This is a genomic window from Acidiferrimicrobium sp. IK (assembly GCF_025499425.1).
In the GTDB taxonomy this organism is placed as follows: Bacteria; Actinomycetota; Acidimicrobiia; order Acidimicrobiales; family Palsa-688; genus Acidiferrimicrobium.
On the sequence record NZ_JAIMCB010000019.1, the window covers coordinates 1 to 57,326 of the forward strand.

The 57,326-nt window shown below is 71.7% G+C and carries 49 protein-coding genes and 1 tRNA gene (1 of these 50 running past the window's edge); 15 read left to right on the plus strand and 35 right to left on the minus strand.

Features of this window, described 5'->3' with window-relative positions; genetic code table 11:
- Window positions 1-206: 206 nt before the first annotated feature.
- Entirely contained in the window at window positions 207-2,159 is a 1,953-nt protein-coding gene (locus K6U06_RS21875) for a protease pro-enzyme activation domain-containing protein (protein ID WP_262324107.1), read from the plus strand.
- On the opposite strand, the gene K6U06_RS21880 is transcribed toward K6U06_RS21875, so the two are convergent.
- The 3 genes from K6U06_RS21880 to K6U06_RS21890 all read right to left on the minus strand — a co-directional run bounded on the left by K6U06_RS21880 (window position 2,156) and on the right by K6U06_RS21890 (window position 5,653).
- Window positions 2,156-4,057 (minus strand): AAA family ATPase, encoded by a 1,902-nt coding sequence (locus K6U06_RS21880; RefSeq protein WP_262324108.1) that lies wholly within the window; start codon window positions 4,055-4,057, stop codon window positions 2,156-2,158. The genes K6U06_RS21875 and K6U06_RS21880 overlap by 4 nt on opposite strands.
- Before the next feature lie 145 nt (window positions 4,058-4,202).
- The gene (locus K6U06_RS21885; RefSeq protein ID WP_262324109.1) at window positions 4,203-5,030 is read right to left on the minus strand and encodes an MBL fold metallo-hydrolase; all 828 of its coding nucleotides are present in this window, start codon (window positions 5,028-5,030) and stop codon (window positions 4,203-4,205) included.
- Window positions 5,031-5,137: 107 nt separating this feature from the next.
- Window positions 5,138-5,653 (minus strand): MaoC family dehydratase, encoded by a 516-nt coding sequence (locus K6U06_RS21890; RefSeq protein ID WP_262324110.1) that lies wholly within the window; start codon window positions 5,651-5,653, stop codon window positions 5,138-5,140.
- A gap of 58 nt (window positions 5,654-5,711) precedes the next feature.
- On the opposite strand from K6U06_RS21890, the gene K6U06_RS21895 reads away from it, so the two are divergent.
- On the plus strand, window positions 5,712-6,362 hold the full coding sequence (locus K6U06_RS21895) for a class I SAM-dependent methyltransferase (protein ID WP_262324111.1): 651 nt from the start codon (window positions 5,712-5,714) through the stop codon (window positions 6,360-6,362).
- Window positions 6,363-6,408: 46 nt separating this feature from the next.
- The gene (locus K6U06_RS21900; RefSeq protein ID WP_262324112.1) at window positions 6,409-8,001 is read left to right on the plus strand and encodes an acyl-CoA dehydrogenase family protein; all 1,593 of its coding nucleotides are present in this window, start codon (window positions 6,409-6,411) and stop codon (window positions 7,999-8,001) included.
- A gap of 19 nt (window positions 8,002-8,020) precedes the next feature.
- Here K6U06_RS21900 and K6U06_RS21905 read toward each other — a convergent pair whose 3' ends face one another.
- Both K6U06_RS21905 and K6U06_RS21910 read right to left on the minus strand, forming a co-directional pair.
- The gene (locus K6U06_RS21905) at window positions 8,021-8,371 is read right to left on the minus strand and encodes a WhiB family transcriptional regulator (RefSeq protein WP_262324113.1); all 351 of its coding nucleotides are present in this window, start codon (window positions 8,369-8,371) and stop codon (window positions 8,021-8,023) included.
- 68 nt (window positions 8,372-8,439) lie between these two features.
- Window positions 8,440-9,372 carry an HpcH/HpaI aldolase/citrate lyase family protein gene (locus K6U06_RS21910; protein WP_262324114.1) on the minus strand — a complete coding sequence of 311 codons (933 nt, stop codon included), beginning with the start codon at window positions 9,370-9,372 and terminating at the stop codon, window positions 8,440-8,442.
- A 189-nt stretch (window positions 9,373-9,561) separates the two neighbouring features.
- Here K6U06_RS21910 and K6U06_RS21915 point away from each other — a divergent pair, with 189 nt between their 5' ends.
- Window positions 9,562-12,354 (plus strand): EAL domain-containing protein, encoded by a 2,793-nt coding sequence (locus K6U06_RS21915; RefSeq protein WP_262324115.1) that lies wholly within the window; start codon window positions 9,562-9,564, stop codon window positions 12,352-12,354.
- Here the strand turns inward: K6U06_RS21915 and K6U06_RS21920 are convergent.
- The 4 genes from K6U06_RS21920 to K6U06_RS21935 are packed head-to-tail and all read right to left on the minus strand — an operon-like array spanning window position 12,344 to window position 16,285.
- Window positions 12,344-13,528, minus strand: coding sequence for a hypothetical protein (locus tag K6U06_RS21920; RefSeq protein ID WP_262324116.1), 1,185 nt, complete (start codon window positions 13,526-13,528; stop codon window positions 12,344-12,346). The genes K6U06_RS21915 and K6U06_RS21920 overlap by 11 nt on opposite strands.
- Complete coding sequence (locus K6U06_RS21925) at window positions 13,525-14,331, minus strand: hypothetical protein (RefSeq protein WP_262324117.1); 807 nt, start codon at window positions 14,329-14,331, stop codon at window positions 13,525-13,527. The genes K6U06_RS21920 and K6U06_RS21925 overlap by 4 nt, the downstream gene beginning before the upstream one ends.
- On the minus strand, window positions 14,331-14,825 hold the full coding sequence (locus K6U06_RS21930) for a hypothetical protein (protein WP_262324118.1): 495 nt from the start codon (window positions 14,823-14,825) through the stop codon (window positions 14,331-14,333). The genes K6U06_RS21925 and K6U06_RS21930 overlap by 1 nt, the downstream gene beginning before the upstream one ends.
- Window positions 14,826-14,851: 26 nt before the next feature.
- A complete protein-coding gene (locus tag K6U06_RS21935) occupies window positions 14,852-16,285 on the minus strand; it encodes a class II fumarate hydratase (RefSeq protein ID WP_262324119.1) in 1,434 nt (477 codons plus the stop codon).
- A 221-nt stretch (window positions 16,286-16,506) separates the two neighbouring features.
- Here K6U06_RS21935 and K6U06_RS21940 point away from each other — a divergent pair, with 221 nt between their 5' ends.
- From K6U06_RS21940 to K6U06_RS21950, 3 genes are all read left to right on the plus strand, one after another.
- Window positions 16,507-17,862: a C40 family peptidase gene (locus tag K6U06_RS21940; protein ID WP_262324120.1), complete on the plus strand. Its 1,356-nt coding sequence runs from the start codon at window positions 16,507-16,509 to the stop codon at window positions 17,860-17,862.
- A gap of 82 nt (window positions 17,863-17,944) precedes the next feature.
- A complete protein-coding gene (locus K6U06_RS21945; RefSeq protein WP_262324121.1) occupies window positions 17,945-18,886 on the plus strand; it encodes a zinc-binding dehydrogenase in 942 nt (313 codons plus the stop codon).
- Between the two features lie 105 nt (window positions 18,887-18,991).
- Window positions 18,992-20,083, plus strand: a complete 1,092-nt coding sequence (locus tag K6U06_RS21950; protein ID WP_262324122.1) for a DUF3048 domain-containing protein — start codon at window positions 18,992-18,994, stop codon at window positions 20,081-20,083.
- Window positions 20,084-20,107: 24 nt separating this feature from the next.
- On the opposite strand, the gene xylB is transcribed toward K6U06_RS21950, so the two are convergent.
- From xylB to K6U06_RS21975, 5 genes are all read right to left on the minus strand, one after another.
- A complete protein-coding gene (gene xylB / locus K6U06_RS21955; protein ID WP_262324123.1) occupies window positions 20,108-21,556 on the minus strand; it encodes a xylulokinase in 1,449 nt (482 codons plus the stop codon).
- A 7-nt stretch (window positions 21,557-21,563) separates the two neighbouring features.
- Window positions 21,564-22,895 carry a xylose isomerase gene (gene xylA, locus K6U06_RS21960; protein ID WP_262324124.1) on the minus strand — a complete coding sequence of 444 codons (1,332 nt, stop codon included), beginning with the start codon at window positions 22,893-22,895 and terminating at the stop codon, window positions 21,564-21,566.
- Between the two features lie 70 nt (window positions 22,896-22,965).
- Window positions 22,966-24,222, minus strand: a complete 1,257-nt coding sequence (locus K6U06_RS21965; RefSeq protein WP_262324125.1) for an SLC13 family permease — start codon at window positions 24,220-24,222, stop codon at window positions 22,966-22,968.
- 24 nt (window positions 24,223-24,246) lie between these two features.
- Complete coding sequence (locus K6U06_RS21970; RefSeq protein ID WP_262324126.1) at window positions 24,247-24,645, minus strand: DUF1707 domain-containing protein; 399 nt, start codon at window positions 24,643-24,645, stop codon at window positions 24,247-24,249.
- A 143-nt stretch (window positions 24,646-24,788) separates the two neighbouring features.
- On the minus strand, window positions 24,789-25,667 hold the full coding sequence (locus K6U06_RS21975) for a DMT family transporter (protein ID WP_262324127.1): 879 nt from the start codon (window positions 25,665-25,667) through the stop codon (window positions 24,789-24,791).
- 54 nt (window positions 25,668-25,721) lie between these two features.
- Here K6U06_RS21975 and K6U06_RS21980 point away from each other — a divergent pair, with 54 nt between their 5' ends.
- From K6U06_RS21980 to K6U06_RS21990, 3 genes are all read left to right on the plus strand, one after another.
- The gene (locus K6U06_RS21980) at window positions 25,722-26,669 is read left to right on the plus strand and encodes a YihY/virulence factor BrkB family protein (RefSeq protein ID WP_262324128.1); all 948 of its coding nucleotides are present in this window, start codon (window positions 25,722-25,724) and stop codon (window positions 26,667-26,669) included.
- A 42-nt stretch (window positions 26,670-26,711) separates the two neighbouring features.
- Window positions 26,712-26,792 (plus strand) — tRNA-Leu (locus K6U06_RS21985).
- 115 nt (window positions 26,793-26,907) lie between these two features.
- The gene (locus K6U06_RS21990) at window positions 26,908-29,541 is read left to right on the plus strand and encodes a putative bifunctional diguanylate cyclase/phosphodiesterase (RefSeq protein WP_262324129.1); all 2,634 of its coding nucleotides are present in this window, start codon (window positions 26,908-26,910) and stop codon (window positions 29,539-29,541) included.
- 36 nt (window positions 29,542-29,577) lie between these two features.
- Here the strand turns inward: K6U06_RS21990 and K6U06_RS21995 are convergent, their stop codons facing one another.
- A complete protein-coding gene (locus K6U06_RS21995) occupies window positions 29,578-30,966 on the minus strand; it encodes a WS/DGAT/MGAT family O-acyltransferase (protein ID WP_262324130.1) in 1,389 nt (462 codons plus the stop codon).
- Between the two features lie 236 nt (window positions 30,967-31,202).
- Between K6U06_RS21995 and K6U06_RS22000 the strand changes: the two genes are divergently transcribed.
- Both K6U06_RS22000 and K6U06_RS22005 read left to right on the plus strand, forming a co-directional pair.
- Complete coding sequence (locus tag K6U06_RS22000; RefSeq protein ID WP_262324131.1) at window positions 31,203-31,838, plus strand: CDP-alcohol phosphatidyltransferase family protein; 636 nt, start codon at window positions 31,203-31,205, stop codon at window positions 31,836-31,838.
- A 150-nt stretch (window positions 31,839-31,988) separates the two neighbouring features.
- Window positions 31,989-33,209, plus strand: coding sequence for a hypothetical protein (locus K6U06_RS22005; protein ID WP_262324132.1), 1,221 nt, complete (start codon window positions 31,989-31,991; stop codon window positions 33,207-33,209).
- Window positions 33,210-33,457: 248 nt separating this feature from the next.
- Here the strand turns inward: K6U06_RS22005 and sodN are convergent, their stop codons facing one another.
- Window positions 33,458-33,874 carry a superoxide dismutase, Ni gene (sodN, locus tag K6U06_RS22010; RefSeq protein WP_262324133.1) on the minus strand — a complete coding sequence of 139 codons (417 nt, stop codon included), beginning with the start codon at window positions 33,872-33,874 and terminating at the stop codon, window positions 33,458-33,460.
- A gap of 84 nt (window positions 33,875-33,958) precedes the next feature.
- Here sodN and sodX point away from each other — a divergent pair, with 84 nt between their 5' ends.
- Genes sodX through K6U06_RS22025 form a run of 3 tightly spaced genes read left to right on the plus strand, consistent with a single transcriptional unit; the run spans window position 33,959 to window position 36,277 of the window.
- Window positions 33,959-34,342: a nickel-type superoxide dismutase maturation protease gene (sodX, locus tag K6U06_RS22015; protein ID WP_262324134.1), complete on the plus strand. Its 384-nt coding sequence runs from the start codon at window positions 33,959-33,961 to the stop codon at window positions 34,340-34,342.
- Window positions 34,343-34,355: 13 nt separating this feature from the next.
- Window positions 34,356-35,231: a lysophospholipid acyltransferase family protein gene (locus K6U06_RS22020; RefSeq protein WP_262324135.1), complete on the plus strand. Its 876-nt coding sequence runs from the start codon at window positions 34,356-34,358 to the stop codon at window positions 35,229-35,231.
- Window positions 35,228-36,277, plus strand: coding sequence for an NAD-dependent epimerase/dehydratase family protein (locus tag K6U06_RS22025; protein ID WP_262324136.1), 1,050 nt, complete (start codon window positions 35,228-35,230; stop codon window positions 36,275-36,277). Before K6U06_RS22020 ends, K6U06_RS22025 begins: the two co-directional genes overlap by 4 nt.
- Window positions 36,278-36,281: 4 nt before the next feature.
- Here K6U06_RS22025 and K6U06_RS22030 read toward each other — a convergent pair whose 3' ends face one another.
- From K6U06_RS22030 to mfd, 19 genes are all read right to left on the minus strand, one after another.
- The gene (locus K6U06_RS22030; RefSeq protein WP_262324137.1) at window positions 36,282-36,923 is read right to left on the minus strand and encodes a GNAT family N-acetyltransferase; all 642 of its coding nucleotides are present in this window, start codon (window positions 36,921-36,923) and stop codon (window positions 36,282-36,284) included.
- A gap of 19 nt (window positions 36,924-36,942) precedes the next feature.
- Window positions 36,943-38,022, minus strand: coding sequence for a pyridoxal-phosphate-dependent aminotransferase family protein (locus K6U06_RS22035; protein WP_262324138.1), 1,080 nt, complete (start codon window positions 38,020-38,022; stop codon window positions 36,943-36,945).
- A 77-nt stretch (window positions 38,023-38,099) separates the two neighbouring features.
- The gene (locus K6U06_RS22040) at window positions 38,100-39,026 is read right to left on the minus strand and encodes a Ppx/GppA phosphatase family protein (RefSeq protein ID WP_262324139.1); all 927 of its coding nucleotides are present in this window, start codon (window positions 39,024-39,026) and stop codon (window positions 38,100-38,102) included.
- A gap of 50 nt (window positions 39,027-39,076) precedes the next feature.
- A complete protein-coding gene (locus tag K6U06_RS22045) occupies window positions 39,077-40,159 on the minus strand; it encodes a DUF4349 domain-containing protein (protein ID WP_262324140.1) in 1,083 nt (360 codons plus the stop codon).
- 90 nt (window positions 40,160-40,249) lie between these two features.
- Window positions 40,250-40,675 (minus strand): DUF501 domain-containing protein, encoded by a 426-nt coding sequence (locus K6U06_RS22050; RefSeq protein ID WP_262324141.1) that lies wholly within the window; start codon window positions 40,673-40,675, stop codon window positions 40,250-40,252.
- 64 nt (window positions 40,676-40,739) lie between these two features.
- Window positions 40,740-41,942, minus strand: coding sequence for an SRPBCC family protein (locus K6U06_RS22055; protein WP_262324142.1), 1,203 nt, complete (start codon window positions 41,940-41,942; stop codon window positions 40,740-40,742).
- Window positions 41,943-41,956: 14 nt separating this feature from the next.
- A complete protein-coding gene (locus K6U06_RS22060) occupies window positions 41,957-42,541 on the minus strand; it encodes an NTP transferase domain-containing protein (RefSeq protein WP_262324143.1) in 585 nt (194 codons plus the stop codon).
- A 2-nt stretch (window positions 42,542-42,543) separates the two neighbouring features.
- A complete protein-coding gene (locus K6U06_RS22065; protein ID WP_262324159.1) occupies window positions 42,544-43,410 on the minus strand; it encodes an XdhC family protein in 867 nt (288 codons plus the stop codon).
- A complete protein-coding gene (locus K6U06_RS22070; protein ID WP_262324144.1) occupies window positions 43,410-43,724 on the minus strand; it encodes an XdhC family protein in 315 nt (104 codons plus the stop codon). Before K6U06_RS22070 ends, K6U06_RS22065 begins: the two co-directional genes overlap by 1 nt.
- Window positions 43,721-44,971 (minus strand): vWA domain-containing protein, encoded by a 1,251-nt coding sequence (locus K6U06_RS22075; RefSeq protein ID WP_262324145.1) that lies wholly within the window; start codon window positions 44,969-44,971, stop codon window positions 43,721-43,723. Before K6U06_RS22075 ends, K6U06_RS22070 begins: the two co-directional genes overlap by 4 nt.
- Window positions 44,964-45,956 carry an AAA family ATPase gene (locus tag K6U06_RS22080; RefSeq protein WP_410051122.1) on the minus strand — a complete coding sequence of 331 codons (993 nt, stop codon included), beginning with the start codon at window positions 45,954-45,956 and terminating at the stop codon, window positions 44,964-44,966. Before K6U06_RS22080 ends, K6U06_RS22075 begins: the two co-directional genes overlap by 8 nt.
- Window positions 45,957-46,042: 86 nt before the next feature.
- Entirely contained in the window at window positions 46,043-46,867 is an 825-nt protein-coding gene (locus tag K6U06_RS22085; RefSeq protein WP_262324147.1) for an FAD binding domain-containing protein, read from the minus strand.
- Window positions 46,864-47,337, minus strand: a complete 474-nt coding sequence (locus K6U06_RS22090) for a (2Fe-2S)-binding protein (RefSeq protein WP_262324148.1) — start codon at window positions 47,335-47,337, stop codon at window positions 46,864-46,866. Before K6U06_RS22090 ends, K6U06_RS22085 begins: the two co-directional genes overlap by 4 nt.
- Window positions 47,338-47,349: 12 nt before the next feature.
- Entirely contained in the window at window positions 47,350-49,626 is a 2,277-nt protein-coding gene (locus K6U06_RS22095) for a xanthine dehydrogenase family protein molybdopterin-binding subunit (RefSeq protein WP_262324149.1), read from the minus strand.
- Between the two features lie 27 nt (window positions 49,627-49,653).
- Window positions 49,654-49,986 (minus strand): FtsB family cell division protein, encoded by a 333-nt coding sequence (locus K6U06_RS22100; protein WP_262324150.1) that lies wholly within the window; start codon window positions 49,984-49,986, stop codon window positions 49,654-49,656.
- 13 nt (window positions 49,987-49,999) lie between these two features.
- Window positions 50,000-51,283, minus strand: coding sequence for a phosphopyruvate hydratase (gene eno / locus K6U06_RS22105; RefSeq protein ID WP_262324151.1), 1,284 nt, complete (start codon window positions 51,281-51,283; stop codon window positions 50,000-50,002).
- Window positions 51,284-51,383: 100 nt separating this feature from the next.
- On the minus strand, window positions 51,384-52,808 hold the full coding sequence (gene mazG, locus K6U06_RS22110) for a nucleoside triphosphate pyrophosphohydrolase (RefSeq protein WP_262324152.1): 1,425 nt from the start codon (window positions 52,806-52,808) through the stop codon (window positions 51,384-51,386).
- The gene (locus K6U06_RS22115; RefSeq protein ID WP_262324153.1) at window positions 52,805-53,884 is read right to left on the minus strand and encodes a hypothetical protein; all 1,080 of its coding nucleotides are present in this window, start codon (window positions 53,882-53,884) and stop codon (window positions 52,805-52,807) included. Before K6U06_RS22115 ends, mazG begins: the two co-directional genes overlap by 4 nt.
- Before the next feature lie 17 nt (window positions 53,885-53,901).
- Window positions 53,902-57,326: the 3' portion of a transcription-repair coupling factor gene (gene mfd / locus K6U06_RS22120; RefSeq protein ID WP_262324154.1), read on the minus strand. It continues 163 nt past the right edge of the window; only the last 3,425 of its 3,588 coding nucleotides appear in the window; the start codon falls outside the window, past its right edge — the gene reads right to left on this strand; it ends in the stop codon at window positions 53,902-53,904.

The window sequence follows — 57,326 nt, forward strand, 5'->3', positions numbered from 1 at the left end:
GCCGGATGCGGCTTCACCAACATGGCCAACTACCGGGTCCGGATCCTCGGCCACTGCAACAACCTCGGCCGGCCGCTACCCTCAACACCGGTTGGTGCCACCCCACCTAAAGGGTGAAGAGCCGGATTGAATTCCAGATTCTCTCGGGGAATGCTGCGGATGGCACGGCCGATACAGCGTGCCGCCTCCTACGAAAGGTCCAGTACATGAAGGGTCCTAACCGTCGTACCGCCGCCGCGCTCGGCGCCGCAGCGTCTCTCGTCACCGGCCTCGGGATGAGCTCGGTGGCGAGCGCGGCGCCGGCAGCCACCACTGACCTCGCCGGCTCACGGCCCTCGTTCGCGACCAGCGGGACCGATACGGGGGCGGTCCCGGCGTCCACGCCGGTCGACTTCGAGATCGCCCTCAACCTGCCGAAGGAGGCCGCCGCCGAGCAGGAGGTGCAGGCCCTTTCCACTCCCGGCAGCCCGTCGTTCCGCAAGTTCTTGACCGCGGACCAGTTCCGGGCCGCCTACGCGCCTTCCGCAGCTGCGACCGCGGCGGTGTCGTCGTGGGCCGAGAAGTCCGGGCTGTCGGTGGTGTCGGTCGCGCCGAGCCGGCTCTACGTCGAGGTCGCCGGCACCGCAGCCCAGGCCGAGAACCTGACCGGCACGTCCCTGCACCACTACCAGTCCGGTGGGAAGGTCCTCACCGGCCCGACCAGCGACTACAAGGTGCCGGCTTCGCTGGCGTCGACGGTCGCGGGATTCGTCAACCTCGACGACAGCGACACGGCGCAGCCTGCCGCGAGCCTGCCCGGGCCCCCGCCCGGGGTCCGCTACGGCGTGCAGCCGTGCTCGGCCTACTACGGCGAGAAGATCGCGACCGACAAGCCAAGTGCCTACGGCCAGAAGTGGCCCTACACCATCTGCGGCTACCACGCGACCCAGTACCAGAAGGCGTTCGGCCTATACGAAGGCATCCGAAACGGCGTAGACGGCAGGGGCGTCACCGTGGCGATCACCGACGCGTACGCGTCGCCGACGATGCTGGCCGACGCCAACCAGTGGTCCCGGCAAAATGGCCTGCCGACCTTCGCGCCGGGGCAGTACACCCAGATCACGCCGAACGCCGACGCCTACAGCCGGGAGCACGCCTGCGGGCCGCAGGGCTGGTACGGCGAGGAGAGCCTCGACGTGGAGGCCGTCCACGCCATGGCCCCGGGCGCCAACATCTTGTACTACGGGGGCGCCAACTGCGCCGGCGGCCTCAACAAGGCTTGGGCCAGCGCCATCGACCAGGGCAAGGCGAGCGTGGTGACCGACTCGTGGACCTTCGGCAACGAGAACGTGTCCCCGGCAGCTCAGACCTTCTTCCAGAACTACCTCCTGGAAGCGGCCACCACCGGCATCACCGTGCAGTTCTCCTCCGGTGACAGCGGCGACGGCACGAGCGGAGGGACCAAGCCGTCGGCCAAGACGGTGGAGTTCCCGGCGTCCAACCCGTACGCCACCGGCGTGGGAGGCACCAGCACCGAGATCGGGGTCAACGGCCAGATCGTGTTCCAGCACGGCTGGTCCAGCGACTACTCGCAACTGAGCGCCGACGGCACGTCGTGGACGCCGACGCCTCCTGGCACCTACTCCAGCGGCGCCGGGGGCGGCACCAGCGTGTTGTACAAGCAGCCCTTCTACCAGAAGGGTGTCGTGCCGGCATCGATCAGCAAATACTACGGATCGACGCCGATGCGGGCGGTACCCGACGTGGCCATGCCGGCCGACCCCAACACCGGTCTGCGCATCGGCGAGACACAGGTGTTCAAAGACGGCACCTACTACTCGACCTACCGCCTCGGGGGCACCAGCCTCTCCTCGCCGCTGTTCGCGGGGGTAATGGCCGACGCCATCCAGTACAACGGCTCGGCGGTGGGGCTGGTCAACCCGCTTCTCTACCGCAACGTCGACACGTCTGCCATCACCGACGTCTTGCCGCCGTCGTCGCCGACGGCCACGGTGCGGACCAATCTGGTCAACGGCGTCAACAACGCCAACGGCTACAGCTACGTGCTGCAGACCATCGACGTTCAGACCACGACCATCCACACCCTGCCCGGCTACGACGACGAGACCGGGACCGGCACCCCCAACGGGGCGGCCTTCCTCCAGGCGATGAAGTACTAGCCCCTGGGCGTAGCCGAATCTGAAGCGCCCGACCCGCCTCGGCGCCCCCGCAGGGGGTCGTCGAGGCGGGCCTCCTCCGCGGCGGGTATGGCGGTGAGGTCCACGACCGCGCTGCGATGGTCCTCGTCGGCTCCGGTGAGGACCCCGCCGATCTCGTCTCCGATCAGCTCCTCGCGCTCCAAAAGGGCGTCGCGGAGGGCCTCGACGAGATGGCGGTTGTCGCCGAGGAGGCGCCGGACATCGTCGCGGGCCGTGGCCAGTATCCGCTCCACCGCGGCCGTCCCGTCGTCATCGGCGAGCACCTTGGCCACCAGGTTGGGGGATCCGGGCGTCTGCACCGCGTCAAGCGAGCGGAGCCGGCCGGCCATGCCGAGCGACCCGACCATCTGCGCGGCGGCTTCGGTGGCGGCCTGGAGGTCGCCGGCGACCCCGCTGCTGGTCTCACCGAAGAACAGCTCCTCGGCCACCATGCCGCCCATCGCGATGCGGATCAGGGCCTCGATCTCGCTTTGGGAGCGGGTCCAGCGCTCCTCCACCTCCGAGTGGGACAGAAGGCCGAGCGCCGACCGGCGCTTGATGATCGAGAGCACCTCGAGCTTGCGGTGCGCCGCGACCAGCCACGCCACGGTGGCGTGGCCGGCCTCGTGGGTGGCGATGGCCCGCCGCTCGCTCTCGGCGTAGGCGACCGGCTGGGCCAATCCCAGCTCCTCGGTCAGCTTGGCCCGCTGGATGTCCTCCCACGACAGGCGCTCCGCGCCGCGCCGCAGCGCCCACACCAGCGCCTCGTCGAGGAGATGCTCGAGCATCACCGGCGAGTAGCCGAAGGTCGTCGCGGCCAGGGTTTCGCGGCGGGACGGGTCGTCGAGGCCCGGGTCGTGGGCTTTGCGGGCCAGGTAGTAGTCGATGATCTCCCGGCGCCCGGCCCGGCTCGGGACGTCGACGGTGATCGTCTTGTCGAACCGGCCGGGGCGCAGCAGGGCCGGGTCGAGGTCGCCGGCGCGGTTGGTGGCGCCGACGACGAGGATGTTGGCCGGAGCGACCCTGGGCTTGCGCAGGCGCCGCCCGGCGGGGAGCCACCGATTGAGCCCGTCGATCAGACCGCTCAGCAGCTGGACGGAGCGGGGAGGCTGGTCGAAGGACTGAAGCTGGATCAGCAGCTCGTTGACCACCCCCGAGACGCCCTCCCTGCCGCCGCCACCCATGCCGGAGCGGGCCGCGCCGATGGCGTCGATCTCCTCGATGAACCCGATGGCGCCGCCCTCCCGCCGGGCGTGGGCCCGCAGCGCCTTGAAGTAGGAGCGGATCTTGCGGTTGGTCTGCCCGTAGTACATCGACTGGAACGCCGAGGAGGACACGAAGAGGAACGGCACACCGGCCTCGGCTGCCATGGCCTTGGCCAGATAGGTCTTCCCGGTGCCGGGCGGCCCTTCGAACAGCACCGCCCTGCGGGCGCTGCCGCCCATCCGGTCCCGGAACGTCTTGTGGGCCAGGAACAGGTTGAGGGTCTTGATGACCTCTTCGACGACAGGCCCGACGCCGACCACGTCGGAGAGGTCGGTGTCGATCTCGTCGGGCCGGTACAGCACGTGCGGGGAGCGGCCGGCCCCGAGCAGCGGGACCGCCAGAACCGCTACCAGCACCAGCATCAGCATTGCGGAGGGCAGGTAGGGGCCCCACCCGGCGGGGATGGCCAGGCGAAGCCCGAAGAAGGAGTGGGACCGGGGGTGACCGTCGGCGGCCGCGACGACCAGGGTCACGGCCCGTACCACCAGCGGAACGGCGACTACCGCCAGGATCACCGCGAGGCGCCGGAGCCGCCGGCGTCGCTGCGCTTCGCGGCTGTCGCTCACGTCAGCGGCGCGCAGCACCTCCGACCGGGCCAGGTGTGCGAGTTCCAAGACGGCGCTCCTCGGTCGATGTTTCTGCCACCGTAGGTACCGCGACGGAGGAGCTTCGACCCTCTTCCTGCTGTTCTGCCGGGTCCGGACCCGATTTCCCGGGAAAACCGCGCACAGAGGTCCGCCCGTCGCTGCGCGTACCGGTTCAGAGGTGGAGGGCGAGCCCCTCGTAGGCGGCGAGCACCTTGGGCCCGGCGGGCCCCGACCGTTCCTGGGCCTCGGCGAGGAGCCGGTCCATCTGGTCGTCGTCGTGGGCCGGGTCGTGGTGGAACATCACCAGCGTCGACACCCCGGCGCTGCGGGCCACCCGCAGCGCGTAGTCGATGGTGCAGTGGCCCCAGTGGGACTTCTCGGCGAACTCGGGGGCGGTGTACTGGGCGTCGTGGATCAACACGTCGGCGCCGTCGGCGAGGGCCAATACCCCTTCGTCGATCGACTCCAGGTCGAGCGGGGCCTGGTGGTCGCTGATGTAGGTGACCGTCGCGCCGTCCCACGACACCCGGTAGCCGACGGTGGCGCCGGTGTGGGGCACCGGCCGGACCCGCACCTTGGCGTTGCCGATGGCCAGGTCCTCGTCGGTGACGTCGTGGAACGAGATCCGGCCCCGCAGCTCCTGGAACTGCACCGGGAAGTACGGGGGGCGCATGAAGTTGCCGAACACGGTGCCTAGCGGCTCCCCGTCTTGGGCCGGCCCGTAGATGTCGAACTGCGCCCCCACCCGGTCCGCGGGAGGGAAGAACGGGAGGCCCTGGATGTGATCCCAATGGATGTGGGTGACCAGCGCGGTACCCCGGAAGCTGCCGTCGAGGGGCTGGGTCTCGCCGAAGCGGCGCAGGCCGGTGCCGAGGTCGAGGACGATGGGGTCCTCGCCCGGCACCCGCAGCGCGACGCACGCGGTGTTACCGCCGTAGCGCCGGGTGCTCTCTGATGGGCAGGGACACGATCCCCTCACCCCGTAGAACTCGACTTCCACCGGTCCCCCTACCAAGGGCAACGGGCCCTCGTATGTTCTGGGCGAGGTTACTTACCGGTTGCCGCAAGGGGTACCCGATGTGACGAGTGACTCATCCGCGATGGCGGTCACTCCGACCACGGGTCGCCGGAGTACGGGCGGCGGCGTTCGGGCGCACCGGCCCTTTTCCACACCATGACCTTGCGCTTGAAGTAGCAGACCTCCTCGCCCCGCTGGTTGAACGCCTTGGTCTCGACGGTGACCACGCCTCGGTCGTCGCGCGACGTGGACGGCTTCACGTCGAGCACCCTGGTCTCGGCGTAGATGGTGTCGCCGTGGAAGGTCGGCTTCTGGTGGCGGAGGGACTCGACCTCCAGGTTGGCGATCGCAGCGCCCGACACGTCCGGGACGCTCATGCCGAGGGCCAGGCTGTAGACCAGGTTGCCGACCACGACGTTCTTGCCCTGCACGCTCTCGTTCTCCGCGAACCATGCGTTGGTGTGCAACGGGTGGTGGTTCATGGTGATCATGCAGAACAGGTGGTCGTCGTACTCGGTGATCGTCTTGCCGGGCCAGTGACGGTAGATGTCACCGGGGACGAAGTCCTCGAGGTAGCGGCCGAAGGGGCGTTCGTGGGTCGTCATCGGCCCGCAGCGTAGGGTGCTGGCCCGAGTCGCGTCGTAGTGGGATCAAGGAGAACCGGTGCTGGAGTTGGAGCTGCGCAACGACGTCTATCGCCGCCCGCTGGCGACCGCGCTGGACCGCCTCGGTTTGCGGGAGGGTTGGCGTTGCGCCGACGTGGGGGCCGGCGCCGGCGATGTCAGCGTGGCGCTGGCCCAGGTGGTCGGCGCCGACGGGCGGGTGTACGCCGTGGACATCGACCCAGCGACGCGCGACGAGGTCGCGGCCGCGGCCGCGGAGGCCGGCCGGGCCCAGGTGGTGGCGTTGACCCAGGCCGGCGAAGAGCTGACCTTGCCGGAACCGGTGGATCTGGTGTTCTGCCGCTTCTTGTTGCTCCACGTCCACGAGCCGCTGGCGGTCCTTCGCCGGATGCGCGCCGCGGTCCGCCCCGGCGGGTGGGTGGTGGCGCAGGAGCCGATCACCTCGGCGGGCCGCATCGACGGCCGGCCGTTCTCCCACCTCGACGCCAGGGACCCTGACGTCGGAGCCCGGCTGCCGGCGCTGGCCCGCGAGGCCGGGCTGGACCTGGTCGACGCGTGGGCGGAGGCCCCGGCGTGGGCCGGTCCCGGACCCGTGGCGGACTACCTGGAGACGGTGACCGAGGTCTCCCCCGGCGACGACGCGGTGGTGTTGCCGCCGCTGGTGACCGTCGTGGCCCGCCGGCCGGTTTAGCTGCCCGGCTCGGGGACCGGGCCGGCACCGGCGGTATCGTCTCGCCATGCCCGCCGCCGACCTCACCCTCGCCGCCGCCGCCCTCGACGCCGCCCAGGACGTGGTCGGGCGCGCCGTCGCCCACCTGGCCGGCCAGGGCCCCGCAGCGGTCGACGACAACCAGGCGGTCGCCTACGACCTGGCCCATGCGGCGTCCGCGGTGGCCACCGCCCGGGCCGGCCTGGCCTACGGGGCGCGTGGCGAGTCCGAGGCCAACCTGGCCGTGGCCTTCGCCGCCGACGCGGTGGCTGATCTCCTGGCCCGGCTGGCCGGCCGGGAGGCCCTCTGGGGGGTCGAGCCGGGCGCGCTGGACAGGACCCGGGCGCTTCTGGCGGCCTACCGCGACCCGGCGTGGCTGGCCGGCCTGGCCGGCATCGCCCCTCCCCGGCACCTCGACAGCGACTTCCAGCTGGTGGCCGAGACCTTCCGCCGGTTCGCGGAGGAGCGCATCGCCCCGCAGGCCGAGCGGATCCACCGCCAAAACGCCGACGTCCCCGAGGACATCATCTCCGGGCTCGGGGACCTCGGGGCTTTCGGGCTGTCGATCCCCGAGGCCTACGGCGGGTTCGCGTCCGGCGGCGAGAGCGACTACCTCGGCATGGTGATCGCCACCGAGGAGCTGTCACGGGCCTCGCTGGGCGCCGGCGGGTCCCTGATCACCAGACCGGAGATCCTGGCCCGGGCGCTGGTGAAGGGCGGCACCGAGGCCCAGAAGCTGGAGTGGCTGCCGAAGCTGGCGACCGGTGAGATCATGGCCGGCGTCGCGGTGACCGAGCCGGACTACGGATCCGACGTAGCCGGCCTCACCGTGGCAGCGGCGCGAGACGGCGACGACTGGGTGGTGTCGGGCACCAAGACATGGTCGACCTTCGCGGCGCGCGCCGACGTGTTGATGCTGCTGGCGCGCACCGACCCGGACCGCAGCAAGGCGCACCGGGGCCTTTCGCTCTTCGTCGTTCCCAAAGAGCGCGCCGACGGTCACGGCTTCGTGCTGACCCAACCCGGAGGGGGCCGGCTGGAGGGCCGGCCCATCGACACCATCGGCTACCGAGGCATGCACTCCTACGAGCTGGCTTTCGACGGCTGGCGGGTACCCCACGCCAACCTGATCGGCGGCGACGAGGGCCTCGGGCGAGGCTTCTACCTCCAGATGGAAGGGTTCGAAAACGGCCGGCTCCAGACCGCGGCGCGCGCCGTGGGCGTAATGCAGGCCGCCTACGAAGCGGCCCGGGCCTACGCCGCGGAGCGCAAGGTGTTCGGCAAGCCGGTCGGCGACTACCAGCTGACTCAGGTCAAGTTGACCCGCATGGCCGCCAGCATCGCCGCCGCCCGCGAGTACATGTACGAAGTGGCCCGGCTGATGGCCAAGGGAGAGGGCGCCCTCGAAGCGTCGATGATCAAGGCCTACGTGTGCCGGGCCGCGGAGTCGGTGTCACGAGAGGCGATGCAGATCCACGGCGGAATGGGCTACGCGGAGGAGTACCCGGTCAGCCGGTACTTCGTCGACGCCCGGGTGCTGTCGATCTTCGAGGGAGCCGACGAGACCCTCGCCTTGAAGGTCGTGGCCCGCCGCCTGGTGGCCAACGCCGCCGAATCCTGAACCCCCAACGCCGCCAGGGCTAGCGGCGCGACGAAACGGCCGGGGGACCGTCCGCCACCCGGCGGGTCGCCCGGCGCCACTTGCGGCGCACGTCGCGGCGCTCCTCCTCGTCCAGGCCGCCCCAGATGCCGTACTCCTGGTTGGTGGTGACCGCGAAGATCAGGCACTCCTCCACCACCGGGCAGCCTCTGCAGATCTCCTTGGCCGCGTCGGCGCGCGCCATCGCGTCGCCGGTCACCCCGACCGGGAAGAACATCTCGGGGTCGATGTCACGGCAGGCGGAGGCGCTGCGCCACCCCTCGGCGTCCCAGACGGCTTTGGTCCACCCTGAGGCAACCGTTGCGGACGAGATCGATGACGTCGCTGACATTGCTGCCTCTCCCGAGCCCTAGCGTGGTGTCATATTACGACTAAGTCACGCTAAAGAGCCAGGCGGCGTCAGGAGCGGCGCAGCCCGGCCCGCTCCCCTCGGGCCACGAGGGTGATCGCCACCTTGCGGGAGGCCTCGTCGATCATCTCGTCACCGAGCATCACCGCGCCCACCCGGTCTCCCTCGGTGGCCTTGCGGTAGGCGTCGAGGATCTGCCACGCCCGGTCGAACTGCGCCTGGGTCGGCGAGAACACCTCGTTTAGGATCGTGACCTGATCGGGGTGGAGGCTCCATTTGCCGTCGAACCCGAGGACCTGGGTGCGGGTGCAGTAGTCCCTGAAGCCCTCCGGGTCGCGGACCTTCACGTACGGACCGTCGATGACCTGCAACCCGGCGGCCCGGCCGGCCATGAGGATCTTCATGAACACGTAGTGGAAGTAGTCGCCGGGGTACTCGGGGATCTGCAGGCCTCCGGCGAGGGAAGGCATCCCCATCGACGCCGAGAAGTCGACCGGCCCGAGGATCAACGTCTCGAGCCGGGGCGACGCGAAGGCGATCTCCTCGACGTTGATCAAACCCTGGGCGGTCTCGATCTGCGCTTCGATGCCGATGTGGCCGACCGGGAGCCCGGAGTTGATCTCGACCTGGGTGAGCAGCAGGTCGAGGGCGACGACCTGGGCGGCGGTCTGGACCTTCGGCAGCATCACTTCGTCGAGGCGTTCGCCGGCGCCGCCGACCACCTCGATGACGTCCCCGTACGTCCACTTGGTGTCCCATGCGTTGACCCGCACGCACAGGGTGGCCTCGCCCCAGTCGAGGGTCCTGATGGCGTTGACGACCTTGGCCCGCGCCCCCTCTTTCTCCAACGGCGCGACCGCGTCCTCGAGGTCGAGGAAGAACATGTCCGCCGCCAGCCCCGGCGCCTTGGCCAGGAACTTGTCGTTGGAGCCGGGCACGGCATGGCAGGACCGGCGGGGCAGGGAACGGGTGCGCGCGGACATGGCACGGGAGCCTACGGGGGGGCGGACGCGCCACGCCACCGCCGCCAGCCGAGCTGCCAGCCCGCCCGACTTCGCGCCGTTTGTGAGGATTCGCCGGCGCGCTTTTCCCCGACGGCGGGAGCCCCAGGGTGGTTTCCCGGTGACGGCGCGTACACTTCGTGGCTACTGGGAGGCGGAGGGAATGAACCGGTGGACGCGGCTTCAGTGATGCCAGAGCTGGCCCTCGGGCCCGGCGTCCGGTTGCTGGCCGTCGGGCCGGCGGCGGTCCGGGACGCCTGGGCCGGCGACATCCCCGCGCTGGTGGAGGGAGTCGACGAGGCCATCGGGGCGCTCTCCCCCCGCGACGGGGCGGTGGTGCTGGTCGCCTCCGAGGCGCTTGGCGACGACCCGGTGGCGACCGTCGAACGCCTCCTCGAGGCCCGCCCGGAGGCTGCGGTGCTCGTCGTCGACGACGGCGCCCGCAGCGACGCGGCGGCGCTGCTCGGCGCTGGAGCCCAAGACGTGCTCCAACCGGGTGAGGTGACCGGCCCCAACGCACGGACCCGGTTGGCGGCGGCCCTGGTCCGCAGGGGCCTGCTGCGGGCCGCGGAGCGCCGGGCCCGGCGCCACGAGTTGCTCAACGCCAACGCCAGCGAGGGTTACGCGGTGCTCGACGCAGAAGGGCGGATCCTCGGCGGTTCACCTTCGGGCAGTGACCGGGACCGGGTCGGGGACCTCTCCGGGAACCGGTTCCTCGAGTACGTGCTGCCCCACGACAAGCAGCGGCTGCGGACTCTCTTCGACGCGGTGGCGTCGCAGCCCGGCGCTACCGCCGAGACGGAGGCCGAGCTGCTGATCGACGGCCGGCGCAAGTGGGTCGAGGCGACGCTGTCCAACCTGAGCAACGAGGAGAGCCTGGGCGGGATCGTCGTCAACTACTGGGAGATCACCGCCCGCAAGGAGGCGGAGCGGGCCGTCGCCCGCAACGCCGCCCTGCTCGACGCGGTCGGCCAGGCGGTCATCGCCACCGACCGGGAGGGGACGGTGCGCTACTGGAACCCGGCCGCCGCCGAGCTGTACGGCTGGAGCGCGGAGGAGGCCATCGGCCGGCGCGCCCGCGATCTGATCGGCACCGCCGGCCCCGAACAGCTGGAGGAGATCTACGCCAAGCTGGGCCACGGCCTGCCGTGGTCGGGTGAGCTGGTCCTCCAACGCCGGAACGGGAAGCGGTTCCCGGCGTGGGTCACCAACACCCCGTTCTACGACAACAGCGGGGTCGTCGCCGGGGTAGTCGGCGTGTCGAGCGACATCACCGAGCGGCGCGAGGCGGAGGTCCGCTTCCAGACCGCGTTCGAGCAGTCGCCGATCGGCTTGGTGGTCTCCGATCTGGAGGGTCGCCCCACCTCGGTCAACCCGGCGATCTGCCGGATGCTCGGCCGCTCCCCGCAGGAGCTCGTCGGCCGGCGGTGGGTCGAGTTCGGCGCTCCCGGCGACCGACCGCTCGGGGTGGCCGTCTTGACCGGCCTGGACGACGCCACCGACACCTACAGCGAGGAGCGCCGTTACCTCCGCCCTGACGGCTCGGACGTGTGGCTGGAGGTCCATGTCACCAAAGTCCGCGACGCCCTCGGCGCCCCGCTGTACTACATGGCCCAGATGCAGGACGTGACGGCCCGCAAGGAAGCCCAGGCGCAGCTGATCCACCAGGCCCTCCACGACGAGCTCACCGGCCTGCCCAACCGGGCGGTCCTCAACCAGCAGCTCGACGCGGCGCTCGCGGTCGGGGCGATGACGGGCCGACGCGTCGGCGTGGCGTTCATCGACTTGGACGGCTTCAAGCACGTCAACGACGCGCTCGGCCATGTGGTCGGCGACAAGCTGCTGGTCCAAGTCGGTGACCGCCTGGCCAGCAACATCCGTCTGGGTGACACCGTGGTCCGCTTCGGCGGCGACGAGTACGTGCTCGTCTGCCAGGACGTCACCGAGGAGACGATGGTGGTCCTGACCGAGGCGGTCACCGCGGTGATGACCGCCCCGTACCTCGCCGAGGGCCGGGTCGTGGATCTCCACGCCAGCGTCGGCATAACCGTCAGCCGGGCCGACAGCACCACCGACTCGCTGCTCTCCGAGGCCGACGCCGCCATGTACCGGGCCAAGGAGCTCGGCCGCGACCGCGCCGTGGTGTTCGACGATTCGCTTCGGGACCGCTCCGCTGACCTGCTCGAGAGCGAGCAGGCGCTGCGCGCCGCGCTGGCCAACGACGAGCTGTCGGTCCACTACCAGCCGATCGTGACCCTCACCGACGGCCGGCCGGTCGGGGTGGAGGCCCTGGTGCGCTGGCACAGCGCGGACGGCAAGGTGTTCATGCCCGGGGAGTTCATCCCGGTGGCGGAGCGCAGCGGTCTGATCGTCCGCCTCGGCGCGTGGGTGCTGGAGCGGGCCGCGACCGAGGTCGCCGGGTGGAACGCCGCGGAGCCGGGCCGGCCGCCCATGTGGGTCGCGGTGAACCTCTCCGCTCGCCAGCTCGGAGACCAGGATCTGCCGTCGCTGGTCGCCGACGTGCTGCAGCGCAGCGGGCTGCCGCCGGCGCTGCTCCACCTGGAGATCACCGAGACGGTGGTCATGCAAGACGTCAACGAGTCGATCGCGGTCCTAAACGCCCTCAAGGACATCGGGGTGAAGCTGTCGATCGACGACTTCGGGACCGGGTACAGCTCGCTGGCGTACCTCCGGCAGCTGCCGGTCAACGTGTTGAAGATCGACCGGTCCTTCGTGCGCGACCTCGGTTCCGACTCCGGCGGGGCGTCGATCGTCGAGGCGGTGCTCAGCTTGGGCAAGGCGCTCGGCATGACCTGCCTGGCGGAAGGCGTCGAGACCCCCGACCAGCACGCCGCGCTGAAAGCCCTCAGCTGCCCGCTCGGCCAGGGCTACTTGTGGAGCCGGCCGATCCCCGGCGCCGACGCCTTGCGCTGGCTGCGCTCCCAGCCGCCGCTCACGCCGTGAGATCCGCGGGGATCAGCTGCTCGCTGATCAGCCGGGCGAAGCGGGCCGGGTCGCCGGCCACGAACCGCCGACACAGGGCCACTCCCTCGATGTAGCAGTACACATACGCCCGCCACGTCGGGTCCATCAAGAACTCGACGGCCTTGTCGGCTCGGGCTTTGGTGGTCAGCGACCACCGGGCGATGTAGTCCGAGGCCTCGTCCGCGGTGGTGCCCCGGTCGTGGAGCATGATCGCCGCGTTGCCGCGGACCGCGCCGAGCACCTCGCCGGCCTCCCCCACCTCCGCCACGGTGTCGGCGTCGTAGGGGATCCCTAAGGGGTGGAGGTGGGCGGCGAGAACCGCCTCGGGCCGCCGGCCGGCGATGACCTCGAGGCCGAGGTCGGCGAGCCCCTCGGCCAGGAGGCACTGCGGAGTGCCCACCAAGAAGACCGACTCCTCAAGCTGGTGGCGGCCCCGGACCAGGCCCACCTCTTTGCGGGTGTGCTCGGTGTGATGCCCGGGATAGGCCTCGTGGGCCACGAGATGGCCGAGCGAGGTGGACAGCACCGGCAGGTCGGTGTTGATCGCAACCCTGCTTCGCAGGCCGCCCAGGTAGTAGTTGAAACCCGACCAGGGCTGGCCGGTGACCAGCTCGAAGTCGACGTGCTCGCCTTCGGGGAGGCCGAATAGCCGGTCGGTGCGCTCCCGGAAGTCCTCCGCCAGCGAGACCACCGCTTGTTGCAGCCGTTCGGCGGGAACCACCTGCGCCTCCCTCCACGCCACGTACCGCTCGGCCACCGCCCCGGTGCCGGGCAGCGCGGCGTCGAGCCGGCGGTGGGCGGCGGCCAGCTCGTCCTCCTCGACGTAGCGGGGCCGGACACCGTACGCCGCCTCCACCTCGTCGAGATACCCGAGGGGTTCGCCGGCGAGGATCCGGGCGGTGGTGTGCACGCCGCGGGCCTGCGCCTCCAGCCACCGCCGGCGCGGCCCGTCGAGGGACCGGTCGCCTCGCAGGTCCGCCACCAGCCGCGACGCCTGCCCGACCAGCGCGGCCGGCGACTCGGGCGCTCCGGCCGCCGCCTGGGCGGCGATCTCCGGCGGCCCGTAGTACGCGTCGACCATCCCGTCGATGTGGCGGCCGACGGCCAGCCCCAGTCGGATGTAGCGCTCCACCAGCTCCTCGGCGGTGCTCATCGGGGATCGCGGAGGAGCTCAGCGACCGGAGGGGCGTCGGAGCTGCGCAGCGCAGCGTCGACCTCGCTCAGGCCGCCGGGGCCGGCCACCACGCTTAGGAGCGAGGCGGGGACCATCTCGGTGTCGCGCTCCCACGGCTCGAGGCCGCCGGCGTCGACACGCGACAGCAGGGTGTCCCAGAGGCGGCCCGGCAGTACCGTGCCGACAGGGGTGACCGCCCACACCGGGATCCCTGCGGCGACCGCTACCGCCGCCGCGGCGTGACTCCCGGCAGTGGCGAGGATCCCGCTCGGGCCGGCGGCGTGCGCCTCGATGAGCACCACTCCCGTCACCGCCGCCGCGGCGGCGACGCCGGCGTCGGGGATCACCGTCGCCTCCGTGCCGCTCTCCACCAGCCGGCGGGCCAGCACCGAGCCTTCGCCTCCGGCGTCGACGACGAGCACCTCGACGTCGCCCCTCCGGCGCAGCGCGGAGGCCGCAGTGTCGGGCCAGCCGATGATCACAACCGTGGCCTCCTCGGGCAGCTCGTCGACCAGCACCCGGCCGGTGCGGTCCCGGTCCAAGGCGCTGATCGCCTCGCGGGCCGCCGCATCGGGGTCGTCGGAGCCGAGCATCCGCGCCGACAGCCACCACACCGGCCCGGAGGTGAGGTGGCGACCGATGAGCCGCCGGCACGCCGGCACCAGCCCGGCGGGCTCCTCCATGGCCACCTCGGCCAGGGCGCCGGCGGCCTCACGCGCCACCAGCGACGGGTCGGCGCCCGACGCCCGGGCGACGTAGCGCAACCGCTCGATGGGGTGCATCAGGCGCCCGGCTTGAAGATCATCAGGTAGACCACCACCAGCACCACGACGTTGAACGCGCCCCACCCGAGGGAGATCCGCGTAGCCAGGGCGTCGAGCTGGGCGACCTGCGGGGGTCGCTCGTTCTCGGTGAGGACGGTGACTTTCGACAGCTCCTCGGCCAGCGTTGCGTACCGCTTCCGAGCCGGGCGGATGAGCCCGTGCAGCAGGCCGAGGTCGACCGCGTACAGGCCGAGCGCGGCGCCGACCCAGGCCTGCCCGAAGCCGTAGGTCGACTTGCTGGCGCCGATGGCGGCCATCCCGAACAGGAACGCGCCGTAGATCAGCAGCTCGGCCAGCTGGGTGACCTGCGCGTTGACCTCCAGCACAGCCACGCTGTCAGGGCCGCGCCGGCTGGCCAGCGCCAGAGTCAGCCCGTTGTAGGCCAGCCCACCGAACCCGCCGATCACGCAGATCAGGTGGAGCATGACGAGGATGTTGTAGCCGGTGCCCATCGGATGCCGACCGTACCCCGAGCCGGCTACTTGACGATGCCGCCCTTGGTCATGGCCATCACGTCGAGCGCCCGGTCGACCTCTTCCTCGGTCATCAGCCCCCGCTCGAGGACGACGGTGCGGAGGTCCTTGCCCTCCTTCATCGAGGCTTTGATGACCTTGGCGGCCTCCTCGTAGCCGATGTAGGGGTTGAGGGAGGTGCCGATCGACGGTGAGGAAAGGGCGTATTCCCGGCACCGCTCGACGTCGGCCTCGATCCCCGCGATGCACTTGTCGGCGAACACGCGGCTGACCGCGCTCAACAGGCGGATCGACTCGAGCAGGTTGCGGGCGATCACCGGCAACATCACGTTCAGCTCGAGGTTGCCGGCGGCGCCACCGAAAGCCACCGCCGCGTCGTTGCCGATGACCTGGGCGACGACCTGCGACACCGCCTCAGGGATGACCGGGTTGACCTTGCCGGGCATGATCGACGAGCCGGGCTGCAGGTCGGGGATGCGGATCTCCGCCAGGCCGGTACGGGGACCGCTGCCCATCCAGCGCAAGTCGGTGGCGCACTTGTAGAGCGACACCGCGATGGTGCGCAAGACGCCGGACGCCTCTACCAGGGCGTCGCGGGCGCCCTGGGCCTCGAAGTGGTCGCGCGCCTCGCTCAGAGGCAGGTCGCTGTCGGTGGCCAGCCGCTTGATCACCCCGCGGGCGAAGCCCTTGGGTGCGTTGATGCCGGTGCCCACTGCGGTGCCGCCGAGCGGCAGCTCTCCGATGCGGGGCAGGGCGGCCTGGAGCCGCTCGATGCCGTGCTCGACCGCCGCCGCGTACCCACCGAACTCCTGGCCGAGGGTCACCGGGGTGGCGTCCATGAGGTGGGTTCGTCCGGACTTCACGACGGTCTTCCAGGCCCGGGACTTCTTGCGCAGCGCCTTGGCCAGGTGGTCGAGGGCGGGGATCAGGCTGTCGGTGATCTCGGTGGTGGCCGCCACGTGGATGGCGCTAGGGAACATGTCGTTGGACGACTGCGACGCGTTGACATGGTCGTTCGGGTGCACCTTCACCCCGGCGCCGTCGCCTCTGCCCTCGAGGCGCTCGGTGGCCAAGGTGGCGAGGACCTCGTTCATGTTCATGTTGGTCGAGGTCCCCGAACCGGTCTGGTACACGTCGATCGGGAACTCCCCGTCCCATGCCCCGGAAGCGACCTCGGCGGCGACCTCGGCGATGGCAGCAGCGATGGCCTTGTCGACGGTCTTCAAGCGGGCGTTCTCCAGCGCGGCGGCCCCTTTCAGCCGGGCCAGGGCGGCGATCAGAGACCGTTCGACGGTCGTCCCCGAGATTGGGAAGTTCTCCACCGCCCGCTGCGTCTGCGCCTGCCACCTGGCCGCCACAGGCACCCGCACCTCGCCCATCGAGTCGTGCTCGATGCGGTAGCCGCCGTCGTCCGTCGCGTTCACACGCCCATCGCTCATGCCCGGGACGGTAGCGCCGCTTGCGTCGGCGGTTCACGACCGCGGCCGGCGCCGGCCCTCGACCGTGACGCGGGGGCGCTAAAGCGACAGCCGCGACGACCCGATACCAGAGGGGTGGATGTGACTGCTGAGGGTGTTGAGGCTAGTGTTACCGGCGACTATCGGTGCCGAACGCCTAGCGCCGCCCATCGGGTGGTGCCGGCCGGGAGCCAGGAGCCGCGGTGAGCGCAGCGCCAACAGCCAGCAGCGCCGGGCGGCGAGCGGCGATGGCCGCCGCCGTGGTCGCGGCCGCGCTCAGCGCCGGGCTGGCCCCCGCAGCCGCCGCGTCCCCGGCCGCCTCGTCGGTTGCGCCGTCGGCCGGTGACCCGTCGTTGGCCGACGCAGAGGCCCAGGCGAGCGAGCTGGCCACCAAGATCAGGGTGGAGGGCCAGCAGATCGACCAGCTCTCCGAGCAGGCCGACGCTGCCACTATCCATCTCGGTCAGGTGCGCTCGTCGCTGGCCTCGACCCAGGCGCGCGCCGCCACTACCGACAAGGAGCTGGCCGCGGCCCGGGCTCTGCTCATCGAGCAGGCCCTCGACGCGTACACCAACGGCGGCCACAGTGGCCTGGCCCCGGTGTCGGCCGGCGACGACGCCGCCGACCCCAGCCTGATCGGCGCCTATGGGGAGATCATCGCCGGGAGCCAGCGCGACGCCATCACCGCCTACCGGACCCTCCGCCACGAGCAGACCCTGCAGCAAGCGCAACTCACCGCCGCCCTCGCCGAAGCCCAAAACGCGGCCGCTCAACTGGCCTCCGACCGGAACGCGGCGACCGCCGCCGCGGCTGGGGAGCAGACCACCCTCGCCGGCATCCAGGGCCACATGGCGGTCCTCGTCGCCGCCGCCGAGGCCGCGCAGGCCCAGGCCGCCGCCCAGCAGGAAAAGGCCACGCTGGCGGCGCAGGGCCAGCTGCCGCCACCCGCGCCCGCGGTGGTCACCGCCGCGCCCGGCCCCTCCACCTCGCCCGGCCCCTCCACCTCCCCCCCGCCAGGAAGCTCCGCCGGTCACGCCGCCCAGCCCGCTCCCTCCCTCGACAGTCCCACCGTCCCGACCCCAGCGACGACGCAGCCCACCCACCCGACGGTCCATCCCACCCCGAGCGTGCCCGCCCCGACCGTGCCGACGCCGACCACCCCGACGACGGTGGCGGTGACCCCGCCCCCGCCGAGCGCCTCGCAGGCCCAGACGGCCATCGCCTACGCCCGGGCCCAGCTCGGCGCCCCCTACGTGTGGGCCGGGGCCGGCCCCTACGCGTCCGGTTTCGACTGCTCGGGCCTGGTGATGCGGGCCTACCAGGCGGCCGGAGTCTCCTTCCCGCACCTGGCCCAGGACCAATACGACATGACCGCCCGGGTGGCGATCGGCCAGCTGCAGCCGGGCGACCTGGTGTTCTTCGGCACCCCGGACAACGTCGGGCACGTGGGGATCTACGTCGGCGGCGGCGACATGATCGACGCGCCGTCAACCGGCCAGGTGGTCAGGGTGGAGAGCATCTACTGGAGCGATCTCCTGAGCGGCGGCCGGGTCAGCTGACCGCCAGTGGTAAGGATGCGGTCATGAGAATCGGACTGCATACCGGTCGACCCGGGCGCCGCGTCGAGGGGACCGGCGCCTGATGCGGGCTGCGACGGTCGTCGACAACACCATCGAGATCCGCGAGCACCCGGACCCGGTCCCCGGCGCAGGCCAGATCTTGGTCCGGGTCCGCGCCGCGGGCCTCAACGGCGCCGACATGCTCCAAAAGCGGGGGCTGTACCCGTCCCCGCCGGGCGTGCCGGCCGACATCCCCGGCCTGGAGCTCGCCGGCGAGGTCGCCGGGCTCGGGCCCGGCGCCACCCGCTTCGCTCTCGGTGACCGGGTCATGGCCGTGGTCGGCGGCGGCGCTCAAGCCGAGCTGGCCGTCCTCCACGAGCGGGAGGCCATGCCGGTGCCCGAGCCGCTCTCGTGGGCCGAGGCCGGCGGCCTGCCCGAGGTGTTCACCACCGCCCACGATGCGCTGTTCAGCCAGGCCGGGCTGGGTGTAGGCGAGCGGCTGCTCGTGCACGGGGCGGCGGGCGGCGTCGGGACGGCCGGGGTGCAGCTCGGGGTCGCCGCCGGGGCCGCGGTGACCGCCACCGTGCGCAACGAGGAGGCTCGTCCGTCGGTCGCGGAGCTCGGGGCTCACGTGATCGCCCCGTCCGAATCGGCCGGCCACGGCCCTTACGACGTCATCTTGGAGCTGGTCGGCGCCCCCAACATGGCAGCCAACCTGGAGTCTCTGGCCGTCGGCGGGCGCATCGCGGTGATCGGCGTCGGCGGCGGGGCCAAGGCCGAGATCGACCTGCTGGCGGTGATGGGAAAGCGGGCCCGGATCCACGGTTCGACGCTGCGGGCCCGGCCGCTCGAGCAGAAAGCCGACGCGGCCCGACGGATGGAGGCACACGTGCTTCCCCTCTTCGCCACCCGCCGGCTGCGGGTGCCGGTCCACGCCACCTTCACCCTCGAGGAAGCGGCCGCCGCCTACGACCACTTCGCGGCCGGCGGCAAGTTCGGCAAGGTGGTCATCACCCTCGGCTGAGGCTACGCCGGGCGGTCCACGCCGGTTGGGCCCGCCCACGCCGGTAGGGGCCCGCCGGCGCCGGCATGGCCCGTAGGCGAGGCCATGCCCACCTAACATCCGGGGATGCTCACCGCTGGTGCCGAACCCCGCCGCCCCCGCCGCCGGGCCGCCGCCGTCGGCGTAGCGCTGAGCGCAATCGCCGTCGCCGGCTGCGGCGCCAGCAGCCACCACGCCGCGACGCCCCCCACGTCGGAAGCGGCCACCACATCGACGTCGTCGACGACGGCCGGGCAGCCAGCTACGCCGGCCGCTGCGGTGTCGCCGCTAACCGGCCTGCCACCGCAGTCCGCGGCGCAGCTGCGGGCCCCGGCGGTGGTGGTCAAGATCGACAACGTCGCTGGCGCGCTCCCCCAGACCGGGGTGGTCCAAGCCGACGTGGTCTACGAGGAAATGGTCGAAGGCGGCCTCACCCGGCTGGCCGCGGTGTACCAGTCGGTGTACCCGGCTCAGGTCGGACCGGTGCGCTCCGGGCGGCTGACCGACATCGCCCTGGCCGACGACCTCAACCACCCGGTGCTGGCCTTCGCCGGCGCCAACGCCATCTTCCTGCCTCAGCTGCGGGCCCAGCCGATCCAGGACATCGACATCGACAACCGGCCGGATCTTTTCGTGCGCCAGGGCCCCCACGTGGTGCCGCACAACCTGTACACCAGCCCGGCTGCCGACGCCGCGGTGGACGTTCCGTCCGCGCCGCCCGCACCGCTGTTCGCCTACCGCCCGGGCTCGGCGCCGCTTACCAACCCCGGCGTCGGGAGCGCTACGTCGGTGTCGGTGGGCTGGCCCGCGACGTCGGTGTCGTGGACCTACAGCGCCGCGGCCGGCGTCTACACCCGGGTGCAAAACGGCGCGCCCGACACCGACATCACCGGCCGTCAGGTGACCGCCACCAACGTGATCGTCCAGCCCGTCCAGTACACGACGTCGGCTACGGGCTACGAGAGCGGCGTGTTCACGATCATCCCCGAGGGGCAGTTGCTCGGGACCGGGCCGGTGTGGGTGCTGAGCGGCGGCAAGGTGGTCCAGGGCACCTGGAAGCGCACCTCGCTGACGACGCCAGCGACCTACACCGACTCCGCCGGCCAGCCGATCCCGCTGGCGCCGGGGAACACGTGGGTGGAGCTCACCAACGCCGGGACCCTCCCGCTGCTCAAGTAGCGGCCCCCTCGCCGTTGGAGCCCGTCAGGCCTCCCCCGGGCCGGGGCGGGCGGCCGCGGCTCGGTAGCGGTCCCTCAGCCCGAGGCGGTCGACCTCGGTGTCAGGCGCGACGGTGGTGCCCTCCCCGAGGCTCCAGTCCTGCTGGGTCTGGGCCAACGACCGACCCGAGAGGATGGCCGCAGCTTGGACACACGCACCCGCGGCGACGTGCTCGTCGTGGCGGGGGACCACCACCGGCAGGCCGGAGAGGTCCGCCACCGCCCGCTGGTACCCGGAGGACCGGGCGCCCCCACCGACCAGGAAGATCCGCCTGGGGGCGATCCCGGTCGCGCCGACCAAGGCGTCGAGCCCGTCGAGCAGCCCGCAGGCGACGCCGTCGAAGGCGGCCCGGGCGATCTGCTCGCGGGTGGTGGCGGTGTCGAGCCCGACCAGGGTCCCTGACGCGCCCGGCCGGTTGGGGGTCCGCTCCCCGTCGAAGTACGGGACGAGCACCGCCCTGCTCGCTCCGGGCGCCGCTCCCGCCGCGAGCCGGCTCAGCTGGTCCTCCGACACGCCGAGCCATCCCGCGACCGTGGCGGTGACCCGGGTGGCGTTGAGGGTGCACACCAAGGGGAGGAAGGCCCCGCTGGCGTCGGCGAAGCCGGCGACCGCCCCCGACGGGTCCTGGGTGGGCTGCGGGTGGACCGCGAACACCGTCCCCGACGTACCGAGCGACACCGCGACGTCACCCGGCCCGAGAGCGATGCCGAGCGCCGCGGCCATGTTGTCGCCGGTCCCGGGGCCGACGAGAGGGTTGGAGCGCAGCCCTAGCGCGTCACGGCCGGCGTCGGACGCCAGCCCGATGGGCTCGAGGGGGCCGAGGACTTCCGGCAGGCGCGCCTCCCACGGGCCTGCTGCGACGAAGCGCTCGAGCAGGTCGGTCCTCCACCGGCCAGTCACCGGGTCGAAGTACCCGGTGCCGGACGCGTCGCCCCGGTCGGTGGCCAGCGCCCCGGTCAGCCGGTGGTCGAGGTAGTCGTGGGGCAGCAGCACGCAGGCCGCGTCGGCCAGCACCTCCGGCTCGGTGGCGGCCAGCCACGCCAGCTTGGCGATCGTGAACGCCGCGAGCGGCACCGAGCCGACGGCTTGCGCCCAGCCCTCCGGGGTCAGCTGCCGGGTCATGGCGGCCGCTTGGGGCGCCGACTCGGTGTCGTTCCAGAGCTTGGCGTCTCGCAGCACGCCGCCGCGGCGGTCGAGCAGGACCATCCCGTGCTGCTGAGCGGCGATCGCCACCGCGTCAACCGACCGGCAGCCGGTGGCCGCGACAGCGGCCCGCAGGGCGTCCCACCACCCGCCGGGAGGCTGCTCGCTTCTAGGCGGTCGAGCCGGCGGGTGGGGGGCGCGCCCGGTTGCCACCACTGTGCCGTCGTCGACGTCGCGGATCTCCACCTTGGTCGATTGCGTGGAGCTGTCGACGCCGAGCACCACCGCCATCTCCTGGCTACCTGGCCCGTTCGATGTGGCGGTTGACGAGGTTCTCGAGCAGCTCCTGGCGGCCCGACACCGGTTTCGGGTCGAGGTCGCGGTCGGTGACCATTGCGTGCAGGTCGGGAAGCGACAGCGCGGCGGCCAGAATGTCCTCGCCGAGCGGGCCGCCCCATCCGGCGTACCGGGCCTGGCGGCGGTCCTCGAGGTCACCGGACTCGAGCAGCGACGCCCCGACGAGCAACGCCCTGGCCAGGACGTCCAACGCGCCGATATGCCCGTAGAACAGGTCATCCCTCGACGTCGACTGCCGGCGCAGCTTGGTGTCGAAGTTGAAGCCGCCCCGCCCGAGCCCCCCGGCCCGGAGGATCTCGAACATCACGAGCGACAGGTCCTCCACGGAGTTGGGGAACTGGTCGGTGTCCCACCCGTTTTGGGCGTCCCCCCGGTTGGCGTCGATCGAGCCGAGCACCCCCAAAGCGGCGGCGGCGGCGACCTCGTGGTGGAAGCTGTGGCCGCCGAGGGTCGCGTGGTTGGCCTCGAGATTGACCTTGACCTCGTCGAGACCGTGACGGGACAAAAACCCCGCGACCGTCGCGGCGTCGAAGTCGTACTGGTGCTTGGTGGGCTCCGAAGGCTTGGGCTCGATCAGGATGGTCCCCTCGAACCCGATGCGGTGCTTGTGCTCCACCACCAGGTGGAGGAACCTCGCCAACTGGTCCAGCTCCCGGCGGAGGTCGGTGTTGATCAGCGTGTCGTAGCCCTCCCGGCCGCCCCACAAGACGTAGTTGTCACCACCCAAGCGGTGGGTCGCTTCAAGGGCGTGGCAGACCTGGGCCGCAGCGTAGGCGAACACCTCCGGGTCCGGGTTGGTGGCCGCCCCCGCCGCGTACCGGCGATGCGAGAACAGATTGGCGGTCCCCCACAGGACCTGGACGCCGGTGCGCTCCATGTGCTCGGCGGCCGCGTCGACCATCTGGTCCAGGTTGCGGCAGCTCTCCTTGAACGAGGAGCCTTCGGGAGCGATGTCGCGGTCGTGGAACGTGAAGAACGGCACCCCCAGCTTCTCGAAGAACTCGAACGCCGCGGCCATCTTGTCGGTCGCGGCGTCCATCGGGTCCAAGGCAGGATCGTTCCAGGGGCGCTCGAGGGTGCCCTCCCCGAACATGTCGCTGCCCGGCCACACGAAACTGTGCCAGTAGCACGCCGCGGGCCGGAGGTGATCCTCCATCCGTCGTCCGGCGACCACACGATCGGCGTCGTACCAGCGAAACGACAGCGGATCGTCGCTATCGGGGCCGCGGAAGCGGATCGGGTCGATGTCCTCGAAGAACGAGCGGTGGGGCATGTCGTGTCCTCTCTGTGTCTCGGTTGGTCCCGACAGCGGACTCTGCCAGGTGTAGCCGACCGGCGCTGGTTCAGCTCACCCCGGCGGCGTGCAGGCCCAAGCGGACCGCGGTGGCGGCCAGCAGCGCCGGCAGCCCGATGCGCACGCCTGCCGCGGAGAAGTCCCTGGCCTTGACCGTAACCCCGAGACGCCCCAGGGCGTCCAGCCACAGCAGGCTGGCCAGCGAGCCGGTGGCCAGCAGGACCGGCCCCATGTTGACGCCGAGTAGCACCGACCACAACGTCGGAGATACCCGGTGACCGAGAGTCGGAACAGCTACCAGTAACGCGGGGAGGTTGTTGGCGACGTTGGCGGCCAGGGCCATGACAGCGGTGATCCGGGCCTGCGACAGGGTGCTGGTCCCGGCCAGCAACCGGTGGACGGGCAGGTGGACGACCGCCGCTGACGCCAGGACCCCGAGGCTCACCGCCACCATGGCGGTGCCGACCGGCACCGCCCGCAGCGGCAGCTCGCGGCGGATGGCGACGAGCACCACGTCGGCGCCGAGGGCGACCATCCACGGTGAGAGCCCGACCAGCCGACCGGCGGTGAAGCCGATCAGGACCAGCACCACGATCACCGTCCCGACGATGAGCACCCGGCGGGTCGACGCCGGGGCGGCCGCTTCGGGGGGCTCGCCGGCGCCGCCGCCGGGCGGGGCTCCTCGCTCGCCGGGCGGGGCTGCTCGGCCGCCGGGGTCCGGCGCGGCCTCGAGCGGCCGGCGCCGGTAGAACACCCAACCGACGATGGTCGCGACCAGCGACGGCAGCGCCAGGTTGGCGAGGAAGCCGCCCGTCGACGCGCCGGTGGCGGACACCGCGATCAGGTTGGTCAGGTTGGACACCGGGAGGGCGGAGGACGCCAGGCAGGCCAGGAGGACCGGCATCAGGGCGAGGGTCAGGGCGTCGCGGCCGGAGCGCCGGGCGATGTTGACGTAGAGCGGGGTGAGAAGCACCACCGCCGCGTCGAGGTTGAGCACGGTGGTCACCGCCGCGGCCAGCACCCACAAGCCGCCCACCCCCCGCTCGCCGCGGGTGAGCAGCCCGGCCACCGCCGAGAAGTACCCGTAACGGTCGAGGAGCACCGCCAAGGGGACCGCGGCGAGCAGGAACCCGACCGGTTCGCTGAGCGGGTCCAACGCGTGGCGGGCCGCGCCGAGGGACAGGCCGCCGGCGAGGAGCACGACGCCAGCGGCGATGAGGGGCACCACGCCGCTCGGGAGACGGAAGGGTCGGCCGACCGCGCCGGCTACGCCGACGAGCAGGGCGATGATCGTGAAGGCTGCCAACGGGGAGGGGGTGGTGCTACCAGGTCAACGCCGGCCGGGCGAGGCCCGCCCGAGGGCCACGCCGAGCACCCAGCCAGCGATGAGGATGCCGACGTAGGCCGCCTGGGCGAAGACCGCCACCAGCACCCCGACGACGACGAGGAGCATCACCAAGATCAGCACCGCCCGGGCCCGCCACGGCCCTCCGGTGAGCTTCGCGCCGGGGGGACCGGGGAGGGCCCCCGCGCTCCCCCGCCGATCCCCGGGGGGGATCACCCGCATGAACGGCAGATCCCGCCGGGCGTGATCGAGGTCGGCGAGGGTCTCGGCCCCCATCACCTCCTCGATCCGCGCGGAGTACGCGTCGAGGTCGAGCCGGCCGGCGCTGAGGTGCTGGCCGAGCTCCTCCACAACCCGTTGGCGGTCGGCGTCGGAGATGCGCATGGGCAACCGAACACTACGGCACGCCCCGATGTTGCGGGCCGCAAACCGGGCCCGACAGGCCGCCTCCCTCCCCTCCACGTCCCCTCCGCCACCGCGTGGGGTGGTCGACTGGACGTCGAAGCGGGAGCCGCGGGCGCCCTACGTCAGGCGGCCCTGGTCGGTGAGTCGCCGTGGAGATGCTGGACCGCGGTGGTCCGAGCCAGGGCGAACACCCCGACGCTCATGACGAGAAGAGCCACCACCTCGATCGCGGCGCGCCCGCCGCCGATGGTGATGGACTCCCCGAACGCGAACGCCCCGATCAGGATGCTGACGATCGGGTCGACGACGGTCATGGTCGGCAGGGACGCGTCAAGGGTGCCGGCCTGGAAGGCGCTCTGGGCCACCAGCATCCCGCCCACACCGACGACCGCCAGCAGGTACACCTGCCAGTGCAAGAAGACCGTCGGGATACCCCGACCCAGCTGGTGGGCCACCGCCTTGGTCAGCGCAGCCGCGACGCCGTAGGAGATGCCGGCCACCGCCGACAGCAGAACGGATTTGTGCCTGGTCTGGCGGTGGCCCTTGGTGGCGATCGCCAGCAGCACCACGCACACCGCGGCGGACGGCACGAGCAGCTCGATCCAGGTCCCGGTGCGTACATCGGGGTGGCCGTTCGCCGGCCGGGCGATGGTCAAGAACACCGCCAGCCCGAGGCACACCGCCACCGCCGCCGCCCAGTCCGATCGGTGCAACCGGGCCGCGCCGACGCGGGCCCCGATCGGCAGCGCGAACAGCAGCCCGCACACGAGCAGCGGCTGCACCACAACCAGCGTGCCGAGGCTCAAAGCCACGAACTGCAGCACGTATCCGGCGACGTCCGCGGCTATCCCGAGCAGCCACGCCGGGTTTTGGACCAGCCGGGTGAGCAGGCCAAGTCGAAGCGAATGCTCGTGGCCTTGCGCGGCCGCCGAGCGCTGCTGGAGGACCGAGGCCGCGGCGTACATGAGCGCAGCGACGACGGCGCACACCACGGCCAGCACCCGGCCAACCTACCAACCAGGGTGAAACGCGGCTAAGCGGGGTACGTCACTGGCATGGAGGCGCTGAAAGACCTGATCAGCCGGGTCGACCGCTACCAGCAGCGCAAGCCCCTCCTGGCCGTCGCGTGGGCGGTCAACAAGAAGTACGGGGACGACCGGGGCGGCAACAAGGCGGCGCTGGTCGCCTACTACGGCCTGCTGTCGGTGTTCCCGCTGATGCTGGTGTTCTTCTCGGTCGTCTTGTTCATCCTGTCGCCGGGAAGCTCGATCGTCTCGCAGCTCGACCGCCACCTCAGCTCCTTCCCGATCCTCGGCCCATCGCTCGCCGACGTGGAGAAAGGCCGCCTGAACGGCTCGATCCCCGCTCTGGTGGTCGGACTGCTGGGGTTGGCTTGGGGGGCCCAGGGCTTGGCCCAGACCTTGCAACACGTAATGGCCGAGGTGTGGAACATCCCCAACAGCGAAAGGCCCGGCTTCGTCCTCCGCCTGGCGACGACGTTCAAGTGGTACGCCGCGTTCGGCGTAGGGGTGGTGGCATCCACCTACATCTCGTCGCTGTCGTCGATCTTCGGGTGGGGGCCGGTAGGGCCGGTGCTGGCGTCCGTGCTGGCCTTCGTCGTCAACGCCGGGCTGTTCTTCATGTCGTTTCGGATGCTGACCCCCTCCGAGGTCAAAAGCCACGACCTCACCCGGGGGGCGATCGCGGCCGGGGTGGTGTGGACCGTGCTCACCGGCGTCGGGCTCGGGCTGGTCGAGCACCAGCTCAAGCACTCCTCGGCGCTGTACGGAACGCTCAGCACGGTGCTGGCGATCCTCGGGTTCATGTACCTGGCGGCCCGTCTCACCCTCTACTGCGCCGAGTACAACGTGGTGCGGGCCCGCCACCTGTGGCCTCGCACCATCCTCCAGCCGCCGCTGTCGAGCGCCGACAAGCAGCAGCTCATCGACATGGCCAGGCGGGAGGAGCGGGTGGAGGACGAGACGGTGCGCGTCGAGTTCTGACTGCCCGGCGGTGGGGGTGGCAGACTCGGGAGGTACCCACCCGGGCGCGTGGTGGAACGGCAGACACAGCGGGCTTAAACCTCGCGGCCTTCGGGCATGAGGGTTCGACTCCCTCCGCGCCCACGTCCGGCGCGCCGAACCGCCCCCCGAGGCAAAAGCCGTTCGCACATCGCGGTGATTGCCCGACTTGGCACTCGGACTGGTTGAGTCGGCGGGCCGACGTGCCGAAGTGTCCGACATGCCCCAAAGCGCGCGAGGTCCAGGCGACGGGCGGCACCGGTCGATCCGGACGCTGCTCGTCGCGCTGGTCTCGGTGCCGCTCATCGCGGTCACCTTGCTGGCCGGGGCCCGGGTCCAAAGCGCCGGGCAGCAGGCCTCCACCGACCTGCGGACGATGCGCACCATCCAGATGCTCGCCGCGGTCAATGCAGCCCGCTCCGCGAGTCTCAACCTCTACCTTCCGGTTATGGCTACCGGGATCGGGCAGAACGCCGGGCTGACGCCCGGCTTCCACGTCCCGGCATCGACCCAGGCGCTGGTAACCGCCGGATTCCCTCCCTCCGCCCTCGAGACGAAGGCCGTTCCGGCCTTCCACGCATTCGAGACCCTCGACCTGCGTGGCGCGACACCGCAGCTGACCGCGGCGACCAAGCAAGCCGAAGCGACCCTGCGCACCGCGGTGCGGGCCGCCACCGTGGGGGACGCCAGTCTCGTTCCCACCGCCGGGGTGCTGCTCCGGGCGCTGCGGGCAATGGGTCAGGCCGAGCTGGCGGTGGCCAACCAGCTGGCCGCCGGCGACATCCACAACGACGAACGCCAGGCCGTCCAGCAGCTCGACATCACCGTCGACCTCGATGCCGCCGCCGGCGTAGAGACCCCCGCCTACATGGCGTCGGTGGTCGGAGCCAACCGAGCAGACTGGCCGACAACGTGGGTCGCCTACGCCGGCGCGGTCGAGCGGGCCGCGTCCCTCCGCGGCGATCTCGCCCGAACCTTCCAGGCCATCGAGAACTCGAAATCGGAGCAGGCATACGACGCTCTGGTCGACCCGACCGTCAGCCACTCCGCGACGAGCATCACCACGCTGCTCAACGTCGCCGAGGCCGACGGCGCCCGCAACACCGCGATGGGAGCGCTTCTCAAGCAGGCCTCTGGGGAAGCGGTGGCGATCGCGGTCCACGACCGCGACGCCGACGTAGCCCTGCTTTGGTTGGCGGTCGTCGAGGCGGGAGTCGTCATCTTGGTAAGCCTCGGCGTGGCGTTCTTGGTCAGCCGGACGATCACGCGGCCCGTGCGCCGGCTGGCGGCCGCCGCGCAGCAGATCAGCGAGGGCAACCTGGTCGAGGTCGTTGCCGAGGGTCCCGCCGAGGTGCGCACGGCAGGGGCGGCGCTGGGCCTCGCCGCCGCGAGCCTCCGGCGGGTCGAGGCCCAAGCCTCGGACCTGGCGGCAGGTGACCTCACCAGCGAGCGGCTGGGAGAACCGCTCCCGGGACGCCTCGGCGAGATGATGCACGCGTCGGTCGGGCGGATCATCGACACGATCCACGAGCGCGAAGCGCTGCAGACCCGCCTGGCTCACCAGGCGGCCCACGACCCCCTCACCGGGTTACCCAACCGAGCGGCCGCGCTCGCCCGCCTGGACGAGGGACTGGCCAGGGCCGCCAGGACCGGGCAGGCGGTCGGCTTGCTGTTCGTCGACCTCGACGGCTTCAAGTCGGTCAACGACTCCTACGGCCACTCAGCCGGCGACGAGGTCCTCAACGCGGTGAGCAGGCGGATGCAAGCGGAGGTCCGCGCCGGCGACGTCGTGTGCCGCCTCGGCGGCGACGAGTTCGTGGTCGTCGTCGAACCGGCGGGGGCGGAGGCCGACATCGTGGCCCTGGCCGAGCGGCTCATCTCGACCTTGGAGCAGCCCATCGACGTGGCCGGCAACCAGGTCCACTTGGGCGCCAGCATCGGGATCACCTTCGCCACCGAGCCCGGCACCACCGCAGAGACTCTGCTCGGCGAGGCCGACGCGGCCGTGTACCGGGCGAAGGCCGCGGGGCGGGGCACCGTCGAGGTGTTCGACGTCGCCCTCCGCGAGAGCCTGCAGGCCAAGTCGGAGCTGGAGGAAGCGATCAGGCACGGTTTGGTGAACGGCGAGTTCAGCCTCGACTATCAGCCGGTGATCCGGGTCGAGACCGGCGAGATCCAAAGTTACGAGGCGCTGGTGCGCTGGGACCGGCCCGGTCACGGGCGGCTGATGCCGAGCGAGTTCGTCCCCGTGGCCGAGCAGTCGAGCCTGATCATCGACCTCGGCCGCTGGGTGCTGCTGGAGGCGGTAAGCCAGATTGCCCGCTGGAACCGCAACGCAGACCACGGCGAACGGGTGTCGGTGGCGGTGAACGTGTCCGGGCGCCAGCTGAACACCCCGCAGCTGTTGGAGGACGTCGAGGCTGCGCTGGCCACCGAGGGCATCGACCCGCCCCAGCTGATCCTCGAGCTGACCGAGACGGTGATGGTCACCGGCGCCACCGCGGCCCGCCGGCTGCAGGCGCTGAAACGGCTCGGCGTGCGCATCGCCCTCGACGACTTCGGAAGCGGCTACACCTCGATCGCCCAGCTCGGGACCTTCCCGATCGACATCTTGAAGATCGACCAGTGCTACATCTCGACGATCAGCGAGTCCAACCAGCTCGTCGAGCTGATCATCACCATGGCCCACACCTTCGGCTTCGAGGTCGCGGCAGAAGGGGTCGAGGACCCGTCCCAGCTCGAATCGCTGCGGGCCCTCCACTGCGACCACGCACAGGGCTTCCTGTTTTCCCGACCGGTCCCGGCCGGCGAGCACCCGCCGCAGCTCGCCGGCGTGTCCCTGGCCCGCTCCTGACTGGCAGCCAGCGGCGATCGCCCGCTGTCGGTCTTCTCAGGTCCGCTCGGTGGCCGCTTTCACCAAGGCGGTGATCCCCGCCTCGATGCCCCGGGCCAGGACCTCGAGGTCGGGGGTGGTGTCGTAGTCGCCGGTGATACCGAAGGTCACCCCGTCGCAGTACGAAAAGATGGCGACGCCAGTGCGGATGGTGGTGGCGATCGGCACGTAAGGCAGGATCTCCACCAGCCGGCGCCCGAGGGCGTAGAGCGGCTGGCGGGGCCCGGGAACGTTGGTGGTGACCGTCACGATCTGGTGCTGGGGCATCCGGAACACCAGCCGGGCAAGCGACGACAGGGCGTAGGGCACGTAGCGGGTGAGCATCACCAGGCCCTCCCCCACCGCGGCCTCGTTGTCTGATTTCAGGGCCGACAGGCGGGACCGGACGGCTTCGAACTGCTCGAGCGGGTCGGCCAGGTGGACCGGCAGGTCCGCGACCAGCGCCGACACTTCGTTGTCGCAGACCCCCTCCCCGCCGGGGGCGCGAAGCGAGACTGGGACCAGGCTGGGCACGACATGCGCCAGCGGCTGCTCGCCGCGCCACAGCAGCAACGACCGGTACCCGCTTGTGATCGCGGCCAGGACGACGTCGTTGAGCGTCCCACCCAAAGCGGCCTTCACGGTGAGGACGTCCGCCATCGACGCCCGGGCCCAGGTGTAGCGCCGCTGCCCCCCGATCCTTCCGCTCAGCGTCGACGGTGACGCGGGTCGCAGCGCCCCGGCCAGCGCCCGCGCCCCTCGTGCTGACACCAGCGCCCGCTGGGCCAGGCGACGCGGATGGCCGACCATCCCAGCCGCCGCTCGGGCGTCCGCGAGCGGCAGGAGCAGCGAGTCGAGCGCCGACCGGGCGAGCAGCGCCAACGACGAGGGTTCATCGGCCAGAGGCCGAGGGTCCACCGGCGGCCGGGACGGCTCCGGAGACAGGTCGAACAACACCCGATACATGTCGGTGCCCGACACGCCGTCGACCATGCTGTGGTGCACCTTCCCGATCATCGCCCAGCAGCCCCGCTCCAGACCCTCGACCAGCCAGTACTCCCACAGCGGGCGGTCCCGGTCCAGGCGCTGGGCCATGATTCGGGCCATCAGCGATCGGAGCTGCTCGTCGCCGCCGGGCGCCGGGAGGGCCGTGCGTCGAAGGTGGTGGCGCAGATCGAAATGGGGGTCGTCCACCCACACCGGGGCCCCGAGGCGCAGAGGCACCCGCCGCAGCTTCTGCTGGTAGCGGGGGACCAGCGCCAGGCGCCCGGCGATCAGCTCGCAGAGCTCCTCGAAGGTGGGGGCCGGCCCCTCGAACACCGCGATAGAAGCGATCGCCATCGAGACGTGCCGGTCGATGTCCTCGGCATCGACGAACCCGGCATCGAGGGCGCTCAGACGCTCCATCGCCCGGACGTTACGGCGCCTCGCCGGCACCGGGGCAGGTACCAACGGCCCTGTCGGGCCGGGACTTTGGGAACTACTTGCGCCCGCCAGACGACGCGGCAGGGTCCGCTCCGTCGCGGCCGAAGTATCGTCGCCCCGGGGCGCGCCGACCGTACCGCCGCGCCCCCGACCCGTACCGGAGGCCCGAGACCGTTGGCGCGCAATCCCGTCCCCCACCAGCCGGCAGCTGCACCGGCATGAGACGCCGCACCGGGGAGGACCGCATCCTGTCCCTGCCGAACGTCGTCACCACCATCCGCCTGGTGCTCATCCCCCTCTTCGTCTACCTGCTGGTCCAGCCTCACCACCGCGACTGGTTCGCGGCCGCCGTGCTGCTCGCCGCGCTCGGCTCCACCGATTGGGTGGACGGGCAGCTGGCCCGCCGGCTCGACCAGGTGACCACGCTCGGCAAGGTCCTCGACCCCACCGCCGACCGTCTGCTGCTCGCCACCGCGACGATCGGGATCCTGGCGGTCGGCGCGGTCCCGGTCCCCGTCGCGGTCATCGCGTTGGCTAGGGAGGGGCTGGTCGCGGCCGCCGCGGTGGGGTTGGCCCTGGCCGGGGCCCGGCGCATCGACGTCACCATGGTCGGCAAGGCCGGCGCCTTCGGGCTGATGGTGGCGTTCCCGCTGTTCCTGGCCGGGCACTCCACCGTCGGGTGGCATCGCGGCGCGCTGGTGCTGGCGTGGGTCGCGGCGGTCATCGGCTTGACGCTCGGGTGGCTGTCGATCATCGTCTATGTCCCCCTCGCCAAGGCGGCGGTGGCGGAGGGACGTGCCGGTAAGGCGGCCGCCGGATTGGACGAATCGTCGAGGCAGATCCACTCCGAATAGAGGGATTCGACCGGCCCACGATCGTCGGTGAGCCTTACGTCACAAGGATGGTTCCCGGAAAGTGTCATCCGGTCGGCCGACCGCACCGAACACTTCACGATCAGTGTGCAGCCCTCGAATGCGCACGACGAGAAGAAGGAACGGTGAATCATGCGCCTCAAGCGCTATGCGTCGGTCGCCCTGGTGGCAGGCTTAGGACTTACGGTAACGGCGTGCGGCTCGTCGGCTAGCAGCTCCACTCCGACCACCGCCGCCGGCAGCGCGAGCTCGGCCCCGGCGGCGGCCGACACGGTCACCGCGATCAACAGCCTCACCGGGCAGGGGACGTCGGTGACGCTCAACCCTGATACAGCCAAGGCCCTCACCGGCCTCGGCCTGACGCTGGCCCCCTCCGGCTCCGCCAGCTTCGACAGCGCCACCTCCACGGTGACGTTTCCGATCACCTCCGGCTACGCCGAGATCCACAGCAACCACTCCTACGCCCCCGGCTACATCGTGGGATCGATCCAGCACGACGGCTCCGGCCTGACCATCTCGGGCGCCGGCAAGTCCGTGACCCTGTCGGACTTCGTCGTGGACCCCGGCAACTCGATGCTCTACGGCACCGTGGGCGGCAAGCCCGACGTCCCGCTGCTGTATCTGGACGGCTCCCACGTGAAGGTCAGCATGTCGGGCGGCAACGTAGTCCTCGACGGCACCGTCGCCGAGCTGACCAACACCGCCGCCACCGCACTGGACCAGACCTTCGGCACCACCGCCGTCAAGGCCGGTCTTCCGCTCGGAACGGTGCACCTAGTCGCCAGCGGCACCGCCACCACCTACACCGACAAGACCACCGCCATCAGCCGCCTCGGCGGACAGGCGACCAACGTCGCCCTCGACGCCAGCACCGTGAAGGCGTTGACCGGTCTGGGCGTGACGCTCGGCACCTACGGCACCGCGACGCTGAACGGCAGCACCGTCAGCTTCCCGATCACCGGCGGTTTCGCAGCCATCCACAGTGATACCAGCTACAAGCCTGGCTACATCGTCGGCTCGATCATCCACCAGGGGTCTGGCATCACCCTGACCGCCGGCGGCAAGACCGTGACCTTGAGCGACTTCGTGGTGGACCCGGGCGACTCGATCCTGACCGGAACCGTCAACGGGAAGATCGGCGTTCCGCTGCTGGTCCTCGACGGCAGCGCCGTCAAGGTCACGCCGACCAGCAACGGTGTGACCCTCGACGGTACGGTGGCCAAGCTCACCCAGACCGCCGCCACCGCCCTCGACCAGGCGTTCGGCACCACGGCGCTCACCGCCGGCATCCCGCTCGGCACGGTGCACCTGGTCGCCACCGCTTCCACCGTCAAGGGCTCCATCAACGACTGATCGCCGCACCGGCTGAACGCCGGCTGGCGCCCTTGCCCAGAAGGTGCTCGGGGCGATCCCCCCGTCGAAGGGGCGGGGACAGGGGGACCGCCTCCCGAGCTGTTCCACTGCAGGGGCAGCCACAGCGGTAATCATCGTCTACCCGGTGTCAGCCGGGACGCAAACCTCTGGTAACAAGAAAAGATCCCGGCTCGGGTACCGAGCCGGGATCTTCGGGTGTCAGTCGGGCAACCAGCCCGGGGTCGCTGCTACTTCTTGGTCTCCCAGAAGATCTTGTCGATCTCGGCGATCTGGCCGAGAAGGTCGTCGGCGACCTTGACATCAGTGGTCTTCTTGGCCTCGCCGGCGGCCTTGGTGGCGTTCCAGAACAGCTCGTGGAGCTGCGGGTACTTCTCGAGGTGCGGCGGCTTGAAGTAGTCGGTCCAAAGGACCCACAGGTGGTGCTTCACCAGCTCGGCCCGCTCCTCCTTGATCTGCACGGCGCGAGTCTTGAACACCTGGTCGTCGGAGCCGTTGAACTTCTCCATGCAGCCCTTGACCGACTCCGCTTCGATTCGGGCCTGCGCCGGGTCGTACACCCCGCACGGCAGGTCGCAGTGGGCGTGGACGGTCGCAGGGGGCCGGACCGAGTCGGCCAGGCCGATGAGGCGGGACAGGATGGGCATGAGGATCTCTCCTTGGTCATGATCGGAGCTGTGCTCTGTCCCCCGGACACTACCCAGCGATCCAAGCCTGCCATCGCAGCCACCGTGACCCTGTGGGTGATCACGCTGGCCGCAGCGGTCCTGACCGCCCTGCGACCGCGCCGGGTCGAGGTGCGCGGCGCCAGCATGGAGCCGACTCTCGCGCCAGGCGACCGCCTCTTGGTCCTCGCCGGCGTGGCGCCCCGCACCGGTGCCGTCGTGGCGCTGCACGACCCCCGCCGGCCGGAGGGCGAGCTCCTCGTCAAGCGGGTGGCGGCGCTCGGCCCCGCCGGGCTCGACGTGCGCGGCGACAACCCGGCGCGAAGCACCGACAGCCGGACCTTCGGTCCGGTCCCTGCCGCGCTCATCGAGGGGACCGTCGTGTGGCGCTACGGGCCGCCGGAGCGCGCCGGGCGCATCGCTCGCGGGCCGAGCCGCCGCCAGCAGTAGCATCGGCACCGCGATGCCACAGGGCCGTTCGATCGAGCAGACCACCCACGGGGCTCTCCTGCCTCTCAGGCCGGCGGCCAACCCGCCCGAGCCTGAGCCGGACGGGCGGGTCACCGACATCGACCAGTGGGGGCGCAGCGCCAAGGCCCGGGCGCTGATCGCTCGGCTCTACGGCCCGCTCTACAAGCACTGGTTCCGCGCCGAGTGGGAGGGCCTCGAGAAGATCCCGGCGGTCGGGGGTGCGCTGCTCGTCGCCAACCATGCCGGCGCCATCCCGGTGGACGCGCCGCTCATCATGCACGGCATCGAGCAGGAGCTAGACCGCCCCGTATACGGCCTCGCCGACTACTTCTTCCGTGGGTTCCCTGGGGTGGGCACGGCGTGGGCCCGCGGCGGGGGCGTCACCGCCCACCCCGACAACGCGTACCGCCTGTTGCACGACGAGGGCCAGCTGGCGCTGGTCTTCCCCGAGGGGACCAAAGCCACCGGCAAGGTGTACTCGCAGCGCTACAAGCTGCGCCGGTTCGGTCGGGGCGGTTTCGTCGACATCGCCATGCGGGCCGGCGTGCCGATCGTGCCGATCGTCGTGATCGGCAGCGAGGAAGCCATGCCGATGCTGGCCAAGTCCGCCACGTTGGCCCGTCTCCTCGGCGTCCCGTATGTACCCCTGACCGCCAACATGTTGCTCCTCGGGCCGCTCGGCCTGCTCGGCTACTTCCCGGCCAAGATCCGCTTCCGGGTCCTCGACCCGATCACCTTCGACGTGCCCCCCGACCAGGAGCGCTACCCGCGCAGCCAAGTCTTCGACGAGGCCGAGAAGATCCGCCAGGCGATGCAGGTCGAGATCTACGACCTGCTGCGCCACCGCCGCAGCGTCTGGTTCGGGTGAGGGGCGTGGGCCGGCGGATCTTGATCACCGGCATCGCTTCGTTCTGGGGAGGGCGGATCGCTCAAGCCCTGGAGTCGCACCCCGACGTCGAGGTCATCGTCGGCCTCGACAGCGACGCCCCGGTGGTGGCCCTCGAGCGGACCGAGTTCGTCCGCGCCGACGAGACCTACTCGATCCTGGCCCGGCTGGTCACCGCCACCCAGGTCGACACCGTCGTCCACGCCGGGATGATCGTCGACTCGACCCGCGGCGGCGACCGCCGGATCCACGAGCTGAACACGATCGGCACCTTGAACCTCCTCGCCGCGGTCGGCGCCGCTGGGAGCCCGGTCCGGTCCTTGATCGTCAAGTCCTCGACGCTGGTGTACGGAGCGGGGCCGAAGGACCCCTACTGGTTCTCGGAGAAGACCCCCCGCGTCGCCCCGGCCCGCACCCGGGTGGAGCGCTCGCTGCTCGAGGTCGAGTCCTACCTGAACGCCTTCGTGGAGGACAACCGCCAGGTCCGGACCGTCACCCTGCGCTTCGCCAGCGTCCTCGGCGCCGACATCGACACCCCCCTCGGGCGGGCCCTGACCTTGCCGTTGGCTCCCCGCATCGCCGGGTTCGACCCCCAGATCCAGTTCGTGGCCCAAGACGACGTGGTACGGGCGCTGGTGTTCGCCGTCGAGCAGGAGAACCTGTCGGGGATCTTCAACGTGGCCGGCGCCGGGCGGATCCCCTGGTCGGAGGTGCTGGCCCTCGCCGGCAAGGCCCCTTTCCTCCTGCCTCCTTTCGCCACCGGCTTGGCCCTCGCGCCCCTGTCACGGATCGGGCTCGGCATGGCCCCCGAGATCATCGACCTCCTCCGCTACGGGCGGGGGGTCGACACCCGCAAGCTGCTGCGGGCCGGTTTCAGCTACACCCACAGTTCGCTCAGCGCCCTCCAGGAGTTCGTGGAGGGCCGCCGGCTCAAGGCGGTGGTCGGCGAGATCGTCCCTACCTACCGCTACGAGGCCGACGTCGAGGCGTTCTTCCGCCACTCCCCCGCCGTCGTCACCCCCAACTGAGGCATCAGGCCCGCCGGGGTGGCGGAGCGGGAAGGATCCACTCCCGCAGATACCAGTCCCGCCGCTGAGCCCAGTCCTCGGAGGTGATGGCGTAGCGGACATGGTCCTCCCACACCCCGTTGATCTCCAGGTACCGAAGGGCGGTGCCCTCGTTGCGAAGCCCGACCTTCTCCGCCACCCGGTGGCTGGGGCGGTTCCGAGGGATGATCGCCGCCTGCAGGCGGTGCAGCCCTAGGTCCTCGAAGGCGAACCGGCAGATCACCACCACCGCCTCCGGCGTGTAGCCGTGGCCGGCCATCGCCTCGTCGACCCAGTAGCCGACGTAGGCGTTCTGGAACGGGCCGCGCTGCACCGACGACAGGTTGATCTCACCGGCGAACCGGCTGCCGACGAACACCCCGAAGCCGTAGCCGGTGCCGAGCTGGCGTTCCCGTTCCCTCGCGCCGCAGCGCGCCGCGAACACCCGGCGGTCCTCGGTGGCGTCGGGTTGGCCGGGCAGCGGTCTCGGCTCCCACTTCACCAGCCAGTCGCGGGCTCGGTGACGGACCTCTCGCCACGCCTCGAAGTCAGCCACGACCAGCGGGCGCAGCACGACGCGCCGCCCCGCGAGCTCCAACCCCGACGACCGGGGCGCCCCCCAGCTCATCGCCGGGCGCCGGGCGGTATCACCGGCCGAGCACCTCGGCCAGCGCGGCCAGGAGCAGCGTGACGGTCTGGGGCCGGGCGTTGTGGCCCATGCAGCCGATCCGCCACACCTTCCCGGCGAAGGCTCCGGCGCCGGCGCCGATCTCGATGCCGTAGTCCTCGAGCAGCGCTCGGCGCACGGTGACGTCGTCGGCGCCGTCGGGGATCTTGACCGTGGTCAGCTCCGGGAGGCGGTGGCCGGCGGCCGCCCACAACTCGAGGCCCAGCTTTTCCAGGCCGTCTTGGAGGGCCCGGCCGTTCGCCTCGTGGCGGGCCCACACCGCGTCGAGGCCTTCCTCCAGCACGGCGCCGAGGCCGGCGTGGAGGGAGGCGACCATGGCCACCGGCGCGGTGTGGTGGTACTTGCGGGTCGTCGAGGACGTGTAGTCGCCGATCATCCCGAGGTCCAGGTACCAGCTCTGGGGCTTGGGGACCCGCCGCTCGAAGGCGCGGGGGCTCATGGTGAAGGGGGCCAGCCCGGGGGCCACGCCGATGCACTTCTGCGTGCCGCTGTAGGCCACGTCGACGCCCCATCCGTCGATGTCGACGGGGATCCCGCCCAGGGAGGTCACGCAGTCGGCGAGGACCAGCGCGTCGCCCTTGCCGGCCGCCACGGCCTCGACGTCGTTGCGGACCCCGGTGCTGGTCTCGGCGTGAACCAAAGCGATGAGCTTGGGCGACGGGTGCGCGGCCAGGACCGCGGCGGGTTCCAGGGGCTGGCCCCACGGCGCTTCTGCCCTCACCACCTCCGCGCCGCAGCGGGCGGCGACGTCGCACATCCGCTCCCCGAACAGGCCGTTGACGCCGATCACGACGACGTCCCCGGGGCCGACCAGGTTGACGAACGCCGCCTCCATCCCGGCCGAACCGGTGCCCGACACCGGCAGGGTCAGCGGGTTGGCGGTCTGCCACACCGAGCGCAACCGGTCGCAGGTCTCGTCCAGGATCCGCAGGAACTCGGGGTCGAGGTGACCGAGCAGCGGGCGACCCAGCGCTTCGGTGGCCTCCGGGTAAGGGTTAGACGGGCCAGGCCCTAGGAGCAGGCGCTCGACAATCGGCATGGCCGAGATGGTACAGGCGGGTCTGGGGCTGGGCCTCTTCGGCCGGCTCGGGGCGATCTGACGGATCGGGGCTGTGCTCAGGTGGCCGGGCGCAGGAGGGACATGACCAGCCCGTCGAGGATGTCGGCCTCCGAGGTGAGGCACTCCCCCATCTGGAAATGGCGTAGGAGCGCCGAGAGGACGATCGCACCACCGACGATGACATCGGCCCGGGCCTTTTCCATCGACGGGCGGGCGACCCGGGCGGCTACCGGCTCGGAGGCCAGGGCGGCGAGCAGGCCGTCGACCGCTTCCCTGGTCAGCCGGTAGTGGTGCAAGGCGTCCCGGTCGTAGCCGACCAGGCCCTGGTCGAGCGCGGCCAGGGCGGCCACGGTGCCGGCCAGGCCGATCAGCTGGCGGCCCTGGCCGAATGCCGGCTGGTCGCGGCTGGCCGCCGCCAGCAGGCGGTCCACCTCGGCGGTCGCATCGGCGATCTCTTCCGGTTCCGGCGGGTCAGCGTGAAGGAACCGTTCGGTGAGGCGCACGCAGCCCACGTCGAGGGAGCGGACGGCGACGGGCCGGCCCTGGCCCGGTCCGACCGCGAGCTCGGTGGAGCCGCCGCCGATGTCGGCCACCAGGTACTGGCCTCCGGCGGGGAGCTGAGCGGTGGCGCCGGCGAACGACAGCTGGCCCTCCTCGTCGCCGGTCAGCAGCTCGGGGGCCGCGCCGGCGGCCTCGGTCGCGGCCGAGAAGAACTCCTGGCGGTTGCTGGCGTCGCGAGCCGCCGAGGTGGCGGTCATCCGTACCGGGCCCACCCCGTGACGGTCCATGACCTCGCGGTACTCCCGCAGCACCGCCACGGTCCGTTGGACCGCCTGAGGATCGAGGGTCCGGGTCTGGTCGACGCCCTTTCCGAGACGGGTGATCCGCATGAGCCGCTCGAGCGGGCGGCCGTCGAGGTCGGCGACGAGTAGGCGGGTGGAGTTGGTGCCGCAGTCGATAGCGGCGACGGCTCGTTCGGGCACGGCCGGGGACGCTACCGGGTGCCGGCGGGCGGGGCCGGCGGGGACGGCGCTCAGGCCGTCGGCGGCATCGGGTCGAGCCCAGCGGAGGGACCCGGGGGCGTAGGGTGCTGCCGCCGACGCCGCCACCACCACAGCAGGGGTACGCCGGCGACGACACCCACGATGAGCAGCGGGGTAAGCCAGGCGACGGCCAGCACGATTCCCCGGAGGACTGCGACGGTGTGGCTGCCCGCGAGGTGCCAAGCCCGGGACAGGACGGAGGGATGCGGTTTGTGAGCCGGCGGTGCGGCCCTGCCGGCCTCGGTCAGCTCCACGGAGATGGTGGCGTAGGTCGTCTGGTCGCTGAGGGTGCTCTGCTGTCCGCTCAGCTGCTCTACCTGGGTCTGGAGCTCGAACAGCTGGTTTTGGATCGACAGGATGTCCCCGATCGCTTTGGCGTCTGACAGCAGGGCCCGCAGCGCCCCTTCCTCCGCCTGGAGGGTGGTGATCCGCGCCGCGAGGTCGACCAGCTGGCCGGTCACGTCCCGGCCCGACAGGCTCTGCGAGGTGACGGTGCCGTACCGGGGCAGGGCGGCGAGGACCTGGTGGACGTCGGCGTTAACGACCCGCAGCACCAGGCGGGCCGACGCCGTGTCGCCGCCGGTCGACATCGACGAGTCCGACACGAACCCGCCGGCGCTGTTGGCCACGCCCTGGATGGCGTCGAAAGCCGGCTGCAACTGGCCCTTCTTGACCCGGATCTGCACGTCGCCGTTCTGGACGATTCTCGGTTGTGCGGCTGACACCTCCTGACCGATCGACGGCCCGGCGGCCGGGCCCGAGCCGCTCGGCGCAGCCCCGGGCCCGGCCGGGAGGCCGCCAGCCGAAACCCCACCAGCCGGCGCCCCGCCGGCCGAGCCGCTGGGACCACCGCGGGCGACGCTGGCGGGTACCGAACTGGACGACTTGGTGGCCCCGCAGCCGACCACCCCGGCAGCCAGGCCGACCACGCCCAGCAGGGGGACGACGGCCAGCGCCCAGCGGCGGGGCTGGCCTCCGGGGAGGTCAGGTCCCGGACCCCCGACCGCTCTACGGGCCGCGGCCAGATCTGAGCGGCGGGATGGACGGCGGCGAGAGCCGATCCTGGTGGGCATGCTGGGTTGGACGACCGGCCGCCCCGATCGGTTCCCAGCCCGCTCAGCGCACCGGCGGTCACCTGGGAGCAGATCGACCGGGAACCGGGCTCAGCCAGGCGGACGGCCGAGCTGGTGGGCCACCCACCGCCCCACCGGGTCGTCGCCGCCGGCCAGGTACCACGCATAGTGGGCGTGGAGGCACTTCACCCCGGTGCGGGTGCCGCCCACTCCTCCGGAGGGCCGGTTGCCGGACCAGCCGGCGGGTATCGCGGCGTCGCGCTCGGTGGCGTAGCGCCGGTGAGCCTCGGCGAGCTCGACGGCGTCGACCGCCGCCTCCGCGGCGCGCACCCCGCCAGCCGCCTCCAGGTGGTCGATCGCTTTGCGTTCGGCCGCCCCGATCAGCCAGAAACGGGTCGGCATCGGCGTCCCGTCCTCGAGGAGCGGCGCGTTGCGCAGCACCACCGGGTCGCCGGTAGCGCTGCGAACGACTATCTCGTAGCCGCCCCGCGGTGACCTGCCGAGCAGGGCGGCCACCCGGAGCGCGTCTGGCCCGCTAGGCCCTGCGTCGGTGCTGGGGCCGCCGCGAGCGACCGGCGGGTCAGTGACGGCTCGGCACCTGCGGCAACGAGTGCTGGGCCTGGGCCACCGCCCGCCTCCCCGCCGTGCGGGCCGCGAGCGCCTGCTTGCGGGCCGCCTCGGCCTGCCGGCGGGCGGCCTTGGCCTGGCGGCGGCCTAGCTTCGCGGCGGCTTCCACGCCGGCCTCTCGGGCGTGCTCCACCTGGGTGGCGGCCAGCGCCCGGGTCTTCGCGGCCCGCTTGAGGGCCTGCTTGCGGGCTTTCTTGGCCGCCTTGCGACCGAGCTTGCGCAGCTCGTCGGGGTCGGGCAGCGCCGGCAGGTGGCCCTTCACGTCGTCCCAGGACGGCACGTCGATCTGGGCGGGCAGCGCCCGGAGGCGAGCGGCGGCGCGGCGGCGGGCCTTGGCCCGTCGGCGCAGGACGATGAACACGACCAGCGCCAGCACGCCGGCGGCGGGGATGGCCCGCTTGGCCACCGAGCTGCCGGCGGCGTCGAGCAGGTCGACGGGTTCGGGCTCGGCCGACTCGATGCGCCTCAAGGTCGGGCTGCCCTCCGACGACGGCGGGGACAAGGGCGGAGCGGTCGTGCCCCCGCCCACCGGGCCGTCGGCGACGACCGCCTCGAGCCCCTCGGTGGGCGAGCTCGGAGTGGTGCCGGCGTCGGCTTCGGGGTCGTCGCTGACGAGGGCCTCCCCTGCGGCGGCGGCCCCGGCGTCCTCGGTGGGCGGATTGCTGCTGGAGGGCCCCGGCACGCCGCCACCGGACGCAGGCTCCGACGGTGCGGGCGCGCCGGCCTCGGGCACGCCGCCTTTCTCCAGGTCGGCTTCCAGGGCGTCGACGAACTGGCCGAGCAGCTTGGCGCTGACGTCGGCGAGCACGCCGCGGCCGAACTGCGCCACCTTCCCGGTGATGGTGAGATCGGTCACCACCGACACCTTGGTGCCGTCACCGTCGGCGACCATCGTGGCGGTGATGGTGGCGTTGGCGTTGCCCTGGCCCCTGGTGTCACGGCCGCTGGCCTTGAGCACCACTTTGCCGGCGGCCTCGTCCTGCTCGAGGAAGGTGGCGACGCCTTTGTACTGCGCCTGGATGGGGCCGACCTTCACCTTGACGATGCCCCGGAACTCGTCGCCCTCGATCTCCTGGAGCTGAGCGCCCGGAAGGAGGGGGGCGATGCGCTCCACGTCGGTGAAGACCTTCCATGCCTGCGCAGGTGGCACGCTCACCCGGAAATCGTTGGTCAACTCCACAGTCTCAGGTCCTCCACGGTGTCGATGTCGACGGGATTACCGTCGCACGCTACTTCCTCAACCAATTCGGGGCAGTTCCTGATGACTACCCGGGCGCCGGCGTCGCCAGTCCTAGGCAGCAGCGGCCATACCTCTTCCCCCAGCCCGACCGGGTTGGCGCGCCGGCCTCCGTAGGTCGCGACGGCTATCGGGCCGCCGGCGGCGGCAACCGCCCGCCACGCGGAGGACGGCACGAGCGGCTGGTCCCCGAGCCCGACGACGATCCTCGCCAGGCCCTCCGCGCCCGCCAAGTCCACCGCGGCCGCCAGCGACGTCGCCTGCCCCTCCGCCCAGCGGGGGTTGGGCACCCGGCGGGCGCCACACCCGCCGATGACCTCGTCGAGGTCGGCGGCCCCGGTGACTACCCACACCGCGCCGATGCCGGCCTCGGTGGCCGCGTCGAGGACCGCGGCGATCACCGGCCGGCCCCGCCACGGCGCCAGCAGCTTGTGGGTTCGGTCGGCCGCGGCGAAGCGGCTCCCAGCGCCCGCGGCGAGCACGACCGCGGCCACGCCGCCTCGGGGCGGGCCGGCCACTGTCAGCCCCCGGCTGGCACGGCCGCGCCGTCGGTGCCCGACGGCCCGTCGGTGCCGGACTCGCCCGGCCCGTCGAGGTGGATCGGCCCGTCCCGGTCCCGCAGTGACGGGGCGTCGCGCCCGCTGCGCAAGGCGATGATCTCGCCGCAGATCGCCACCGCCGTCTCCTCCGGGGTGCGGGCACCGAGGTCGAGGCCGATCGGGGCCATGAGGCGGTCGAGGCCGGCGTCGTCGACGCCGGCGCCGCGAAGGCGGGCCACCCGCTCGTCGTGGGTCCGGCGCGAGCCCATCGCCCCCAGGTAACCGACCTCGGTGGCGAGGGCCGCCACCACTGCGGGCACGTCGAACTTGGGGTCGTGGGTGAGCACGCACACCGCGTCGCGCGGCCCGAGGGAGGGCCCGACCTCGGCCAGGTACTTGTCGGGCCACGACACGACGACCTCGTCGGCCATCGGGAAGCGAGCTTTGGTGGCGAACACCGGCCTCGCGTCGCAGACCGTCACCCGGTAGCCGAGCACCTTGGCCACCTTGGCCAGCGCGGCGGTGAAGTCCACCGCGCCGAAGATGATCATCACCGGCGGCGGTGCGAACGACTCGATGAACACGCCGACGTCGCGGGCCCGGGCCTCGCCGTGGAGGCCGTAATGGCGGGTGGCGGTCAAGCCGACCGCCAGCTCACCGAGCGTGTCGCGGGTGACGACCCGGTCCAGGCCGGGGTCGCCGAGGGAGCCCATGACCGCCGGGTCGCCGCCGGGACGGACCAGCAGCTTGGTCCCGAGGAGGTCCTCGGGACCCTCGACCACCTCGGCCAGCGCGACCGGCTCCTCCGCGCGGATGGCCGCGGAGAGCGACTCGTAGAGGGATCCCATCACCAGTCCAGCGGCTCGATGAACACCCGGACGGTGCCGCCGCAGGTCAGGCCGACCGAGAACGCCTCGTCGTCGGAGAACCCGAAGGTCGCCATCCGCGGCCGGTGACCGGCGATGACGTCGAGGGCCTCGGCTACCACCGCCCCCTCGACGCAGCCGCCAGACACCGACCCGGCGACCTCGCCGGCGTCGCTGACCGCCATCGCCGCGCCGGGCAGGCGGGGGCCGGAGCCCTCCACGCCGACGACGCGGGCCACCGCCACCTGCTTGCCCTCGGCCCGCCAGCGGTCGATGTCACTCAGGATCTCCTTCATGCTTCCTCCAATGTCCGGGGCGGGGCAGGTATCCGGGGTGGGACCGGTCTGCGGGGCGATACGGGTGTTCGGGGCGGTACAGGGCCGCCGGCGAAGCCGGGCGCGGTCTCGTTGGCGATGATCCGAGCCAGGTGCTCGAGCGACGCCAGCGAATGACCTTCCACGAACTGATCAACGTACGGCAGGGCGGCCGCCATCCCCCGGGCGAGAGGCGCGTACCCGGGCGTGGCCTTGAGCGGGTTGACCCAGATCACCCGGTGCGCGACCCGGGCCAGGCGGGCCATCTCCGCGGCCAGCTGCGCCGGGTCGCCGCGGTCCCACCCGTCGGAGAGGATGACGACCACCGCGCCGCGGGCCATCCCCCGCACCCCCCAGCGGTCGTTGAAACCGGCCAGCCCGTCGCCCAGCCTGGTCCCTCCGGACCAGTCGACGACCTCGCCGGCGGCCCGGCGAAGGGCGATCTCGGGGTCGCGCCCGGCCAGGTGGCGGGTCAGGCGGGTCAGGCGGGTGCCCAGCGCGAAGACCTCGACGGTGTTGACGCCTCGGGCCGCGACCGCGGCCTGCGCGAAGCGCATCGCGGCCCGGGCGTAGGGCTCCATCGACCCCGACACGTCGGCCAGGACTACCAGCCGCCGGCCGCGGGTGGAGGGGAGCCTCCACGCCCGCTCGATCGCCTCGCCGCCCGTGCGCAGAGAACGGCGGACGGTGCCCCCCATGTCCGGGCGGCCGCGGGAGTGGGCGGTCTTGCGCAGCCGGCGGGTGCGGCGCTGGTCCGGGTTGACCCGCAGCGCGGCCAGGAGCCGGTGGGCCTCGTTCCACTCGTCGGCGTCGAGGGCCGCGAAATCCTTGTGGCGGAGCACCTCGAGGGCGCTGAAGCGCACCGCGACGGTCTCCCCGGTCGGGGCCTCCCCCCCGTCGCGGTCTGTGCCTGCGTCGTCGTCGGGCTCGTCGACGGCCAGGGTCACCGGCGCCGGCAGCGGCGGATCGACCCGCTCGACGCGGCGCTGCTCCCAGTAGGAGGCGAACACCCGGTCGTAGATGGCCACGTCCTCGGGGCGGCGCACCAGGGTGGCCCGCCCGGCGAAGTACACCCCGTCGCGGCGGGCCACGCCGACCAGGCCCAGCGCGGCGACGAAATCGACGACCGAGCCGGTCGGCACGTCGACACCCGCGCCGCGCAGCACCCACGCGAAGCCCACCGCGATCCGCTCCGGGGCGCCTCGCGACGAGGCCGGGCTGTCAGGCACCGCGCTGGAACGCCGCTCGGACCAGCTCCGCGAGCCCGCTGTCGCGGACCCGGGCCTGGTCCTCTTGGTACTTGAGCACCGTCCCGAGGGTCAGGTCCAAGCTGCGCTCGTCGATCTGGCTGCGCCCCAGGGCGGCCAGCGCGGCGGTCCAGTCGATGGTCTCGGCCACCCCGGGCGGCTTGTAGAGGTGCATGGACCGGAGCGACTCGACCGCGGCGGCCACCTGCCGGGCGAGGACAGGCGCGGCCTGCGGGGCCCGCAGCGTCACGATCGCGACCTCCCGCTCGAAGTCCGGGTGGGCGACCCAGTGGTACAAGCAGCGGCGCTTGAGGGCGTCGTGCACGTCGCGGGTGCGATTGGAGGTGACGATCACCACCGGCGGGACGACAGCCCGCAGCGTGCCCAGCTCGGGGACCGTCACCGCGTACTCGGAGAGGACCTCGAGGAGGAACGCCTCAAACTCGTCGTCGGCTCGGTCGACCTCATCGATGAGCAGCACCGGCGGCGGCCCCTCGCCGTGGTCGATGGCGGCCAGCAGCGCCCGGCGGATCAAGAACCGCTGGTCGTAGAGCTCGTCTTCCGACACTGCGCCGCCCCTGGTCTCCGCGGCCCGCAGGTGCAGCAGCTGGCGGGCGTAGTCCCACTCGTAGACGGCCTGGGAGACGTCGATACCCTCGTAACACTGCAGGCGGAGCAGCGGGCCTCCGGTCCACGCCGACAGGACCTTGGCCACCTCCGTCTTGCCGACGCCGGCCTCCCCCTCGAGCAGCAGCGGCCGGCGGAGGGCCAGGGCCAAGAACACCGAGGTGGCGAGGCCCTCGTCGGCCAGGTAGCCGTGAGCCCCGAGCGCGGCGGTGACTTCCTCCACCGACCCCGGCGCCCACGACCCGGCCCCGGGCGCCCCGGGCGCGGACGCTCCTCCCGCCGGGTCAGGCGCGACGGGAGGAGCGACGGAGGCCCCGGTCGGGGCGGCGGCCGGCGGCACGGGCGGTGAGGTCACCGGGCCAGCGTAGGACCCAACGCGCTTTTCGACACCGCCGTCGTCCGGCCCCGCCGGCCGCGGCACGGCCGTTACGGCGCGCCGGCCTCCTGCAGGGCCCGTCGTACCAGCACCTCGGCCAGGTGCCGGCGGTACTCCTGGCTGGCGTTGAGGTCGGCGGGGGGATCGAGCCCGTCCGACGCGTGGGTGGCGGCCTCAGCGGCACTGGACCCGGCCGCGATCGCGTCCTCCACCGCGGCGGCCCGTACCGGCACCGACGCCATGTTGACCAACCCGACTCCCGTCGAGCCGTTGTGCACCGCGGCGACACCGACGATGGCCCAATCCTGGGCTCGGCGGTTGAACTTCTGGAACGACCACCCGGCGTCGGGCACCTTGGGCACGGAGATCTCGGTGAGGATCTCGTCGGCGGACAGCGCGGTCTCCAAGAAACCGCGGAAGAAGTCGTCGGCCGGGATCTGGCGGCTGCCGTTGGGGCCTACCACGGTGAACGTGGCGCGAAGGGCGAGGCAGACCGCCGGCAGGTCCGACGCAGGGTCGCCGTGGGCGATGGAGCCTCCGATGGTGCCCCGGTGGCGGACCTGAGGGTCGCCGACCTGGCTGGTGGCGTGGGCCAGCAGCGGCACCTGCGCCTTGAGCAGCGCGGAGGTCTCGACTTCGTGATGGCGGGTGAGGGCGCCGATGGTGACGGTGTCGCCGGCGTCGCTGATGTAGGACAGGTCACGCAGGCGGCCGATGTCGATCAGCATCGACGGCGCGGCCAGGCGCAGCTTCATCAGCGGCAGCAGCGAGTGCCCGCCGGCGAGAAGCTTGGCGTCGTCGCCGCTGTCGGCGAGGAGCCTGACGGCCTCGTCGAGGCTGCTCGGACGCTGGTATTCGAAGGCGGCGGGGATCACGAGGCGCTCCGGGCGGGGGTCTTGGCCGCAGCCAGCACGGCCTTCACGATGTTGTGGTAACCGGTGCAGCGGCACAGGTTGCCCTCGAGGCCTTCGCGGACCTTGGCCTCGTCGAGGTCGGGGACCTCCTCGATGAGGGAGACCGCGGCCATGACCATGCCAGGGGTGCAGTACCCGCACTGGAGGCCGTGGTGCTCTTGGAACGCTTCCTGCACCGGGTGCATGCGGTCGGGTCCGGCCAGACCCTCGATCGTGGTGATCGACGATCCGTCGGCCTGGGCGGCGAGGACGGTGCAGGACTTGACCGACTCGCCGTCGAGCAGGACGGTGCACGCCCCGCACGACGACGTGTCGCATCCGACGTTGGTGCCGGTGAGCCCGAGCACGTCGCGGAGGTAGTGGACGAGCAGCAGGCGGGGCTCGACCTCGCTGTCGCGCTGCTCGCCGTTGACCGTGGTGGTGATCTTCACGTGAGGGTTCCTCTACTCGGCTGCGGTGGACTGGGCGGCGGCGACGGCTCGCCAGACGCGTTCGGGTGTGGCCGGCATGTCGATGTGACGCACGCCGAGGTGGGCCAGCGCGTCGACCACCGCGCTTTGCACCGCCGGGGTCGATCCGATGGTCCCGGACTCGCCGATGCCCTTGGCACCGAGCGCGTTGATCGGCGTTGGCGTGGCCATCGCTACCAGCTCGAAGCTCGGCAGCTCGGTGGCGGAGATCATGGCGTAGTCGGCCAGGTTGGACGTGACCGGGTTGCCGTCGTCGTCGTAGCGGACCTCCTCCATGAGGGCCTGCGCCGCGCCTTGGGCCAGCCCGCCGTGGCGCTGGCCTTCGGCCAGCAGCGGGTTGACGATGGTGCCGGCGTCGTCCACCGCGACCAGCCTGGTCAGCTTGACCCGCCCGGTGTCGGTGTCGACTTCCACCACCGCGACGTGGGCCCCGAACGGGAAGGTCGGGCCGGCCGGCGAGGAGCTGTGGGCCACGACCAGCGCGTCGCCGTCGTCGCCGGCGGCTTCGGCCAGCTCCGCCCAGGAACGGCCAACAGCCGGGGTGCCAGCGACGTGGAAACGCCCGCCGACCTTGTCCAGCACGACATCGTCGGCGTTGGCTTCGAGCAGCTCGGCGGCCAGCTTGGCGGCCTTGTCGACGAGGGCGATCGACGCCTCGTGGACCGCGAGACCGCCGGACTGCAACGAGCGCGAGCCCATCGTCCCGCCACCCTCGGGCACCAGGTCGGTGTCGTTGGCCACGAACTCGATGTCCTCCATCGGGATCCCGAGCTGCTCGGAGGCGAGCATGGTCCACGCCGTCTCGTGACCCTGACCGTGGGGGGAGGTTCCGGTGTACACCCGGGCCTTGCCGCCGGGCAGGATCTCGACCTTGGCGTACTCGCCGGGCGGCCCGGCGCCGTTGGTGATCTCCACGTAGCTCGACACGCCGATGCCGATCTGGGTGGTGTCCCCCGACGATCGGCGGGTGGCCTGCTCGGCGCGCAGCGCCTGGTAGTCGGAGGCCTGCAGCGCCAGGTCGATCGCCCCGCCGTAGTCGCCGATGTCGTAGACGGTGCCCGTCGGGGTGGTGAAGGGGAACTTGTCGTTGGCCACCACGTTGCGCTTGCGCACCTCGGCGGGGTCCATGCCGATCTCAGCGGCGAAGAGGTCCATCGCCCGCTCGATGGCCGCCGTTGCCTCCGGCCGGCCCGCGCCGCGGTAGGCCACCGTCGGGGTGGTGTTGGTGACCATCGACGCGGCCGAGAACTCGACCTTGGGGATGTCGTAGGTCCCCGAAGTCATCAGCCGGGTCAGGGCGGGGAGGAAGGAGCCGAGCGACGGGTAGGCGCCGGCGTCTTGGACCACCTCCAGGCGGTACGCCTCGACCTTCCCGTCGCGGCTGCCGCCGATCGCGACGTCTTGCACCTGGGCCCGGCCGTGGCCGAGGGCCAGCATGCTCTCAGAGCGGGTCTCGGTCCAGTGGACCGGCCGGCCCGCGGCCTTGGCCAGCCACGGCAGGATCAGGTCCTCGACGTAGAGCCCGATCTTGGCGCCGAACCCGCCGCCGACGTCGGGGGCGATGACCCGGACCCGGTCGGCCTCGAGCCCGTAGAGGCCGGCGATGGCGGCCTTCGCGCCGTGAGGGGCCTGATTGGAGGCGTACTGGATGACCCGGTCGCCTTCCCACATCGCCGCCCCGCTGCGCACTTCCAGCGGGCAGGGCGCGACGCGCTGGTTGATCAGCCGGTGGCGGACCACGACCTCGCAGCCGTCGAAGAAATCCTCGGCCTGCGGCTCGTTCATCGGGACCGCCACGTTGCTCCCGTGCTCGGGGAACAGCAGCACGTCGCCGGTGAGAGCGCTGACCGGGTCGACCACCGCGGGGAGCGGCTCGTAGTCCACGAAGACCGACTCGGCGGCGTCCTCGCCTTGGTAGCGCTCCTCGGTGAGGACCACTGCGACGGCCTCGCCGACGAAACGGACGACGCCTTTGGCCAGCACCGGCCGGGCCATGACGTCTGGGACGCCAGGCAGGCCGGCAGGGACGGGTGGCAAGTCGACGTCCTCGCCGGTGTAGATGGCCACGACGCCGGGGCGGTTCCTGGCCTCAGTTACGTCCAGCGACGTCAGCCGGGCGTGGGCCATGGTCGATCGCACGAAGGTGGCCCAAAGCGCCCCTTCGATCTTCAGATCGTCCCCGTAGACCCCCCCGGTGGTGAGGAACTTGGGGTCCTCCCGCCGCTGCACTCGATTTCCGAGAATGCTCACGGTCAGACCTTAGAAGGTCTCAGCCGGCTACGGCGTGTTCGACGGCGGGACGGTCGTGGTCGGCGTGGACTGCGCTGACCCCGGCGCCGGCGTGGCCTGCGGCAACACCACGTAAGCCTGCTCGCCGGGCATCACCAGACCGTACTTCTGGCGGGCCAGCTGCTCGATCGTCGCGTCGGTCTGCAGCGACGCGGCCTCCTTGGTCAGCTTGGCGTTCTCTTGGCTGAGCATGTTGATCTGGCGGCGCGTCGAACTCAGCTGCCGGCCCTGGTCGAGGAGCTGACGGCCGGGCAGGACGAACAGCACGATGACCGCCACCCCGGTAACCGACAGCAGCAAGATACGGACGGTCCGCCTCATCGGGCCACCCGCCTCACCGCCGGACCTGGGCGAAGGCCGCAGCCCCGAGGTAGCGGGCGGTGTCGCCGAGGCCGTCCTCGATGCGCAGCAGCTGGTTGTACTTGGCCACCCGGTCGGAACGGGCCGGGGCGCCGGTCTTGATCTGTCCGCAGTTGGTGGCCACCGCCAGGTCGGCGATGGTGGTGTCCTCGGTCTCACCCGAGCGGTGCGACATGACCGACGAGTACCCGGCTCGCGTCGCCATCGAGACGGTGTCGAGGGTCTCGGTGAGGGTCCCGATCTGATTGACCTTGATCAGGATGGAGTTGGCGACGCCGGAAGCGATGCCCCGTCCGAGACGCTCGCCGTTGGTGACGAAGATGTCGTCGCCGACCAGCTGCACCGACGAGCCGAGCTGCGACGTCAGCGCCGCCCACCCGTCCCAGTCCTCCTCGGCCATCCCGTCCTCGACCGACACGATCGGGTACTTGGCGCACAGGTCTGCCAGGTAGCCGGCGAACTCGGCGGCGGGCAGCGACCGGCTTTCGCTGGCCAGCTGGTAGGCGCCGTCGCGGTAGAACTCGGAGGCCGCGGCGTCGAGGGCGATGGCGATCTCGGCCCCGGGCACCCGGCCGGCCTTCTCGATGGCCTCGACGAGGACCGCGATGGCCTCCTCGTTGGACGGCAGGTTCGGGGCGAAGCCGCCTTCGTCGCCGATGGCGGTGGCCAGCCCCCGCTCGTGGAGCACGCCGCGCAGCACGTGGTACACCTCGGCGCCCCATCGCAGGGCCTCAGCGAACGACGCCGCCCCCAACGGGACGATCATGAACTCCTGCAGGTCCACGTTGTTGTCGGCGTGGGCGCCGCCGTTGATGACGTTCATCATCGGGACCGGCAGCACGTGGGCGTTGGCCCCCCCGACGTAGCGGTAGAGGGGCAGGCCGACCTCGGCGGAGGCGGCCCTGGCCGCGGCCAGCGACACGCCGAGGATGGCGTTGGCTCCGAGGCGGCCCTTGTTGTCGGTGCCGTCGAGGTCCACGAGCAGGTCATCGAGCCCTCGCTGGTCCAGCGCGTCGTAGCCCTCGACCGCCTCGGCGATCTCGTGGTTGACGTGGGCGACCGCGTCGGCCACGCCCTTGCCTGCGTAGCGGTCGCCGCCGTCGCGCAGCTCCACCGCCTCGAACGACCCGGTCGACGCCCCGGAGGGAACCGCCGCCCGGCCGGTGGCACCCGAATCGAGGAGGATCTCCACCTCGACGGTCGGATTGCCCCGCGAGTCCAGGATCTCCCGCCCGATCAACTGGTCGATGGCACTCATGCGCTGTGGTCCTGTGGGTCGTGTGACTGGAGTGACTGCTGGGGCAACGGTACCCCATCGACCCCGGCCGGTCAGGTATGGGCGCCCGACCCCCGCCGGCCTACAACCCGAGGGACTTGGCGCCCTCCCAGAGGGCGTCCCACTCCCCTAGCGACAGCTGCGCACCGGCGGCCTGCGCCTCGATGTGGGCGAAACGCCGGCGGAACTTGGCGGCGGCATCCCGGAGGGCGGTCTCGGGATCGACGTCTAGGTGGCGGGCGACGTTGACCACCGCGAACAGCACATCGCCCAGCTCCTCTTGGACCGCTCGCTGATCGCCAGGCGAGGCGGTGACAGCGGCGCGAAGCTCGCTCAGCTCCTCACCGACCTTCCGCCATGCCCCGGCGGCGTTTTCCCAATCGAAACCGAGCGACGCGGCCTTCCATTGCACCTTGTGGGCGTAGAGCAGCGACGGCAGGTTCTCCGGCAGCCCTTCCATCACGCTGCTGCGGCCCTTCTCCGCGGCCTTCAGCTGCTCCCAGCTGCCGACCTCGGCCCCCTCGAACACGTGGGGATGGCGGCGGACCAGCTTGTCGTGGACGCCTCGCGCCACGTCGGCGAGGGTGAAGTAGCCCTCCTCCGCGGCCAGCGTGGCGTGGAACACGACCTGGAACAGGAGATCTCCCAGCTCCTCTTCGAGGTGATCACTGTCGCCGTCGCGTTCGAGCTCGTCGATGGCCTCGATGACCTCGTAGGTCTCCTCGAGGAGGTGCCGGGTGAGGCTGCGGTGGGTCTGCTCCCGGTCCCAAGGGCAGCGCTCCCGCAGCGTCCGCACCAGCTCCGCGAAGCGGGTCACTTCCCCGGCGACGGGCGCGGCCAGCGCCGGGATCCACACGCTGGTCAGATGGTCGGGCTCCACCTCCCGGTCCAGGTCGGCCCAACCAAGGGTGGTCACCGACTCGTCGGGCAGGCCCAGACGCTGCAGGACCACCACCTCCAAGTCGTCGGCGCCGCCGCCGATCTCGGAGAGGGCCAGCTTGATGTCGGAGAGCACCAGGGACGTGTCGCACTGGGCGACAAGCAGCGGCCCCCTCTCGCCGGCCGCCTCCAACGCGAAGCGGTGCCCGTCGACCAGGCGGGCGCCGCTGGCGACGGGGTCGACGCCCAGGCGAGCCCACGCGACGTCGAGGAATGACATGGCCGGCTGGATCTCCACCTTCACCCGGCCGTCGGCTCTCAGCAGCTCGACGGTGCGCTCCGCGACCAGCGGGGAGCCGGGGACCGCGTACAGCACGTCACCGGCACCGGCCGCGTCGACCAGGGTGTCGACGATCCCGCGGTACACGTCGTCGATCGACGCGGCGCGCTCGTAGAGGTCGTCGAAGGACGTCGCTGGCAGCACGACGTGGGCCGACGGGTGGCGGGTGGTGCGCACGTAGCGCCGGGGGGTGGCGGCGATGGCCCGCTCGGCGGCCACGGTCAGCAGGCCGGCGTCCGCGGGTCCGAGGCCGATTACGGTGATCCGGCCCGGACCCGGACCGCTCACGGGGTGGTGGAGGAGTTGGCGCCGAGCGGGGAGGGGGCCGTCACCGAACCGGTCCGGCCGTCCCAGGTCCCGTAAGCCGGGTTGACGCTGACCTTGGCCGGCGCGACCACCGAGCCGAGCGCCGGGTCAGCGGCGCCTTGGGCCTGGGCGATCCCGAGCGCCAACGCCTTCTGGGTGACCGCGTCGAAGGGCTGGAACGTACGGCTGTCCACCGCGGTGATGTGGTAGCCGTAGGCGGTCTGCTGCGGCTGGGCGGCGGTGCCGGGGGCCAACGCCAGCACCTGGTTGAAAAGCGCCGCGCCCTGCAGCTCGAGGCCTTGGCCGTCGTAGCAGGTGACCACCCCGCCGGAGGGCCGGCCGAGGACGGTGCCAAGCGACGGGTCACTGTGCGCCAGGTTGTACTGGTTGACGATCTGGTTGGCCTGGCCCAGCGAGGCGCCCTGGTTGAGGGTCCCGTCGCTGTTGAGCACCGACACCGAGATCGACCTAACGCACACCTGAGAGAAAAAGTACTTCTGCACCGACTGGTAGGCGCTGCGCAGCGTGGAGGTGTCGGTCGGCGCCGGCTCGATGGCCGCGTGCTCGGCGTCCTGGGCGACCTGCGTGTCGCGAAACGCTTGCGGGAACGACAGCCACGTCGAGCCGAACAGGGCCTCGTCGACGGAGCGGGCGGCCGCCAGCTGCTCGGGGCCGGGCAGCTGACCGGTAGCGGCCAGATGCTGGTGGATGGCCAGCGCCTGGATCATGGTGGAGAGGACCCCAGCGACGAAACGGGTCGAGTAGGTGCCCGGGGCGTCGCCGGTCACCGAGATGCTGTTGCCGCTCTGCGCCGCGGCCCGGTCGATGCTGGCCACGTACGCCTTGTTGGACGTCTGCAGGCGCAGCTCCAGGTCCAAAGCGGTCTGCTTGATCACCGCGCCGTTGACGCTGGCCGCGACCGGCGAAGTGTCGCACGCCCCCGCTACCAGGGTGATGGCCAGCGCGCCGATCCCGCCTGCGAGCAGTCGGCGGGTCCTGCCCCGGCATGAGCGCCAGCGGCCGCGCGGGATGGGGTGGGGGGAGGGAAAGCGTCTCACAGCGGCGCTGATGCTACCTAGGCGGCTTCGGCAGGGACCAACTGGGCGAGCAGGTCGGCCAGCGTCTCCGCCGGGTCGGCGCCGCGGGGCAGGGTGAGGACCAGCTGGCCGAGGTCCTCCTTGAACACCGCCTTGGGGTGCAGGCGGGTGAGGCGGACCCTGGCGCTGGCCCGCAGCGACAGCGGCGACAGCCGGGCGGTGGCCCCCCCGCCGGACAGGCCGCCGCTGGATTTGACCACTGCAACCTCGCGAACCCCGGTGCGGGCGCACTCAGCGCGCAGGTGCCCGATGCGCAGCAACGCCTCGGCCGGGTCGGGCAGAGGCCCGTACCGGTCGAGCCACTCGTTGCGGATGTCGTCGACCTCGGCGTGGGTGGTGACCATCGCCAGGCGGCGGTAGGCCTCTAGGCGAAGGTCCTCGCGCTGCACGTAGCCGGCGGGCAGGTTGGCGGTGACTGGCAGGTCGAGCTTGATCTCGGCCGGCTCGCGCAGCTCCTCGCCTTTCAGCTCGGCGACCGCCTCGCTCACCATCTGGACGTACAGGTCGTAGCCCACCGCGGCGATGTGCCCGGACTGGTTGCCGCCAAGCAGGTTGCCCGCACCGCGGATCTCCAGGTCGCGCATGGCGATCTTGAATCCGGACCCGAGTTCGGTGTGCTCGCCGATGGTCCGCAGGCGTTCGTAGGCCTCCTCGGAGAGCGACTGCTCCGGAGGGAACAGCAGGTAGGCGTACGCCCGCTGCCCGGCCCGGCCGACCCGGCCCCGCAACTGGTGGAGCTGGCCCAGCCCGAGCCGGTCGGCGCGGTCGACGACGAGGGTGTTGACCGTCGGCATGTCGATGCCCGACTCGATGATGGTGGTGCACACCAGCACGTCGTACTGGCCCTCCCAGAAGTCGTAGACCACCTTCTCGAGGGTCCCTTCGTCCATCTGACCGTGGGCGACCGCGACGCGGGCCTCGGGCACGAGGGCCTTGAGCTCGGCCGCCACCTTCTCGATGTCGGCCACCCGGTTGTGAACGAAGAACACCTGGCCTTCCCGCAGCAGCTCGCGGCGGATGGCCTCGGCGACGGCCCGGTCGTCGTACTCCCCGACGTAGGTGAGGATCGGTAGCCGCTCGGCGGGCGGCGTGTTGAGCAGGGTCAGGTCGCGGATGCCGGTGAGGCTCATCTCCAGCGTCCTAGGGATCGGGGTGGCGGTGAGGGTCAGCACGTCGACGTTGGTCCGCAGGTGCTTGATCGCTTCTTTGTGGTGCACGCCGAAACGTTGCTCCTCGTCGACTACGAGCAAGCCGAGGTTCTTGAACGCCAGTTCGCCGCCGAGCAGCCGGTGGGTGCCGACCACCACGTCCACCGAGCCGTCGGCCAGACCGTCGATGACCGCCTTGCTCTGCGCCGGGGTCAAAAACCGAGACAGCATCTCGACGCGGATCGGGTAGCCAGCGAAACGCTCGGAGAAGGTCTGGAAGTGCTGGGAGGCGAGGAGGGTCGTCGGGACCAAGATGGCGACTTGCATCCCGTCCTGCACCGCCTTGAACGCAGCCCGGATGGCCACCTCGGTCTTGCCGAACCCGACATCGCCACACACCAGGCGGTCCATCGGGGCTTCGGCTTCCATGTCGGCTTTCACCTCGGCGATCGCCTTCAACTGGTCGGTGGTCTCCGCGAACGGGAAGGCTTCCTCCATCTCGTGCTGCCACGGGGTGTCGGGCGCGAAGGCGTGCCCGGCGGCGTTGACCCGCTTTTGGTACAGGACGACCAGCTCCTGGGCGATCTCGCGGACTGCGCTTCGGACCCGGGACTTGGTGCGCTGCCAGTCGCTGCCGTTGAGGCGCGACAGCGACGGCGACTCGCCGCCGGTGTAGGGGCGCAGCAGGTCGATCTGGTCCGACGGTACGTAGAGCTTGTCGCCTGACTTGTACTCGAGGACCAGGTAGTCGCGTTCGCTGCCGCCGATGGCCCGGCGCACCATCCCGCCGAAGCGCCCGACGCCGTGTTGGTAGTGCACGACGTAGTCGCCGGTCTTGATGGCATCGAAGAAGCCTTCGGCGGCCCGGGCTCGGGGGCGGGGACGGCGGTGGGCCCGACGCCGGCCGGTCACGTCGCTCTCGGCGAGCACCGCGACCTTGGTCGGCGGGTGGATGAAGCCCCGCTCGAGCGGCGCGACGATCACCCGGATCCCCTTGCGGGTCAGCTGAGCCGGGTCGGGCTCCTCCGCGCTCGGCGCCCGCTCGACCAGGGCGGCCTCGAAACCGTTGTCGCGCAGGGTCGCCGCGACCCGGGCGCCGCTGCCTTTGCCCTCGGCACACACCGTGATCCGGTAGCCGTCGGCCAGCAACGAGCGCAGCTGCCCGGTCAGGCGTTCGCCGTCGCCGACGACGGGGTCCCACCCGGTGGCCGTCACGGTGGTGGTGCCAGGTCCCTCCGGGGCGGCGGTCACCGTCCACGCCGCGGCGCCCGTGTGGGCCAGCAGCCGGTCGAAGGGCAGATGGAGGTGGGGAAACTCCTCGCCGGACGCGCCCCACGTCTGCGCCAGGGTGCCGGCCAGCGCGGCTTCCTCATCGAGCAGCTCGCCGGCCCGGTCCCTCATCCGGCGGGGCTCCACCAGCAGCACCAAGGCGTCGGAGGGCAGGAGGTCCACGAGGAGGCGCTCGTCGGTGCTCAGCCACGGCAGCCACGACTCCATGCCGTCGAAGGTCATGCCCTCGGCGAAACGCTCCCAGTGCTCCCGGCCCCACGGGGCCTCGGCGACGAGCGCCTCGGCCCGGGCGTGGATGTCGGCGGTGACGAGCAGCTCCCGGCAACCGAACAGCTCGGCGCGCTCGATGTCGCCCGTCGAGCGCTGATCGCCGATGGAGAACTCCGTCAGCCGGTCGATCTCGTCGCCCCACAAGTCGATGCGCACCGGGCCGTCCGCCGTCGAACCGAACACGTCGACGATCGATCCGCGCACGGCCAGCTCGCCGCGGTGCTCGACTTGGTACTCGCGCCGGTAGCCGATTCCCACCAGGCGGGCGACCAGTTCCTCGGGGTCGATGACGTCGCCCCGTTTCACGATGACCGGCGCCACGTCCTCGACGTGGGGTCCTAGACGCTGGAGGAGGCTGCGGACCGGGGCGACGAGGACCTTCGGCATCCGGTCGGGCTGCCCGTCCCCGGACGTTCCGGAGCCCCCGTTCCCGGACGTTCCGGAGCCCCCGTTCCCGGACGTTCCGGAGCCTGAGAGCCGCCAGATGGTGCGCAGGCGGCGGCCCATGGTCTCCACGCTCGGGCTGACCCGCTCGAAGGGGAGGGTCTCCCAAGCCGGGCACAAGTCGACCTGGTCCTCGCCGAGGAACGCCCCGAGGTCGTGGGCCAGGCGCTCGGCGTCCGACGCGGTGGGCACCGCGACGACGGTCGGATGCCGGCCGGACGCCTCGGCCAGCCCGGCGATGGCGAACGCTC

Bases quoted from the DNA above. Each gene is read 5' to 3' on its own strand.
- K6U06_RS21875 (WP_262324107.1), top strand. From the start codon at position 207: ATGAAGGGTCCTAACCGTCGTACCGCCGCCGCGCTCGGCGCCGCAGCG.
- K6U06_RS21890 (WP_262324110.1), bottom strand. From the start codon at position 5,653: ATGACGACCCACGAACGCCCCTTCGGCCGCTACCTCGAGGACTTCGTC.
- K6U06_RS21900 (WP_262324112.1), top strand. From the start codon at position 6,409: ATGCCCGCCGCCGACCTCACCCTCGCCGCCGCCGCCCTCGACGCCGCC.
- K6U06_RS21905 (WP_262324113.1), bottom strand. From the start codon at position 8,371: ATGTCAGCGACGTCATCGATCTCGTCCGCAACGGTTGCCTCAGGGTGG.
- K6U06_RS21910 (WP_262324114.1), bottom strand. From the start codon at position 9,372: ATGTCCGCGCGCACCCGTTCCCTGCCCCGCCGGTCCTGCCATGCCGTG.
- K6U06_RS21920 (WP_262324116.1), bottom strand. From the start codon at position 13,528: ATGAGCACCGCCGAGGAGCTGGTGGAGCGCTACATCCGACTGGGGCTG.
- K6U06_RS21925 (WP_262324117.1), bottom strand. From the start codon at position 14,331: ATGCACCCCATCGAGCGGTTGCGCTACGTCGCCCGGGCGTCGGGCGCC.
- K6U06_RS21930 (WP_262324118.1), bottom strand. From the start codon at position 14,825: ATGGGCACCGGCTACAACATCCTCGTCATGCTCCACCTGATCTGCGTG.
- K6U06_RS21935 (WP_262324119.1), bottom strand. From the start codon at position 16,285: ATGAGCGATGGGCGTGTGAACGCGACGGACGACGGCGGCTACCGCATC.
- K6U06_RS21945 (WP_262324121.1), top strand. From the start codon at position 17,945: ATGCGGGCTGCGACGGTCGTCGACAACACCATCGAGATCCGCGAGCAC.
- K6U06_RS21950 (WP_262324122.1), top strand. From the start codon at position 18,992: ATGCTCACCGCTGGTGCCGAACCCCGCCGCCCCCGCCGCCGGGCCGCC.
- xylB (WP_262324123.1), bottom strand. From the start codon at position 21,556: ATGGCGGTGGTGCTCGGCGTCGACAGCTCCACGCAATCGACCAAGGTG.
- xylA (WP_262324124.1), bottom strand. From the start codon at position 22,895: ATGCCCCACCGCTCGTTCTTCGAGGACATCGACCCGATCCGCTTCCGC.
- K6U06_RS21970 (WP_262324126.1), bottom strand. From the start codon at position 24,645: ATGCGCATCTCCGACGCCGACCGCCAACGGGTTGTGGAGGAGCTCGGC.
- K6U06_RS21980 (WP_262324128.1), top strand. From the start codon at position 25,722: ATGGAGGCGCTGAAAGACCTGATCAGCCGGGTCGACCGCTACCAGCAG.
- K6U06_RS21990 (WP_262324129.1), top strand. From the start codon at position 26,908: ATGCCCCAAAGCGCGCGAGGTCCAGGCGACGGGCGGCACCGGTCGATC.
- K6U06_RS21995 (WP_262324130.1), bottom strand. From the start codon at position 30,966: ATGGAGCGTCTGAGCGCCCTCGATGCCGGGTTCGTCGATGCCGAGGAC.
- K6U06_RS22000 (WP_262324131.1), top strand. From the start codon at position 31,203: ATGAGACGCCGCACCGGGGAGGACCGCATCCTGTCCCTGCCGAACGTC.
- K6U06_RS22005 (WP_262324132.1), top strand. From the start codon at position 31,989: ATGCGCCTCAAGCGCTATGCGTCGGTCGCCCTGGTGGCAGGCTTAGGA.
- sodN (WP_262324133.1), bottom strand. From the start codon at position 33,874: ATGCCCATCCTGTCCCGCCTCATCGGCCTGGCCGACTCGGTCCGGCCC.
- K6U06_RS22020 (WP_262324135.1), top strand. From the start codon at position 34,356: ATGCCACAGGGCCGTTCGATCGAGCAGACCACCCACGGGGCTCTCCTG.
- K6U06_RS22030 (WP_262324137.1), bottom strand. From the start codon at position 36,923: ATGAGCTGGGGGGCGCCCCGGTCGTCGGGGTTGGAGCTCGCGGGGCGG.
- K6U06_RS22035 (WP_262324138.1), bottom strand. From the start codon at position 38,022: ATGCCGATTGTCGAGCGCCTGCTCCTAGGGCCTGGCCCGTCTAACCCT.
- K6U06_RS22045 (WP_262324140.1), bottom strand. From the start codon at position 40,159: ATGCCCACCAGGATCGGCTCTCGCCGCCGTCCATCCCGCCGCTCAGAT.
- K6U06_RS22065 (WP_262324159.1), bottom strand. From the start codon at position 43,410: ATGGGATCCCTCTACGAGTCGCTCTCCGCGGCCATCCGCGCGGAGGAG.
- K6U06_RS22070 (WP_262324144.1), bottom strand. From the start codon at position 43,724: ATGAAGGAGATCCTGAGTGACATCGACCGCTGGCGGGCCGAGGGCAAG.
- K6U06_RS22100 (WP_262324150.1), bottom strand. From the start codon at position 49,986: ATGAGGCGGACCGTCCGTATCTTGCTGCTGTCGGTTACCGGGGTGGCG.
- eno (WP_262324151.1), bottom strand. From the start codon at position 51,283: ATGAGTGCCATCGACCAGTTGATCGGGCGGGAGATCCTGGACTCGCGG.